The organism is Emticicia fontis, assembly GCF_054779675.1.
In genome coordinates, this window is sequence record NZ_BAAGXU010000011.1 from 115,343 (window position 1) to 173,013 (window position 57,671).

At 36.6% G+C, this 57,671-nt stretch carries 54 protein-coding genes (2 of these 54 running past the window's edge); 17 read left to right on the top strand and 37 right to left on the bottom strand.

The features are described from left to right. The 5 genes from ACYVFA_RS06890 to ACYVFA_RS06910 form a co-directional block, all read left to right on the top strand. On the top strand, nt 1-2,385 hold the 3' portion of the coding sequence (locus tag ACYVFA_RS06890) for an amidohydrolase family protein (protein WP_460471077.1). The gene continues 687 nt to the left of window position 1, outside the view; only the last 2,385 of its 3,072 coding nucleotides appear in the window; its start codon lies beyond the left edge, outside the window; it ends in the stop codon at nt 2,383-2,385. 39 nt (nt 2,386-2,424) lie between these two features. Next, a complete protein-coding gene (locus tag ACYVFA_RS06895) occupies nt 2,425-3,729 on the top strand; it encodes an amidohydrolase family protein (RefSeq protein ID WP_460471078.1) in 1,305 nt (434 codons plus the stop codon). A gap of 112 nt (nt 3,730-3,841) precedes the next feature. Then, on the top strand, nt 3,842-4,204 hold the full coding sequence (locus ACYVFA_RS06900) for a glyoxalase superfamily protein (protein WP_460471079.1): 363 nt from the start codon (nt 3,842-3,844) through the stop codon (nt 4,202-4,204). A 184-nt stretch (nt 4,205-4,388) separates the two neighbouring features. Continuing rightward, entirely contained in the window at nt 4,389-4,514 is a 126-nt protein-coding gene (locus ACYVFA_RS06905; protein WP_460471080.1) for a hypothetical protein, read from the top strand. 103 nt (nt 4,515-4,617) lie between these two features. Continuing rightward, nucleotides 4,618-5,937: a hypothetical protein gene (locus ACYVFA_RS06910; protein ID WP_460471081.1), complete on the top strand. Its 1,320-nt coding sequence runs from the start codon at nt 4,618-4,620 to the stop codon at nt 5,935-5,937. Nucleotides 5,938-6,007: 70 nt separating this feature from the next. Here the strand turns inward: ACYVFA_RS06910 and ACYVFA_RS06915 are convergent, their stop codons facing one another. Beyond that, nucleotides 6,008-6,334 (bottom strand): DMT family protein, encoded by a 327-nt coding sequence (locus tag ACYVFA_RS06915; protein WP_460471082.1) that lies wholly within the window; start codon nt 6,332-6,334, stop codon nt 6,008-6,010. 148 nt (nt 6,335-6,482) lie between these two features. Here ACYVFA_RS06915 and ACYVFA_RS06920 point away from each other — a divergent pair, with 148 nt between their 5' ends. The 3 genes from ACYVFA_RS06920 (at nt 6,483) to ACYVFA_RS06930 (ending at nt 9,665) form a co-directional block, all read left to right on the top strand. After that, nucleotides 6,483-7,739 carry an NAD(P)-binding domain-containing protein gene (locus tag ACYVFA_RS06920; protein ID WP_460471083.1) on the top strand — a complete coding sequence of 419 codons (1,257 nt, stop codon included), beginning with the start codon at nt 6,483-6,485 and terminating at the stop codon, nt 7,737-7,739. Between the two features lie 51 nt (nt 7,740-7,790). Continuing rightward, nucleotides 7,791-8,354: an LbetaH domain-containing protein gene (locus ACYVFA_RS06925; RefSeq protein ID WP_460471084.1), complete on the top strand. Its 564-nt coding sequence runs from the start codon at nt 7,791-7,793 to the stop codon at nt 8,352-8,354. Between the two features lie 105 nt (nt 8,355-8,459). Then, nucleotides 8,460-9,665 carry a glycosyltransferase family 4 protein gene (locus ACYVFA_RS06930; RefSeq protein ID WP_460471085.1) on the top strand — a complete coding sequence of 402 codons (1,206 nt, stop codon included), beginning with the start codon at nt 8,460-8,462 and terminating at the stop codon, nt 9,663-9,665. 116 nt (nt 9,666-9,781) lie between these two features. On the opposite strand, the gene guaA is transcribed toward ACYVFA_RS06930, so the two are convergent. The 16 genes from guaA to ACYVFA_RS07010 all read right to left on the bottom strand — a co-directional run bounded on the left by guaA (nt 9,782) and on the right by ACYVFA_RS07010 (nt 27,592). Continuing rightward, nucleotides 9,782-11,311: a glutamine-hydrolyzing GMP synthase gene (gene guaA, locus ACYVFA_RS06935; protein WP_460471086.1), complete on the bottom strand. Its 1,530-nt coding sequence runs from the start codon at nt 11,309-11,311 to the stop codon at nt 9,782-9,784. Between the two features lie 65 nt (nt 11,312-11,376). Beyond that, on the bottom strand, nt 11,377-12,966 hold the full coding sequence (locus ACYVFA_RS06940; RefSeq protein WP_460471087.1) for a M1 family metallopeptidase: 1,590 nt from the start codon (nt 12,964-12,966) through the stop codon (nt 11,377-11,379). 112 nt (nt 12,967-13,078) lie between these two features. Beyond that, a complete protein-coding gene (locus tag ACYVFA_RS06945; protein ID WP_460471088.1) occupies nt 13,079-13,540 on the bottom strand; it encodes a hypothetical protein in 462 nt (153 codons plus the stop codon). Nucleotide 13,541: 1 nt separating this feature from the next. Then, nucleotides 13,542-14,444: an aldo/keto reductase gene (locus tag ACYVFA_RS06950; RefSeq protein WP_460471089.1), complete on the bottom strand. Its 903-nt coding sequence runs from the start codon at nt 14,442-14,444 to the stop codon at nt 13,542-13,544. Between the two features lie 154 nt (nt 14,445-14,598). Continuing rightward, nucleotides 14,599-15,180 carry an RBBP9/YdeN family alpha/beta hydrolase gene (locus ACYVFA_RS06955; RefSeq protein WP_460471090.1) on the bottom strand — a complete coding sequence of 194 codons (582 nt, stop codon included), beginning with the start codon at nt 15,178-15,180 and terminating at the stop codon, nt 14,599-14,601. Nucleotides 15,181-15,320: 140 nt separating this feature from the next. Then, entirely contained in the window at nt 15,321-15,962 is a 642-nt protein-coding gene (locus ACYVFA_RS06960) for a redoxin domain-containing protein (protein WP_460471091.1), read from the bottom strand. 193 nt (nt 15,963-16,155) lie between these two features. Beyond that, a complete protein-coding gene (locus tag ACYVFA_RS06965; protein WP_460471092.1) occupies nt 16,156-16,500 on the bottom strand; it encodes a thioredoxin domain-containing protein in 345 nt (114 codons plus the stop codon). Then, nucleotides 16,478-17,737, bottom strand: coding sequence for a YeiH family protein (locus ACYVFA_RS06970; protein WP_460471093.1), 1,260 nt, complete (start codon nt 17,735-17,737; stop codon nt 16,478-16,480). The genes ACYVFA_RS06965 and ACYVFA_RS06970 overlap by 23 nt, the downstream gene beginning before the upstream one ends. 75 nt (nt 17,738-17,812) lie before the next feature. Further along, nucleotides 17,813-19,234, bottom strand: a complete 1,422-nt coding sequence (locus ACYVFA_RS06975; protein ID WP_460471094.1) for a phytoene desaturase family protein — start codon at nt 19,232-19,234, stop codon at nt 17,813-17,815. Between the two features lie 112 nt (nt 19,235-19,346). After that, entirely contained in the window at nt 19,347-19,781 is a 435-nt protein-coding gene (locus ACYVFA_RS06980) for an RrF2 family transcriptional regulator (protein ID WP_460471095.1), read from the bottom strand. Between the two features lie 305 nt (nt 19,782-20,086). Beyond that, nucleotides 20,087-20,986 (bottom strand): DUF1684 domain-containing protein, encoded by a 900-nt coding sequence (locus ACYVFA_RS06985; protein ID WP_460471096.1) that lies wholly within the window; start codon nt 20,984-20,986, stop codon nt 20,087-20,089. 98 nt (nt 20,987-21,084) lie between these two features. Then, complete coding sequence (locus tag ACYVFA_RS06990) at nt 21,085-22,371, bottom strand: O-acetylhomoserine aminocarboxypropyltransferase/cysteine synthase family protein (RefSeq protein ID WP_460471097.1); 1,287 nt, start codon at nt 22,369-22,371, stop codon at nt 21,085-21,087. 174 nt (nt 22,372-22,545) lie between these two features. Beyond that, nucleotides 22,546-23,766, bottom strand: coding sequence for a sterol desaturase family protein (locus tag ACYVFA_RS06995; RefSeq protein ID WP_460471098.1), 1,221 nt, complete (start codon nt 23,764-23,766; stop codon nt 22,546-22,548). 376 nt (nt 23,767-24,142) lie between these two features. Next, nucleotides 24,143-25,606 (bottom strand): MBOAT family O-acyltransferase, encoded by a 1,464-nt coding sequence (locus tag ACYVFA_RS07000; protein ID WP_460471099.1) that lies wholly within the window; start codon nt 25,604-25,606, stop codon nt 24,143-24,145. Nucleotides 25,607-25,657: 51 nt separating this feature from the next. Continuing rightward, complete coding sequence (locus ACYVFA_RS07005; protein WP_460471100.1) at nt 25,658-26,629, bottom strand: hypothetical protein; 972 nt, start codon at nt 26,627-26,629, stop codon at nt 25,658-25,660. A 6-nt stretch (nt 26,630-26,635) separates the two neighbouring features. Beyond that, on the bottom strand, nt 26,636-27,592 hold the full coding sequence (locus tag ACYVFA_RS07010) for a hypothetical protein (RefSeq protein ID WP_460471101.1): 957 nt from the start codon (nt 27,590-27,592) through the stop codon (nt 26,636-26,638). A gap of 165 nt (nt 27,593-27,757) precedes the next feature. On the opposite strand from ACYVFA_RS07010, the gene ACYVFA_RS07015 reads away from it, so the two are divergent. After that, a complete protein-coding gene (locus ACYVFA_RS07015; RefSeq protein WP_460471102.1) occupies nt 27,758-28,978 on the top strand; it encodes an ABC transporter permease in 1,221 nt (406 codons plus the stop codon). A gap of 1 nt (nt 28,979) precedes the next feature. Here the strand turns inward: ACYVFA_RS07015 and ACYVFA_RS07020 are convergent, their stop codons facing one another. The 7 genes from ACYVFA_RS07020 to rbfA all read right to left on the bottom strand — a co-directional run bounded on the left by ACYVFA_RS07020 (nt 28,980) and on the right by rbfA (nt 37,064). Continuing rightward, nucleotides 28,980-29,327, bottom strand: a complete 348-nt coding sequence (locus ACYVFA_RS07020; protein WP_460471103.1) for a hypothetical protein — start codon at nt 29,325-29,327, stop codon at nt 28,980-28,982. 134 nt (nt 29,328-29,461) lie between these two features. Next, nucleotides 29,462-30,676 (bottom strand): nucleoside permease, encoded by a 1,215-nt coding sequence (locus tag ACYVFA_RS07025; protein ID WP_460471104.1) that lies wholly within the window; start codon nt 30,674-30,676, stop codon nt 29,462-29,464. Nucleotides 30,677-30,737: 61 nt separating this feature from the next. Continuing rightward, the gene (locus ACYVFA_RS07030; RefSeq protein ID WP_460471105.1) at nt 30,738-31,760 is read right to left on the bottom strand and encodes an SPASM domain-containing protein; all 1,023 of its coding nucleotides are present in this window, start codon (nt 31,758-31,760) and stop codon (nt 30,738-30,740) included. Between the two features lie 44 nt (nt 31,761-31,804). After that, nucleotides 31,805-34,318, bottom strand: coding sequence for a M1 family aminopeptidase (locus ACYVFA_RS07035; protein WP_460471106.1), 2,514 nt, complete (start codon nt 34,316-34,318; stop codon nt 31,805-31,807). Between the two features lie 54 nt (nt 34,319-34,372). Beyond that, nucleotides 34,373-35,416, bottom strand: a complete 1,044-nt coding sequence (locus ACYVFA_RS07040; RefSeq protein WP_460471107.1) for a hypothetical protein — start codon at nt 35,414-35,416, stop codon at nt 34,373-34,375. 29 nt (nt 35,417-35,445) lie between these two features. Continuing rightward, nucleotides 35,446-36,651 (bottom strand): FtsX-like permease family protein, encoded by a 1,206-nt coding sequence (locus ACYVFA_RS07045; RefSeq protein WP_460471108.1) that lies wholly within the window; start codon nt 36,649-36,651, stop codon nt 35,446-35,448. A 35-nt stretch (nt 36,652-36,686) separates the two neighbouring features. Next, nucleotides 36,687-37,064, bottom strand: coding sequence for a ribosome-binding factor A (gene rbfA, locus ACYVFA_RS07050; protein ID WP_460471109.1), 378 nt, complete (start codon nt 37,062-37,064; stop codon nt 36,687-36,689). A 162-nt stretch (nt 37,065-37,226) separates the two neighbouring features. Between rbfA and ACYVFA_RS07055 the strand changes: the two genes are divergently transcribed. Then, nucleotides 37,227-38,636 carry a hypothetical protein gene (locus ACYVFA_RS07055; protein ID WP_460471110.1) on the top strand — a complete coding sequence of 470 codons (1,410 nt, stop codon included), beginning with the start codon at nt 37,227-37,229 and terminating at the stop codon, nt 38,634-38,636. A 64-nt stretch (nt 38,637-38,700) separates the two neighbouring features. Here ACYVFA_RS07055 and rpiB read toward each other — a convergent pair whose 3' ends face one another. Beyond that, the gene (gene rpiB / locus ACYVFA_RS07060) at nt 38,701-39,129 is read right to left on the bottom strand and encodes an RpiB/LacA/LacB family sugar-phosphate isomerase (protein WP_460471111.1); all 429 of its coding nucleotides are present in this window, start codon (nt 39,127-39,129) and stop codon (nt 38,701-38,703) included. 119 nt (nt 39,130-39,248) lie between these two features. Between rpiB and ACYVFA_RS07065 the strand changes: the two genes are divergently transcribed. Then, nucleotides 39,249-39,977, top strand: a complete 729-nt coding sequence (locus ACYVFA_RS07065) for an LOG family protein (RefSeq protein WP_460471112.1) — start codon at nt 39,249-39,251, stop codon at nt 39,975-39,977. Nucleotides 39,978-40,064: 87 nt separating this feature from the next. On the opposite strand, the gene ACYVFA_RS07070 is transcribed toward ACYVFA_RS07065, so the two are convergent. The 8 genes from ACYVFA_RS07070 to ACYVFA_RS07105 form a co-directional block, all read right to left on the bottom strand. Further along, a complete protein-coding gene (locus tag ACYVFA_RS07070; RefSeq protein ID WP_460471113.1) occupies nt 40,065-40,487 on the bottom strand; it encodes a BrxA/BrxB family bacilliredoxin in 423 nt (140 codons plus the stop codon). An 83-nt stretch (nt 40,488-40,570) separates the two neighbouring features. Beyond that, nucleotides 40,571-40,882: a DUF59 domain-containing protein gene (locus ACYVFA_RS07075; protein WP_130023344.1), complete on the bottom strand. Its 312-nt coding sequence runs from the start codon at nt 40,880-40,882 to the stop codon at nt 40,571-40,573. A 9-nt stretch (nt 40,883-40,891) separates the two neighbouring features. Then, nucleotides 40,892-41,320 carry a SufE family protein gene (locus tag ACYVFA_RS07080; RefSeq protein ID WP_460471114.1) on the bottom strand — a complete coding sequence of 143 codons (429 nt, stop codon included), beginning with the start codon at nt 41,318-41,320 and terminating at the stop codon, nt 40,892-40,894. A 15-nt stretch (nt 41,321-41,335) separates the two neighbouring features. After that, nucleotides 41,336-42,553, bottom strand: a complete 1,218-nt coding sequence (locus ACYVFA_RS07085; RefSeq protein ID WP_460471115.1) for a SufS family cysteine desulfurase — start codon at nt 42,551-42,553, stop codon at nt 41,336-41,338. An 88-nt stretch (nt 42,554-42,641) separates the two neighbouring features. Then, on the bottom strand, nt 42,642-43,412 hold the full coding sequence (locus ACYVFA_RS07090; RefSeq protein ID WP_460471116.1) for an O-methyltransferase: 771 nt from the start codon (nt 43,410-43,412) through the stop codon (nt 42,642-42,644). Between the two features lie 82 nt (nt 43,413-43,494). Beyond that, nucleotides 43,495-46,032: an ATP-dependent Clp protease ATP-binding subunit gene (locus tag ACYVFA_RS07095; protein WP_460471117.1), complete on the bottom strand. Its 2,538-nt coding sequence runs from the start codon at nt 46,030-46,032 to the stop codon at nt 43,495-43,497. A 165-nt stretch (nt 46,033-46,197) separates the two neighbouring features. Continuing rightward, nucleotides 46,198-46,839: a WbqC family protein gene (locus tag ACYVFA_RS07100; protein ID WP_460471118.1), complete on the bottom strand. Its 642-nt coding sequence runs from the start codon at nt 46,837-46,839 to the stop codon at nt 46,198-46,200. 123 nt (nt 46,840-46,962) lie between these two features. Next, entirely contained in the window at nt 46,963-47,154 is a 192-nt protein-coding gene (locus ACYVFA_RS07105; RefSeq protein WP_460471119.1) for a hypothetical protein, read from the bottom strand. Nucleotides 47,155-47,607: 453 nt separating this feature from the next. On the opposite strand from ACYVFA_RS07105, the gene ACYVFA_RS07110 reads away from it, so the two are divergent. Then, nucleotides 47,608-50,031, top strand: coding sequence for an OmpA family protein (locus ACYVFA_RS07110; protein WP_460471120.1), 2,424 nt, complete (start codon nt 47,608-47,610; stop codon nt 50,029-50,031). A 14-nt stretch (nt 50,032-50,045) separates the two neighbouring features. On the opposite strand, the gene ACYVFA_RS07115 is transcribed toward ACYVFA_RS07110, so the two are convergent. Genes ACYVFA_RS07115 through truA form a run of 3 tightly spaced genes read right to left on the bottom strand, consistent with a single transcriptional unit; the run spans nt 50,046 to nt 52,223 of the window. Next, a complete protein-coding gene (locus tag ACYVFA_RS07115) occupies nt 50,046-51,002 on the bottom strand; it encodes an L-threonylcarbamoyladenylate synthase (RefSeq protein ID WP_460471121.1) in 957 nt (318 codons plus the stop codon). After that, the gene (locus ACYVFA_RS07120; protein WP_460471122.1) at nt 51,002-51,472 is read right to left on the bottom strand and encodes a GNAT family N-acetyltransferase; all 471 of its coding nucleotides are present in this window, start codon (nt 51,470-51,472) and stop codon (nt 51,002-51,004) included. The genes ACYVFA_RS07115 and ACYVFA_RS07120 overlap by 1 nt, the downstream gene beginning before the upstream one ends. Before the next feature lie 16 nt (nt 51,473-51,488). Continuing rightward, a complete protein-coding gene (gene truA, locus ACYVFA_RS07125; RefSeq protein ID WP_460471123.1) occupies nt 51,489-52,223 on the bottom strand; it encodes a tRNA pseudouridine synthase A in 735 nt (244 codons plus the stop codon). 175 nt (nt 52,224-52,398) lie between these two features. Here truA and ACYVFA_RS07130 point away from each other — a divergent pair, with 175 nt between their 5' ends. The 5 genes from ACYVFA_RS07130 to lepB all read left to right on the top strand — a co-directional run bounded on the left by ACYVFA_RS07130 (nt 52,399) and on the right by lepB (nt 56,964). Beyond that, nucleotides 52,399-53,181 (top strand): ParA family protein, encoded by a 783-nt coding sequence (locus ACYVFA_RS07130; RefSeq protein WP_116985391.1) that lies wholly within the window; start codon nt 52,399-52,401, stop codon nt 53,179-53,181. 75 nt (nt 53,182-53,256) lie between these two features. Next, entirely contained in the window at nt 53,257-54,183 is a 927-nt protein-coding gene (locus ACYVFA_RS07135; RefSeq protein ID WP_460471124.1) for a ParB/RepB/Spo0J family partition protein, read from the top strand. A 99-nt stretch (nt 54,184-54,282) separates the two neighbouring features. Next, entirely contained in the window at nt 54,283-54,987 is a 705-nt protein-coding gene (locus ACYVFA_RS07140; RefSeq protein ID WP_460471125.1) for a DUF5683 domain-containing protein, read from the top strand. A gap of 26 nt (nt 54,988-55,013) precedes the next feature. Continuing rightward, nucleotides 55,014-55,733, top strand: a complete 720-nt coding sequence (gene dapB / locus ACYVFA_RS07145) for a 4-hydroxy-tetrahydrodipicolinate reductase (protein ID WP_460471126.1) — start codon at nt 55,014-55,016, stop codon at nt 55,731-55,733. Between the two features lie 82 nt (nt 55,734-55,815). Continuing rightward, a complete protein-coding gene (lepB, locus tag ACYVFA_RS07150; protein ID WP_460471127.1) occupies nt 55,816-56,964 on the top strand; it encodes a S26 family signal peptidase in 1,149 nt (382 codons plus the stop codon). 74 nt (nt 56,965-57,038) lie between these two features. On the opposite strand, the gene ung is transcribed toward lepB, so the two are convergent. Beyond that, nucleotides 57,039-57,671 carry the 3' portion of a uracil-DNA glycosylase gene (ung, locus tag ACYVFA_RS07155; RefSeq protein WP_460471128.1) on the bottom strand. 33 nt of this gene lie beyond the right edge of the window, so the window shows 633 of its 666 coding nt (coding positions 34-666); its start codon lies off the right edge, out of view — the gene reads right to left on this strand; its stop codon occupies nt 57,039-57,041.

Consider the following 57,671-nt stretch of genomic DNA (forward strand, 5'->3'; position numbering starts at 1 on the left):
AAAGGTGGTAATAAAGAAGAAAGAAACCTTTCATTAGAGGCTTTCAATGAGATTCAGGGCTTACCACAAATCTATGAGGCTACAGATAAATTAGCTGTTTTGAGAGGTGATAAAATCGGTAAAGAATTTGGGGTTCAATACATCTTTAAAGGTATTGGTGATGAATATCAACGTCTGGATGAAATCAAAGCCTTAGGTAGCTCGTTGATTCTTCCATTAAACTTCCCGACTGCTTATGATGTTGAAGATCCATTCGATGCTTCACAGGTTTCATTGACTGAAATGAAACATTGGGAAATGGCTCCTTACAATGCTGGGTACGTTTCTAAAGCAGGTATTAACTTTGCTTTAACTACCAATGGACTTAGAAACAAAACTGATTTCTGGGCAAATCTTAGAAAAGCTATCGAAGATGGTTTACCAGAAAACAAAGCATTAGAGGCTTTAACAAGTGCTCCTGCCAAATTATTGAAAGTTGATAATATCTTAGGTAGTTTGAAAAAAGGCATGGTTGCTAACTTCATTATTACTTCTGATAATCTTTTCAGCAAAGACAATGTGATTTACGAAAACTGGATTCAAGGTAAAAGATACATCATCAGCGATATGAATGTAACTGATGTAAGAGGAGTTTATGATTTGACTGTTGGCGATAAAACAGGCTTGAAACTGAATATCTCTGGCAAAATTGATAAACCAGAGTATCAGGTATTCGCAAATGATACAGTAAAAATTGCTACTAAAGTTACCAGATTATCAGACTTATTTACTATCACCACTAAACTGGAAAGAAGAGACCCTAATGATACACGTTTGAGTGGATATTATGATGGTAAAAATATCAAAGGTGAAGGTGTATTGCCAGATGGCAGACAAGTAAAATGGTCGGCTATTTATAAAGAAGCGGCTAAAGAAACTACCAAGAAAGATACAACGAAAGCAAAAACTCCTGAGATTGGTAAAGTATTGTTTCCATTCACAGCTTACGGTAGCGAAACCAAACCTCAACAAGAAACGATGTTGATTAAGAACGCTACGGTTTGGACTAACGAAAAAGAAGGTATCGTACAAAATACTGATGTATTGCTTAAAGATGGTAAAATCGCTCAAGTTGGTAAAAACCTGACCGCTCCGGCAGGTGCTAAAACTATCGATGGAACAGGCAAACACTTGACTAACGGTATTTTTGATGAGCACTCACACATTGCCTTATTCTCAATCAACGAGGTACAAAGTGTTTCAGCTGAAGTGCGTCAGGAAGATGTGGTGAACTCGGAAGATATTAATATCTATCGTCAATTGGCTGGTGGTGTTACTTCTTCTCAATTGTTACATGGATCTGCTGACTGTATTGGTGGTCAATCGGCATTGATTAAATTGAAATGGGGTGAAAATCCTAATAACTTATTAATCAAAGGTGCTGATGGTTTCATCAAATTTGCCTTGGGTGAAAACGTAAAACAAGGTAATAGTGCTCAGCAAACTACGCGTTTCCCTGCTACTCGTATGGGTGTGGAACAAGTATATATGGATGCCTTCCAAAGAGCAACTGAATACGAAAAAGCATGGAAAGCATACAATGGCTTATCTAATAAAACAGGTGTTACGCCTCCTAAAAAAGACCTTGAATTAGATGCTTTGGTTGAAATCATGAACAAAAAGCGTTTCATCACTTGTCACTCTTATGTTCAGTCTGAAATCAACATGATGATGAAAGTAGCTGAAACTTTCAACTTCAATATCAATACCTTTACTCACATCCTGGAAGGTTATAAACTGGCTGATAAAATGAAAAATCATGGTGTATCTGCATCTACATTCTCAGACTGGTGGGCTTATAAAATGGAGGTAAAAGAGGCGATTCCTTATAATGCTGCTATCTTAAGCAAAATGGGTGTAAATACTGCTATCAACTCGGATGATGCTGAAATGGCTCGTCGTTTGAATCAGGAAGCTGCTAAAACTGTATTATACGGTGGAGTATCTGAAGAAGATGCCTGGAAAATGGTAACTCTGAACCCTGCTAAAATGCTTCACTTAGATAACCGTTTGGGAAGTATCAAAGTTGGTAAAGATGCAGACGTAGTTCTTTGGAACAACAACCCACTTTCAATTTATGCGCGTCCTGAAAAAACGATTGTTGATGGTACTGTTTATTTTGATGTAGAGAAAGATGATCAAATGCACGTAACCGTAGCAAAAGAACGTAACAGATTAATGCTAAAAATGTTGGCTGAAAAATCGGCGGGTAATCCAATGCAAAGACCAATGCCACGTCGTAACCTTCAAATTCACTGCGATACTATTATGGAAATGGGTGTAACCGAAAACCGTGGAGAATCAAGTGAGGTGATGATGGATTCAAACTCGTCAGAAAAAAAATAAGCATTAGTCAATTAAATTTCCTTCAAAACAAGATTTCAAATGAAAAAATATATAATAGTTCTTGGCTTAGCAATGCTGAGTTTTGGAATGAAAGCTCAGAATCAGGCGCCTGCGCAACCACAAACCAAACCTATTGCTTTAGTAGGTGGTACTATCCATATAGGCGATGGCAAGATTATTCAAAACGGTACCGTAGTATTTGATAAAGGTGTGATTACAGGCATCGGTGATGCGTCTCTTACTTTTGACAAAAACTCAACGGAGGTTATCAATGTGGCGGGTAAATCTGTTTATCCGGGCATCATCGCTCCATCTGCTCTAGCTGGTCTGGTAGAAATTGCTTCGGTAAGAGCTACTTTAGATAATCAGGAAACCGGACAATTCAACCCGCACGTAAGAGCATTGATTGCGCATAATACTGACTCTGAGGTTATTCCTACGTTGCGTGGCAATGGTATTCTGGTTGGGCAAAGTACACCAGAAGGTGGCATTATTTCAGGTACTTCGGCTATTATGGAATACGATGGGTGGAACTGGGAAGATGCAGCTTTGAAAAAAGATGATGGTGTTTGGTTAAATTACCCTGCTTTGGTAAGCCGTCAGTTCAGCTTCGAAGAATTGAAGTTTACTATTAAGAAAAACGAAAAATACATGGAGCAAAAGAATGAGTTAGCTCAACTTTTCTCTGAAGGTCTGGCTTACTCTGAAATCAGCAATCCAAATCCTAAAAATGCACAATTAGAAGCATTGAAAGGTTTGTATGATGGTTCGAAACAATTGTTTATCCGTGTAAATAGTGGTAAAGAAATCATAGAAGCAGTGAAATTGGCGCAACAATACAAAATCTCAAAAATTGTAGTAGTTGGTGGCGAAGAAGCTGAATTAGCGATTGATTTCCTGAAAGAAAATAAGATTCCGGTAATTGTAAATGGTACACACCGTTTGCCAAATACAACGGATGAGGAGGTGTGGAATCCATACAAATTGCCAGGTGTATTGATGAAAGCCGGATTGACAGTAGGTATGTATTATACAGAAGAATTCTGGCGTACACGTAACCTGCCTTTCGTAGCTGGAACAGCTGCTGCTTTTGGTATGGCACAAGAAGATGCCTTGAAAATGATTACGCTTAACAATGCTAAAATCCTGGGAATCGACAAGCAAGTAGGTTCATTGGAATTAGGTAAACTGGCAACAATCGTGGTATCAGCAGGTGATATTCTGGATATGCGTACAAGTAAAGTAGAGCAGGCGTTTATCAGAGGCAAGAAAATTGATCTGGATGATAAACAAAAAAGATTATACAAAAAGTATGTTGGCAAATATGGTCTGACAGAGAAATAATAGCTGACAAGATTTCAAGAAAGGATTGCGAAGAGATTTGCAATCCTTTCTTGTTTTTAGCAGATAAATTCTCATAAAATACTAATTTTGATAAACAACATTACTCAATTCAATGAACACCGTCATACCTATTTTCAGAATATTCGATATTAATAAAGCCAAAGAATTTTACATAGACTGGCTTGGTTTTAAGATTGATTGGGAGCATCGCTTCGGAGAGAATTTTCCGGTATATATGTCTATTTCAAAAGGTGATATAACCATACATGTATCAGAACATTATGGTGATGCAACACCCGGATCAAAGATTATGATTAATTTTAAAGGATTGAAAGAATATTGTGAATTGTTAAGAGCGAAAAACTACCGCTATTATAAACCAGGTATTGAAGAATCTGAATGGAATTCTTATATTATGGAATTAACAGACCCTTTTGGCAATCGGTTGATGTTTAATGAAGCTAAATCTGTATAGATTTATTTGTAACAGAACTCCCCTCCTTGTTCGCCTTATGAAAAAGTCAGACCTTATTTTTATTACTCTAAATTAATAGTACGATTATTGCAAAAACCTGCCTAAATGCTTGGAAAGCACAATTCTAATTGGGAAATTTATTTCTTGCAATTTATAACTAGCTGCTCGCTCAACAACTATTGAAATGGAGAAAAAGAAAATGAATACAGATAGCAGAGATAAAACTGAATATAGATTACCATTATGGTGGGAACCTTTTTTGCTGACGAAAGCACCAGCGATGCTTTCCAAATATCAGCTACCCAAATGAAAGCGAAAAAAGGTATACGCTACGGTGACTACCTTTTTGACTTGGGCAACAGTTTTCACAATTAATTGTGTAATCCATTTACAAACTCTCTGCTTGACAACCTATGAAAAAAACGCTGGTTCTACTTTTAGTTACATTAGTATTTATTGAAGGTTCTGTTTTTCTAAATGCTTGTTCTACCTCAAAAAAAGAAGAACAAACTTTCAATCCCAAATTTAAACTCACACCTGCTGAAAAGATTACTTTCAACTCTTTTGTAGATTGTAATATGGCAGAGGCATGGGTAGGCGATACTTTCAGGATTTTTCCGGGTAAATATGGAGAAGACCCGCTTTGGGGATATGCTAAAGACTTAAAATATGCCAGTGGTAAAAATGCTGACCAAGTTTTTAAAAGCACGAAAGAAAACTTTCATTCCCCAATTATGCCTAATAATGCACCAATAGGACAAGATGGTTTGCACGGTGCTGTTTGGTTTGAAACGGTTTACCAATCTCCCAAAGATGCCTCAGGTAAAACCTTATATGCTGTTTATCATAACGAAAATTACCCACAAACTCTTCCTTATGAGGCAACAACAGGGCAAGGTTATAAAAATTCAGAAAAATGGCCTCAAGGCTTAACTGGAGAAACTAGTCCGGCGGCAGTTTGTAGGATTGGTATAATGAAATCGATTGACGGCGGTAAAAGCTGGGAGAATAAGGGGATATTTATCGAAGACCTCAATCCAAGAATGATTCTGAAACCTAATAATACCTCTAACACTTTTGCCGGAGGAGTGGGCGACCCGTCAGCAATAGCAAGCGGAGATTATTTATATTTGTTTTATGGCGAATACGGGTATCCGGGCAGTTATCAGGAAACCACTTATAATCCTAAAACAGAATGGGAAGGACAATGTATCAGTATTGCCCGCATTGCCTTAACGGATTTAGACAATCCAATTGGAAAAGCCAAAAGGTGGGATGGTAAAGGATTCAATGCACCACATAATGGTATTGGCAAACCGATTTCATCCTTACAAATACCGATGGAGCAAGGTGGAGGGCCAGCCTCCTTTCCTACTAATGGATTCCATTGGGGGCCATCAGTTAGCTGGAATACTTACCTAAATTGCTGGGTCATGATGATGGCTAAATCAGAGGGTAAATCATGGAAAGGAGATAAGGTCTACATTTCATTCAACAAAAACGCAGACTTGACCAAAGGAGCAAATTCGCAGGAATGGACAAAGCCACAACTGGTTTTTGAGAAACCCGGTTATATTTTATGGTATCCATCTTTACAGCCTTTGAATACACCAGAAGATATCGCAGCTAAAAACACCTGCGTGAAATTAGGTAAAAAAGCGAGATTTTTTGTCAAACGGATTAAACCGGGTGATGATTCTTATGCTTCTGAGCATATTATAGAGTTTGAATAATGTATCACGACTTCCATACGATGGACCGTCAAGTCGTATAATGTAAACGACTTGAAAAGTCGTGATACATTTATTTCTTAAAAACAACCCAAACAGCTAGAAATATCAGTCCGAAGCCGACTAGGTAATTCCATTTAAGGGGTTCTTTAAGATATAAGACTGCAAAAACCACGAAGACAACCAATGTGATGGCTTCTTGTATGGTTTTAAGCTGGAAAGCATTGAATTGCCCATACCCAAATCTGTTGGCGGGTACCATGAAGAGGTATTCAAAAAAGGCAATTCCCCAACTGATAGCGATGGCTTTCCAGATTGGCAAATCAGGTCTTTTTAAATGGCCATACCAAGCAAAGGTCATGAATGTATTAGAAACAAGGAGCAACAGGATGGTTCTCATAGTCGAAATTTAGAAATTGGGTTCTTATTGACGCTTATTTATTGTTAATTTGTACATTGATTTATGCAAAAACGAAAATCACTAAGTATTGCGATAAAATCGCACAAAAATAGGGCATAAATCTAAATCGCCTAATTAAAAGCTAGAAATGAAGATAGGAATTATTGGTTTGGGAGATATGGGGAAAATGTTTGCCCGCCTATGGGCAAAAGCAGGTTTTCAGGTATTTGGTTGTGATCTCCCTCAAAACTATGAGTCGCTACAGAATGAGTTAAGCCCTCTAGGCATTGAAGTTTTAAAAGATGGGATAGCAGTTTCTCGTCTTTGTGATTTTATACTCTATTCGGTAGAAGCTGAAAATATTAATAAAGTTGTTGAACAATGCGGGGGTTCTACAAAATTCGGTGCGATTGTAGCTGGACAAACGTCAGTTAAAACACCTGAAATTGCTGCATTTGAAAAATATCTACCAAAGGATACTCAGATTGTTACTTGTCATGCACTATATGGCCCAGGCGTCAATCCGGAAACCCAGACATTGGCTGTAATCAATCATAGGGCTAGTAATCAGGCATTCGATGAGGCTATCAAGGTTTTCAAGAAAATCGGGTCAATCATTCATGAGTTAAAAGATTACCATGAACATGATCAAATGATGGCAGATATTCAGGCCATTACACACGTAGGCTTTGAAAGTATTGGTACAGCCTGTATGCATCGTAAAGTGTATCCGTGGGAGAATCCATTACACCCAAATGGATTAGATAATGTAAAGTTTCTCATGACTTTACGCATTTACAGTTATAAGTTTCATGTGTATTCGGGTTTGGCCTTACAAAATCCCTATGCAAGAAAAGATGTGAGGAAATATGCTAATTGCGAAATGGAACTATTTGAAATGATGATTGAGGAAAATGAGAAGAAATTCCGTAAACGTATGTATACTGCTCGTGACCATGTTTTTAAAGACAAGGGCGAGAATCTGATGTTAGATGATAAAATTATGAGCGAATTTAGTCTGAGTCTGGATACGGGGCATAAACCTAACTCCCATTTAAGTTTGCTGGCAATGGTAGATACCTGGTATAAATTGGGGACGAATCCTTATAAAAATCTGGTTTGTCAGACTCCTCCTTTTAAGTTAAGGGTAGGTATGGCTGAATATCTTTTTATGAATGAGGATTTATTAGAAGAAACCATCGAAACAGCCTTGTTTGATAAAAGTATCCGAGGCGAAGACCTGGCTTTTCATACGGCTGTACATGAGTGGGCAAATATTGTAGAAATGGGTGATAAGGAAAGTTATAAAAAGCATTTTGAAGCGACAAAAGAATACCTTGCTCCTCGTCTGGAAGAAGGAAGATACAAAAGCGGTTTATTGATTAATAAATTACGTAGCATATAAAAGTATTAACCTGAAAACTTAATTGTTACTTTTTTCAAAAAACACTTCTCAATGAATAAAACAGATTTATCAAAATTCAATAACGACTGGTATAAGGATTCAGCGCTTACCAAAGGTTTTTTGATAACATTGATATGGTTTATTATTAATCGTATTTTTCTTAACTCCTATTTACCGATTCCGATGTCAATTAAAGTAGCGATTTTAAAGGTCTTTGGAGCTAAGATTGGTAAAGGGATAACGATAAAACCAATGGTAAACGTAAAAGCGCCATGGAACTTAGCTGTTGGAGACAATGTTTGGATAGGTGAGTGCGTTTGGATAGATAATATCGGTAAAGTCAGCATTGGCAATAATGTTTGTATCTCGCAGGGTGCTTTGTTATTATCGGGCAACCATAATTATAAGAAAGAGGCATTTGATTTGATTATCAATGATATTGTATTAGAAGATGGTGTATGGATAGGTGCCAAAGCCATTGTTTGTACTGGTGTGACTTGTTTTTCGCATGCTGTGCTGTCTGTCAATTCTGTTGCCACACAAAATCTTGATGCTTACCAGATATATCAGGGTAACCCTGCCAAGGCTGTGCGGGAGAGAGTTATCGCCATTTGATAAAAAAATCGCCAAAAAGAATTACGCTTTTTTCTTTAAAAAGAAAAAAAAGTGTTTATTTTGTAAAATTAGATACCCCAAAAGTATTTTCTAAATCAAAATCTAATGTTTCCCACATTTGAATCACTAATACCTGATAAAAACATCCAGATTCTAATTTCAGCTATAATCGCACTTTTTATAAGCCTGCGCTCTATACCTGTCATTATTAATATAAGTGGTCTTCGTGGCTTGATGGATAATCCGGTTAAAAGAAGTTCGCATAGCACTCCTACCCCAACTTTCGGTGGTGTCGCCATTTTTGCAGGTATTTTAATCGGTTATATGATATGGAACTTTGGCGATGAAGGCATTTTATTGCATAAGGTTTTCGCTGGAATGACTATCCTTTTCTTCTTAGGAATCAAAGATGATTTATACGCTTTATCACCTACCAAAAAAATAGGTATTCAGATTATTGCCTCAGCTATTGTAGTAGTTGGTTGTGATTTAAGAATTTCTGACTTATTTGGAATATTTGGTGTTGGAGAGATTCCTTATTTACTAAGTATAGGTCTTACCATCTTTATATTTGTCGCCATGATTAATGCCTTCAATCTGATTGATGGGATTGATGGTCTGGCAGGTGGTATAGGTATGATTGCCAGTGGCGGTTTTGGCCTTTGGTTCTTATTGAATCATCATTACTCATTGGCTTGTTTAGCACTTTGTTTATCAGGATCTTTGTTAGGTTTTTTAAGATTTAATTTCTCTCAGAATAACAAAATATTCATGGGCGATACCGGCTCATTGATTATTGGATATATTATTACAGTACTGGCAGTAAAATTCATTCACTTCAATGTTTTGCATGCCTGGGATCCTACAAGTTCGTTTGTAAGTGCTCCAATTATCGCTATTGTTATACTGGTTGTACCTATTTTTGATACCATCAGAGTATTTTCAGTTCGTATTCTAAGAGGCAAATCTCCATTTAAAGCCGACCGTATGCATATGCATCATTTGCTGATTGATAATAATCTTTCACATATGCAAGCATCTTTTACGCTTTATGCAGTAACGATTATTTTAACTGTAATTACTTATTCAGCTAGGTTGTATTTTAGTAATACGGAACTTTGTTTCTTTATACTTTTCCTTTTAGTATGTTATTTCTTAGTAGCAAACTGGTTAGAAGTGAGGCGATTTCAAGCCAAGAAAGCCAAAGAAGCAACAATAGTGGCATCAGAAGCAATAGTAATTGAAACTAAGACAACAGAAAAAATAGCTAACTCTGAAAAACTTCAATTCGGAGAGATTAGTGCAAATTAATTATTGGAAGATTTTTCAAACCGTATTTAAAAAAGAGACATCAATATCAAGATATACTAAAAAAGCTCTTTCATAGAAAGAGCTTTTTTAGTATAGTATATGTAAACATTCAAATCTTATTCCCATTCAATTGTTGCAGGTGGTTTAGAGCTGATATCATAGACAACTCTATTTACTCCTTTTACTCTATTGATAATTTCATTAGAAATATCAGCTAGAAACTCGTAAGGTAGATGTGCCCAATCGGCTGTCATACCATCAATACTGGTAACTGCTCTCAGGGCTACTACTTTTTCGTAGGTTCTTTCGTCGCCCATTACACCTACACTTTGTACTGGCAATAAGATAGCTCCTGCTTGCCACACATTATCGTAGAGACCATTGTCCTTCAACCCATTGATGAAGATAGCATCCACTTCCTGCAAAATCTGTACTTTTTCAGCAGTAATATCTCCTAAGATACGAATTGCTAAACCTGGACCAGGGAATGGGTGACGACCCAAAATATTTTGTGGGATATCTAATGATTTACCTACTTCACGTACACCATCCTTAAATAAAAGCCTTAGTGGTTCAACTACCTGTAATTTCATAAAATCAGGTAGGCCGCCTACGTTGTGATGTGACTTGATAGTAACTGAAGGGCCTTTTACTGATACAGATTCAATAACATCGGGATAAATAGTTCCCTGCCCTAACCAAGCAGCTCCTTCTACTTTGTGAGCTTCGGTATCAAATACATCTATAAAGGTTTTACCAATCGCTTTACGTTTGGCTTCTGGATCTGTTAATCCTTCCAGGGCTTTGTAGAACTGTTCTTTGGCATCAACACCAATGACATTCAAGCCTAAGCCTTTGTACGATTCTAATACTTCTTCAAATTCATTTTTACGAAGAAGTCCATTATCAACAAATATGCAGTAGAGGTTCTTGCCAATAGCGTGATGGATTAAGGTTGCAGCTACTGATGAATCTACTCCACCTGATAAGCCCATGATTACCTTATCATCACCTAATTTTTCTTTCAGCTCTTTGATTGATGCTTCTGCAAATGAATCAGGTGTCCAGTTCTGAGAACATTCGCAAATATCAACTACAAAGTTTTTGATAATTGTCTTACCTTGTAATGTATGGGTAACCTCAGGATGGAACTGAATACCATAGCGAGGCTTGTCATGTAATTTAAATGCCGCTACTTTTACTGTATCCGTGGAAGCAATAATATCTGCACCTGATGGAGGGCTGGCAATGGTATCGCTGTGCGACATCCATACTTGTGTATTATCAGCTACTTCCTTGAATAAAGCATACCGATTGTCTATTTTATTCAGAATCGTGCGGCCATATTCTCTGATAGACGAGGGTAATACTTCGCCTCCACCGGTTTGTGCCATCATCTGGGCACCATAACAAATACCTAAAACCGGAATATCCGCAGGGAATTCTTGCCAGTTCACAATCGGTGCATCTTCTTCACGCACTGAGCACGGACTACCAGAAAGGATAATGCCTTTTATTTCAGAAGTGATTGCTGGGATTTTATTGAAAGGGTGTATTTCGCAATACACATTAAGTTCTCTAACTCTTCGGGCAATTAACTGAGTAAATTGCGAACCGAAATCAAGAATAAGAATTTGTTCTGTCATGATAGGTTTCTAAAATGCAAAATTAGCAGATTTAGCTAATCCTCCAATACGTTTTTAAAAAAGTATTATTCATAGAGTACTTTTTTAAGGTAATAACTCTTCGGATCTATCACTGGAGTAGTTTTACTTTTCACCTTTATTGGTTTAGAAGCGATGATTTTTCGCTCGATTTTATCTTCGATCTGAATATCAATCGGTAGAGGTGTTGCATAGTTTAGTGATGAAATCAGATATTCATCGTCACTGATTCTTTTTATATATACCTCCAGTTTTTTTGTAGTCCCGAGATAAAAATCAAATAATGGTTTCAGGTTTTGCTTCGACTCTTTACTAAAAAAGGTTTCTACATTATTCGTATTCACTAGGTTATCATAGGTAAATTCAGGGCTTGTGGCAAACTTTTTCAATGCAGGAAAGAAAATATCATCACCAATTACATAGCGCAATGTATGCATAAAGAATGCTCCCTTTCCATAAATATCAGCATGGTATACAGTATCAGCGTTCATATGTTCACCTAAAACTACAGGCAAACGATTCTGTGTAGCACGGCCTGTACGTTCCATTCTTTTCAGGTAGGCTTCTTCTCCTTCATGTTCGCGGGTATATAGCGCATCTCCGAATGAGCAAATTCCTTCCTGAATCCACATATCCGCCCAATCGATCCCTGTTATTTTATTTCCCCACCATTCATGACCAAATTCATGATGCATCAGCCAGTCAAACTCTTTCCCTCCTACCATCGTATATCTGAATTTATTTCCATATGCATTCATGGTCTGGTGTTCCATACCTAAATGAGGTGTTTCGCAGATAGCTATTTTCTCCTTTATCCAAGGATACTCTCCGAAGTATTTCTCTTGTGTTCTTACAATTCGTTCGAATATATCCAAATGCTTTTCGGCTTTATCAACGTGCTCTTCCAATACGTAAAATTGCATGGGCATAGTATGTCCGTCAATAGTTGTATAATTTCTGGAAACGATTTTGAATTTGCCGACATTGAAAAGAATGCTATAATTATTAATTGTATAATTAGTTTTCCAATGAAAAGTAGTTTTGTCTTTTTTAGTAGTCTGGCTTTGCAATAGGCCCGGACCTGCCACTACCAAGCCTTTCGGGACCGTGATAATCAAATCGGCACCTTCATTTGGCTCATCACTTGGATGGTCTTTACATGGAAAATACATTTTCGCACCCTGACTCTGACAGGTAATAGCAATCCAGGGAGTTCCGGTAGTATCTGCTGCCCAGGTAAACCCACCTTTCCATGGTGGACGAGGCGCAATGATAGGTTTACCTCCATATTGTATCTTTACTTTTGCTTTTCCGGGTACTAATGGCGTAGCCAATGAAATTCTAATTAATTCGTTATCGAATTTGAATGATTCTTCTTTGCTATTTACCCAAACTTTGTCGATAGTAAAGCTCTCCACCAAATCAAAAAGTAAAACTTCCGTAGTCTTATTTGTAATAAAATCAATCTCTGCATATCCATTGATACTTTGAGTACCTGGTTTTACTTCCAAAGCTATTTTGTAATGGCGAATATCCATTAATGCCTGTTCCGGCTTTAATAAATCACCTGATTTATTCTTTTGTGCATGAACTGCTACACATATTACCAGATTAATTAAAAAGAAGAAGTACTTCATAGTTTAGGAGATAAAGCGTTTCAGAGTGTAAAAACAAAGATAAAGAATTCAAATAAAAAAATCCATTACAGCGATTATTTCTGTAATGGATTTAATTTATATGTCAGCACTATTAACTATTCAAAAAAGCCGTCATTTCATGAGGTAGAGGATAGTTCTTGAGTTGTCTTCTGATAAGTATAATTTCACCTAAATGAAATGATAAATGTGAAGCCAGTTCTTGAAATAATTTGATTCTATTCTCAATGTTTTCAATTCCACTTATTGATTTAGTCAATTCATTTTTAATCTCCTCAATTTGGGTACTAAACAAAGTAATTATTTTATCTAATTGGCTCTGATCTCCTATTTGTTTACCACAAGACCATGTATCTAACTCACTAATATGCTTGGTTGCCTCACCTTTTAATAACTTAATCTGATAAGCCTGCCAGACAATTAAATGATTCAATATCTGCCAGACACTTTTTGGAGTATTGCCTAAAGTTTCACTTGCCTGTTTAACGTTTAGCTGATTAAATACTTTAAAAGTATCAAATGCCCCATTAAAGATTTTACTTAGGTCAATATTCATCTTACTCGTGAGTAATATCAGTATTTCTTGCAGGACAAACTACATTATAAATCTCGTACCATTCCTGGTGAGTCAATTTAAAATTAGTAGCACTTGCAGCGTTTCTGATGCGGCTTTCAGAAATAGAACCGATAATAGGTAAGGTACCCAATTTCATTAACCATGCTACTGCTGTCTGCTCAATATTGGCTTCATATTTAGCTCCAATTTTTTCTAACTTGGTTCTCACACTAACAGCTTTTTCATCCTCTCCATTCAAAATTCTTCCACCGGCTAAAGGCGCCCAAGCTAAAGGCTTACTGAAACGTTGCTTAATAAAATCGATACGCCCGTCTTCAATAGCAGCAGTATTCATAAGGTTTAACTCAATATGATTGGTTACAATCGGAATCGTAAGATAAGAAGCTAATAGTTGATGCTGGAAAACAGTGAAATTAGCTACACCAATATGATTTACTTTACCGGAATTAACTACATTTGCCAATGCCATTGCTGTTTGCTCAGGGTCAGCAAGGAAATCACTTTGATGTAAAAGGAAAATATCCAGATAATCTGTTTTTAGCCTTTTCAATGAATTATCAACACTTTTCAGAATATGCTCTCTTGAAGTATCATAATAATCAAAAGTACCGTCGTCAGAATGTCTGATACCACATTTGCTGAATAATACTATATCCTCGCGCTTGAAAGACTTATTTTTAATGATTTTACCGAAATGCTCTTCAATAGTATTATTACCATAAACATCTGCATGATCGAAAGTATTAATTCCTAGGTCAAGGCAGAGATTAATAATTTTCTCAATTTTTGTTGTGGTGGTTTGCCCTTCATCATTCCATCTCCAGAAACCATAAATTGCTTCTGATACTTTCGGGCCCGAATCGCTTAGATAAACTTTCTTCATTAGGTTAGATTAATTGTACCGCCACAAAAATAGTCAAATTTCATAAAATTCCTTGAAACCTTAAAAATTTGACAATGCAATACTTTCACCTGCTAAAAGATGCAAGAGCATTTTTTATTTAGGTTAATTGACTTTCAAGTTATCTCCTGACTTATCAGGCACATTGTAACTGAAAAGAATCAGTTAAGATATTGACAAATTGATTTAAAATGAATTTACCTTCCTCCCACTCACCAAAGCCAGAGCTCGCGTTAATATGTCCTTTGTCGCCTATATTCAAAAATGTACTCCCCCAAGTATTGGCAAAATATTCTGAACGTTCAATAGTTGCGTAAATGTCATTCGTACTGGCAACAACAACACTCTCGAAAGGAAGCGCAGTATTGGGAATTGGATTGAAACCTTCTAGAAAACTTAACCTATCAGAGTATTCAGCATCGGCAGGAGCAACTAATAAAGCTCCTTTTACCATAGGAGAATAATATTTCTTTGCCCAATTTACTACTGTAATACAGCCCATGCTATGCGCTACCAGCACTGTTGGCTTCGTTAAACCCTCAATATAAGTTTGTAATTTCTCAACCCATACCTCACGTACGGGTAAGTCCCAATTATCTTGTTCTACTCTGGTAAACAAATAAGGATATTGTTTTTCCCAAAATGTCTGCCAATGTTTTGGTCCAGAACTAGCCAAACCAGGGATTGTCAGAAAATCGATATTTGATGATATTTTCATAGAATTATTGAGTGATTAAGCGATTGAAGATTCAGTGATTAGTTTTATATCTTGACTTAAATGTTTGAAGCAAAGAGTAATTAATTATTTATTTAGTTTATCTAATCACTCATTCACCAATCACTAAATCACTCAATTTTTTAAGCTGCATAATTATAATTAACTTTATAAGGCACACGGTTAACAGCCGCAAAAACGGCACCTAACACTTTTGTGGCAGAAAAAGTATGCAAGAAATCTGCATCAATCGTATGATAGATTACATGACCGTATTGATTCAGAACATAAGTTGCCGGAATCGGTACTTCTTCTGAAATACCAGATACTTTATCCCAAACAGGCACATCTTTTGAATACAAACCAAATTTCTCTGAAATTTCATTGTTTGGGTCAGCAATGACATTGAAAGGTATTTCAAAAAACTGAACCATTTCTCTTACATCTGTATAAGAGGCATGAGCAATTACCAAAAGGTTCCCACCTAAAGCAACAATTTCAGAATATGCTTGATTTAATAATTTCAGGTGCTTTAAACCATAATTATTCCAACCTCCTGACAAAAAACTAATCACCAATGGTTTATTATCGATGATAGATTTAACGGTTGCCTGAGTATAGTTGAATCGATAAGAAACCTTTTGCCAGATACCCATATCCTTTTTAAATGTAATATCAGGTGCATTTGAGCCTGTCATCAAAGGCAGCAACTTAGCATTGTTTTTCTTCATAGGAATCTCCGTATCCCAGAAAGCAGTATCATATTTTTGGCTAGAGTTACTCATATCTTTAAAATTAATTATGGTTCTTCTTGTTGTGAACTCAATATCTGATGCAAATATAGATAATTAACCTATATAATCTATTATTTTAGTAGATTATTATCAAAATTAATACAACTCGCTTCAAAATGAGAGATAATTAGCATATTTTAATGATTTCCGAATGAATAGATAGATTGTCTACTTAAAGTAAACCTTATTTCTCTGCCTGTTTTGGTTTTACCGTAGTAGTTTCTGCATTCAAAACTTCATCAATATCTCTGTTGAATTCTTTTACAAATTCTTCATAATATTTTCCTGTTGCAGGACCTGTATAGCCTGTGTGAATTTTACTGACATTACCTTCTTTATCAATCAGAATTGTAGTTGGGAAAGAGAGCACCGAGCTTAAAGCAGGAAGTACGTTAGAAGCAAAATCCTTATCTGCCAAACCTGCAAATAAAATATCATATTCGATTCCAAAACGTCTTTTCAAAACTTTCAGACGGCTTTTGGCAAAAAGAGGGTCATTTTTCCATTCATCTAAATAAAAAATAGGCAATGATTAACGTAACAAAAATGTTAAATGTTTGGGCAATTAAAAATGCATATAATGGTTTTCTGCTGTCTTTATTAAATAAGTCTGAGAAATTGGTTTCTAAGCCAATACTTGTGAAAGCCAATGCAAACCATAAACCCTGAAAGTTTTTCAGACTGCCTTTTACTTCGTTTACAGTTTGTGGTGAAACGAAAAATGAGAATAAAATCGAAGCTGCCAAAAAACCCAAAACGAATTTAGGGAATCGCTCCCAGATAATACCTAATGATGGCTTGGTATCTTTATCTTTCGCCAGAGGATTATTGGTATAAGTCCAATAAATTGAAATGGCGAATGCCGCAACTCCTAATAATACATTCTGCGAAAACTTAACGATGGTACTGGTTTTAAGAGCAATATCTCCTACCATTGTCCCTGATGCAACAACTGCTCCGGTAGTATCAATTGTGCCACCTAACCAGGCGCCGGTCACTTCTTCGGATAAGCCTAGCGCTTTAGCGATATACGGCATAAAAATCATCATTGGTATTGCTGTTATCAACACTAATGATATGACATAAGATAGTTTTTTTGAATCTCCCTTAATAGCGCCAGATGTTGCAATAGCTGCTGAAACACCACAAATAGAAACAGCACTTGAAAGCATAATGCCCATTTCTTCATCAATACCCATTTTCTTCGAAATCCAGAAAGCAAAATACCAAACTGAAATAACAACTACCAAGGCCTGAATCAAGCCAAGAGAGCCTGCTTTCAGAATATCTGAAAAAATAACAGTGGTTCCTAATAATACCAGACCTATCTTAACAAACACTTCTGTAGAAAGTGACGCTTTGAGCCAATCAGGGAGTTTCATTGTATTACCAATCAATAGGCCAATCAAAAGGCTAAAGATTACGGCTTCAAGATTCAGGTCTTTTACAGCACTATTACCCGCAATAACTAACGCCAATATTGTTAATATATAAACGATTGGCAAGCCAGTTAAACAAGGTTTTATAGAATTACCTAATAAAATTGCGCCTACAGCAGCCACTACTATTATAGCTATCAATTGAATAAGAATTTTTCGTAAGTTAGCTGGTAATAATACTTTTTCGAATAGTTCGGCAGAATTACTCCAGCTAAAAGACGGGGCAGGTAATAAAATGCCTGAAATAGCTAATAAAATGATAGTAAATCCTAAAATAACGACAGTCCAGTCTTCGGTTAAAGTGAATTTTTTAGTGGGGGTAGACATAGTATAATTTAATTTAGAGTGGTTTGGGGTATCAATATATATATTTCTTTTCTAAAGTCAGTCCTCGATTGGCTTTTAAAATAAATCTTTCAATACTCTTTGTGCAGCATGATATCCGCACATACCGTGTACACCACCACCTGGTGGCGTTGATGAAGAACATATATAAAGCCCTTTTGCAGAGGTTCTATAAGGTGACCAGCGTAGCGCAGGACGGGTAAAAAGTTGTGTTAAATTTATGGCTCCGCCATTAATATCTCCACCGATATAATTGGGATTATGAGCTTGCATCTGGGCTGTATTCATTGCGTGTCTTGCCAGAATTCTTTCCCTAAATCCCGGAGCAAATCTTTCAATTTGTTGTTCAATGGCATTGGTCATATCTTTAGTTGAGTTGGCAGGTACATGACAATACCCCCATAAGGTTTGTTTACCTTCTGGTGCACGGCTTGGGTCAAACAGGCTTTGTTGAGCCAATAAAACAAAAGGCTTTTCTGGATGTTGCCCATGCCAGACTTGTTGCTCACCATACTCAATTTCTTTGAAAGTGCCTCCTAAATGCAATGTACCTGCCAGAAGGTTATCTCTATTTATAAAAGGAACAGGTTCTGCCAAAGCCCAGTCTATTTTAAATACTCCCATACCATATCTGTATCTTTCTAACTGCCATTTATAGATAGAAGAAAAAGTATGACCTGCTATTTCTAATAATTGTTTGGGCGTTATATCAAATACAATTGCTTTTGATGAGGGTAATTGATGTAATGATTTTACATAAAAATTGGTTTCTATTTTTCCTCCAATTGATTGAAAGTAAGAAGCCAGAGCATAAGCTATTTTTTGAGAACCACCCTTAGGTATAGGCCAGCCGTAAGTATGGCCTGCTGCCATCAATACCAAGCCGATAGCTGAAGTAGTAAGTTTACTTAAAGGTAAAATGGAATGGGCGCTAACGCCTGCCCACAAACCTTTAACTGCTTTAGTAGAAAAACTTTTTGCTAAAATTGTAGCAGGTAAAAGGGCTTTTAGTCCAAAGTAAGTATAATCTGACAAATTTCGTGGAATGTGTAGTGGTGCCAGAATATCACTAATGAGTTCGGGTAGATTTTCACTAAGTTTAGCCAACAACTTTATATAACTTTTTTTATCATCACCCATTTGGGATGCCGTGTCTTCCAGTGAACGTGTCAATAAGGCGGTAGTTCCGTCATCAAAAGGATGCGCTACTGCAGCTGGTGGCTGAACAAATTCTAGTCCATGCTTGCTTAACGGCAAATTTCTAAAGAATGGAGATGCCAAAGCTAATGGATGGATGGCAGAACAAATATCATGTACAAAGCCAGGAAGCGTTAATTCAGCAGAGCGTAATCCACCACCAACGGTTGCTTTTGCTTCTAGCAATAATACTGAAAGTCCTGCTTGTTGTAAAGCAATAGCTGCAGAAAGTCCATTTGGTCCAGAGCCTATTATTACGGCATCATAATCTGTTTTTGTCATTTGCAGATATAAGTCGTCAAAATCTATTCAATAAATTTACACTTATTTCATCATTTGAAACACATTTACTAGCAAATGGTTTAAATAACCTCCTATTTTACCATCCAATTACTTATGCTAAAATCAATTCTTTTTTAATCACAAAATCCATCAATGTGGTATTTTCATACACCTTCAGATTGGCATCTCGTACTTTTAGCATTATAGGTCTTATTGGGCAGGTCTCTTCATCACCACAGTCATCACATTTATCATAATAATAAATAGAGACACACAAAGTAGGTGAAATAGGGCCGTCTGTTATACGTAGAATACGCGCTAAAGTAATTTGAGTGGGTTCTACACTTAGAGAGTAGCCTCCATTTTTACCTTTATGACTGGTAAGCAGGCCATTATTTCTTAATTCGAGAAGAATGGTTTCCAGAAATTTTCTTGGAATATTCTCTTCACAGGCAATGTCATTTACAGTCAGTGATTCTTTTTCACCATACTTTTCTGCCAGAACTTTTAAGGCCTTTAATGCATATTTAGCTTTTTTTGAAATCATGGTGTTTGTTAATGAAGTGTAATAATTTGTAAGTATAGTTTAGTTATTGTTGGTTGTTGATGATAAGAGTGCAAATATAACTAAAATACCTATATAATCTATCAATTTAGTAGATTAATTTATTTAGCATCTATCTTTAAAATGTGAAGCTTACAGTTTGGCTAAAAAAACTGACTTGGCTAATGATAAGCCAAGCCAGATTGCCTCATTAGTTTATTAAAACAACGAAGCCTATCAGAGTACAAAAAACTACGTTGTGCGTTTTATATTCTTTGATGTTTACCAAACGCACAACGAGTATGTATTTAATGATGTCCATAGTTCTTTTCACCTGCATTGACTGCTGTTGGCAAAGTATTTTGTTTAGGGGGTAAAGGACAAGTGGCATATGGAGTAAAAACACAAGGTGGATTAATCGATCTATTAAAATCTAAATACACTTCCCCATTTTCGTCAGGCTTTGATGTATACACAAATCTTCCTGCACCGTAGGTTTCTTTTTTATTGGTTTTATCGGCAAAGATGATGAAGAGATTATCCCCTTCATCCAATGCATCCAAGGTATATTCTTTTCCATCAATTGTAAAAACAAGTTTGCCGGGTGAGTCTTGCAGATTTGTTTGACCCAATACGTCAAGAATAGGTATTTTCTTGTTTGCTTCTTTGACCAATTTTGCTTTTACCTTCCATTTTTCGTCAATAGGAAAGGTTTCTATACCTCTAAATTCTTTTATGAAGGGACTTTCTAAATCACGGAGCCTGACCCCAAGCTTCTCGCCTCTTTTAACAATGAACCAACGCAATGATTTATGCTTCAGAATAATTGACTTTTCCGTAGGGAAGATTTTTAATTTAGTTACAGCTTGTTCATTTGTATAAATTGCTTTCTCTGGTGTAGTTTCTATGAACACTTCTCCTTTTTCCAGAATGAGTGTTCCAAGAAAATCATCACTTTTACCTTTTGGGAAAATAATTTTATTTTTAGAACCTGAACCAAATGTATTCTTACCTTCCTCTAACCAGAATAGTCCTGCAAGATTGAGCCAACCTGTTTCTTTTTTCAAATTCTCAATTCTTTGATTATGCCAGGCTTTTATCTCATCCTGATAAGGCGTACTGTCTGAAATCTGTTTGAATCCTGACGATGACAATCCCAGTATCATATACATACTCAATAGTAGATATATAGATTTACTTCCTTTCATAAGCTCAACCCTATTCTAAGTTTGTGATGATTGTTCGTTTAATTGAATTTGTTTGAATTCCACCCATAATCAGAGACAATGGGTGGAATCTGAATTATTTATAGACTCGCTAAAGCTTGCTCAATATCAGCCTTAATATCGTCAATATGCTCAATACCTACTGAAATACGCAATTGTGTTGGTTCAACGCCTGCAGAGATTTGCTCTTCATCAGATAATTGTGAGTGTGTAGTTGAAGCCGGGTGAATAATTAATGTTTTTGCATCACCGACGTTAGCCAAATGGCTTATCAATTGCAGGCTATCTACAAATTTTGACGCCTTTGCTTTATCTCCTTTTAGTTTGAAAGATAATACACCACCAAAACCACGCGTAAGATATTTCTTTGCCAATTCATGATATTGGTTATCTGGCAAACCTAAATAGTTTACACTTTCTACTTGTTCGTGAGACTCTAGCCATTGAGCTAATTTCAATGCATTTTCAGCAATTCTCTCCACTCTTAGTGTTAATGTCTCTACACCTTGTAGCAATAAGAATGAGTTGAATGGTGCTTGTGATGCGCCCCAGTCTCTCAAACCCTCTACTCTGGCTCTTATAATAAACTGAATATTTCCGAATGGCCCGCCAATTCCAAAAACATCATTTAGAACTAATCCATGATAGCTTGGCGATGGTTCAGTAAATTGAGGGAATTTACCATTTCCCCAGTTATAATTTCCGGCGTCGATAATCACCCCACCCATAGTAGTGCCATGTCCGCCAATCCATTTTGTAGCTGATTGAACGATTACATTAGCACCATATTTAATAGGTTGTACAATAGCTCCGGCCGCGCCAAAAGTATTGTCAACAATTAAAGGTAAATCATGTTTTTGTGCCAATTTTGCAAAAGCTTCGAAATCAGGTACACTAAAACCTGGATTGCCAATTGATTCAAGATAGATAAATTTCGTTTTTTCATCTATCAACTTTTCAAAGCTTTCAACATCGTCACCGTTCGCAAAACGCGCTTCTACACCGATATTTTTGAAAGAATTTTTGAACTGATTGTATGAACCTCCATACAGGAAAGAAGTAGTGACAAAGTTATCTCCTACAGTTGTAATGTTATTGATAGCCACAAACTGCGCAGCATGGCCAGAACCAACTGCTAAAGCCGCTACCCCACCCTCTAGTGCTGCAATGCGTTTTTCGAACACATCGTTGGTTGGATTCATAATTCTCGTGTAAATATTTCCGAACTCTTTCAACGCGAACAAATTAGCTCCGTGTTCTGCATTATTAAAAACGTAAGACGTTGTCTGATAAATAGGTACTGCTCTGGCATTGGTAGCTGGGTCTACTATCTGACCTGCATGTAGTTGGAGGGTTTCGAATTGCATAATTTTAAAATGGTTTTGTGAATATTTATTGAAAACCTAAATTTAGTGATAAAAAAACGCATCATAAGACATTTTACGTATATAATTCATCCGTCAGGAAATTGTGCTTGGTTAGAGACTAACCAAGCTAATTGACAACCATAACCTATTACGATGAATAAAACATCTGCATCTTTAAATTACCTTTCTTTTCCCATAGATTAATCTTAAATACTGCTTCTGCAAACTAGAAAAATATGCTAGGCTCACAATTAATAACAGTATAGACATTCCGATCAAAGTTGGACTTGGGAAATAATAGAATGTGGCGATAGTCACTAGACTCGCTCTGGCAAATTCCAGATAAAAAACCCAGCGCCTTTGCTCGAGAATTGCGCCACAATTAATCAGAGTTATCAGAATAAACATGGCAATTATGGTTTGCAAAAAGAGGGGTATGTAGTGTTCAAAAAGTAATAATAGAAATAAGGTCACTAAAGTAAAAGTAATCTGAGCAATGACATAAAACCGGAACTTCGTCGTGCGTGCCTGCACTTTCCTAATGGATAAAAACTTTTTCTCTGCCTTTATCCTCATTTCTGAATTAAAATCTGAAGGGCGACCAAAAACCACTTTTAACTTATTTCGAAGTCCCTTTTCGGCTTTTGCAGCAAAGGCTATTTCTACCAAAAAATGAAAATGTTGCCATAAGAAGCTATAACTACCTAATTGCCTGGTGAGTCCATAAGTGGGTTCTTCTTTCTCTTCTGCAAAAGTACCATACAGTTTATCCCAGATAATGAACATATCACCGAAGTTTTTATCCAGATACTGTTCGTTACTCGCGTGGTGTACCCTATGATGCGAGGGCGTAACAAGAATGTATTCCAGAATTCCTAATTTACCAATTAAACGGGTATGAGTAAAGAACGGGTAAATGCCGTGTACTAATAAAATAGTAGTAATCATCTCAGCAGGAAATCCTATAACAGGCAAGATAGACCAGAAAGAAGTACGAACCAATGCCTGAAAAATAGTGATACGAGTAGCTGCCGTATAATTAAAATCTTCGCTTTGGTGGTGAACTACATGAAAACCCCAGAAAAGATTGATTTCGTGGCCATACCGATGGTACCAATACCATAGAAAGTCAGTAGCTAGCAAAAGCGCAATCCACAACAATATTCCTGGTTGAATATCAAATAAAGCAAAGTGTGTATGCAGATAATTGTAAAAGAAATAGAAACCTCCCGCAGTAAATAAATCAATCAGGCGTTCAGCAATACCCACGTTAATATTTGCTATCGAACTACTGAAATTAAAGTAATGCTTTCCCTTCCTTTTGGCTACATAATATTCAAGCCATATGAAAAACAAAAAGAAAGGAACAGCGAACGCTAAATAATTGATAACCATTGTATGGTAGGGTTACTTCGTAAAATGTTGAATCTGTTGTCAAAATATTGTTGTCGTGAGTGGTATCGAACCACTTAAAGGAGTTTATGGGACTCTTTGTCTTCCAGCCAAGACACACGACCTTATTCGAATACAAAGCATAAGAGCTATCTCCTTTTCTACCTTTGTTTCTGCCACAAATTAAAGTATATATAATCTACCAAACAAGTAGATTTATTAAAAAATTTTCAACTATACTTATCTTGAACTTTGATTTAACTGAATAGCTCATCTCGCTAACTGTTTTAAAGAAGAAAAACTGATTTCATTTATGATGATTTTTCACACATAAAATCAGTTAAATCAGACTAATCAGTTAAATCACAGTTCTAGACAATTAAAACTGGAAATAAATAAACTGTGCCGGAGAATCGAAAATGCCGAAAATGAAAAACAGTATAATAAATAGGTAATAAAGCCCCCAGCGAACCCAAACAGGTTTTGAAGCGACAATATCACGGATATTTTTATCACGTTGGATATAATGAATAACCTCCATAAAGATTATCAGAACAATGGCAGTAAAGAATTCCTTGGCACCTTTGTCCAGGAAAACATTTTGAGAAATATAGTCTAGATGCAAAAATTCAGACAAAGAAGGTAAACCAGTGAAAAGATGAGTAACCAGATGCCATGTCCAACCCATTTCTAAATAACTTCCTCTGAAGAATATCCAGGCAAAAGCTACTAAAACAAAGGTAATAGAAATCTGAACGATTTTAAAAATAAAAGGCACTTTTGCAATGCCGGTAATTTTATTGATAAAATTACGAGGCTTTACCAGTATAATAGCTGCCACCAGATAAATACCGTGCAATGCGCCCCATATAATATAATTCCAGTTTGCTCCATGCCATAAGCCACTCATGGTAAAGACAAAAAACAGGTTAAAATAGCGTCTATAAGTACTTACCCTATTTCCCCCTAACGGAATATATAAATAATCACGGAACCATGAAGAGAGAGAAATATGCCAACGACGCCAAAACTCTGAAATACTTTTAGAAAAATAAGGTCTGTCAAAGTTTTTCATCAATTTAAAGCCCATTACCTGCGCCGTGCCAATGGCAATATCAGAATAGCCTGAGAAATCGCAATAAATCTGGAATGAGAAAAAGATAGTGGCCACGATAATGGGTATCCCTTGATAATCTAACGGATGGTCATAGACCTTATCTACAAATAATGCCAGACGGTCAGCTATTACTACTTTTTTAAATAAACCCCATGCCATTAGTTTTAAGCCACTGGTTACCCGATTATAATCAAATGCATGTTTTTCATAGAACTGATGTAGCACATTTTGTGGGCGTTCGATTGGGCCAGCCACTAATTGCGGATAAAACATTACATATAATGAATAGATACCAAAATGCCTCTCTGCTTTCTGATTACCTCTATACACCTCAATCGTATAACTCATCGCCTGAAATGTATGAAACGAAAGGCCAATAGGCAGCAGAATTTTAAGCATGGGCAGACTTGCCAGCCCCGCCTCTCCTACTACTAAGGTAAAGAAATTATAATATTTAAAAACTGCTAATACCCCTAAATTGGCAATCAGGCTCATCACCAGATACAACTTTCGTTTAGCTCCTTCTGATTTTTCAATAAGTATCCCTGCAAAATAGTCTATCACAATCGTAAAGCCTAAAATCAGGATATACTCCGGCTTAAAGAACATATAGAAATAGCAACTTGTAGCCAACAACCACCACCACCGATGCTTATGCTGAAGCAGGAAGTAAATCAGGGTTACTATTGGAAAAAAAATGGCAAACTCTATTGAATTAAATATCATATCGAATATCGTGAATAATCAAATTTGGGTATTGATTTGGGCTCAGGGTTCTTACTTATCTATAGTATTTTGTTTCTCTTTATAAAGTTCTATAATTTTTAGGGTATTCAGGTCACGAGTTGCGGGTTTTAAATGATAAAATGAATCAAAAAAACTAGAATCTTTTCTTATAAAATCTTTAGCATTACCAATTATTTCACATTTTAAACCAGCTTTTAGCTGCTTTTCTACAGATTCAACCGCTACTTTACCATAATTGTATGTCGATTCAGCTAAAGGTGGAAAAACATAATAAACAACCGCACCTTTATTTTTTGACTCTGCTACAAAATGATTTAAATCACCAATTTGCTCACTATAATCAATCGACGCTTTTGGAAACAAGAAAAAATCTACGGACTTTGGTGTATTGTTTACATGGCTCATTATATCTCCTTTCTGAGAAAAGGCACTTCTGAAATACACAGACTTCTTGTCCTCAACTGACGCACTTGCAGCTTCATTCTTACTAAATACATTCCAGAATAACTTTTTGACATTTGATAATTTGTGCTTTACCCGATGCCCTATAAAGTCAACTAATGTTGTATCTTTTTCGACGTAAATAACTCCTTCAGGATAATAATCGACTGCCTCATAAATTACTTGGGGGGTACTGAATTTTTCAATATCATACTCGGTGCTTACAAATACTTTATCTCCTTTTTTAATTTCTTTCAAAGCATCATTTAGTAAAAAGTAGGTTCCTAAAGGTGCAATAAAAGACATATTTACAACAGGCATTCCTAGATATTTTTGTAAAGTATCACTATTAATACCAAAAGAACCGCTTGAGCCTCCAACCCATATAATTTTTGGAGAATCAAGGTTTTGAGCAATTTTATGTTTATCATTCAACATACCTCCAAGATATGCGTACGGGTAAGTCTGAGAAATATAAACCTTATTGAATACCCAAACTGAAACAATGATGATTGTTCCTAATAAAAACACCTTATAAAAAAAATTCTGTGTACCTGTCATTGATGCTTAATGGGCAGTTTTTAGTAAATCAATCAGTTTTTCGGTACGTATATCACGACCTTTAGCATTCAGGTGATACACCATATCCTGACATAAACTATCAGCAAAGACAAAGTCGTTTAATTTCCCTAATATCGGAAATTTCGCTTCCTTCTTAAATTCATTATTTAGTTTATTAATAATAGCTTGATCGCGTTCGTAGCTTGATTCTGCATAAGATGGATAAGAGTAATAGACTTTCACTCCTTTTTTCTTCATTTTTTGATAGAAAGCATTCATATCTTCAATAGCCAGATGCATACTTACTTTGTCATTGATAACTGCAGGAGGGATATTCTTTAAAGGAGGATTATTCAAATGGCTTACCAGATCACCATACTTATTAATGGCTTTTCTAAAGAAAATACTCGTAGTGTCTTCTACTATAGGTTGTGCTTCTTCACCAGTAATTAATCTTTCTAAGGTTAATCTCAGATTTGAGATTCGCACGATAGCATTTTCTCTGATGTATTGGGTAATATCCTTATAATCAAACCATTCGTTGGCCTTTGAAAATATTTTGGCCATTTGTATTTTCTCTCCAACATCTCCCTCAGTTTCTATGATATATTCAAAGCCCATAATCACTGTATCTCCTGCTCGTAATTCATCCTGAATCTGTCGTAACATAAAATTGGTACCATAATCATAATGCATAGACATATTCACAACAGGTTTATGAAAACTCTTTTCAATCATTTCACTATTAATACCATATGCAAAGTTTGAGCCTGCAATCAGCACAATTTTAGGCGAGGATAATGATTGTAATCTTTTGTATTTTTCGATGATACTGGCAGTATAGGATATTTCTAAATTTCTTTCGGCGTAGGGGTTAAATTGATATAATAGTTCAACGGTTCCTAAAGTGAATAACCCTAAAAGAAAGATTTTAAATATAAATACTTTTGTTTTATGCTGCATGAACGATCTCTTTTAGGACATACATATGACCTTTCTTTATTGAAAATCTTTAAATCTAAAGAATTATGAATGTTATTTTATTTAATATCACTAATAGCCATACTTTTGTAAAAACATATCCCATCCGAGATATTTATTGTTGTATTGGCTTATATCAGAAAACCCATGAATTTATCCCGCTTTATCTCTCAACGTATTCAGAAAACAAAATCAGAATCCTTTACTTCTACTGTTGTGAAGGTTGGGGTAGCGAGCATTGCCATTGGTTTAGCAGTTATGATTATCTCATTTGCTATACTGGTTGGTTATAAACAAGCCATCAAAGATAAACTTTTCAGCCTTAGCTCTCATATACAAGTCAGCAAAATTACACTGAATCAGTCGTATGAAGAAACACCAATGCCAATAAAAACAAATTTTTATAATAATTATCGCCAGATTCCTCAAATACGCCATGTTCAGGCCGTTGGAAACAAAGCTGGTATGCTAAAATCTAGTGAAGAATTGGCTGGAATTATTATCAAAGGTGTTGGCCGCGATTATGACTGGCAAACCTTCTCACAGAATCTAATAGAAGGTAAAAGAATTATTTTTTCCGACACGACCTTTTCAAATGAAGTAATTATCAGCAAAAGAATTGCTACCCGATTAAAGATAAAACTTTCTGATGAAGTGCTGATTTATTTCATCCAGACTCCACCACGCGTGAGAAAAGTAAAAGTAGTGGGAATCTATGAAACCGGATTGGAGGAGTTTGATAAAAATGTGATTATCGGTGATTTGGCTTTAGTGCAGAAAATGAATGGGTGGACAACCAATATCTGCGGACATTACGAGATTTTCCTGAAGAATTTTGATGATTTAGAACAAACCTCAAAAATCGTAACCAATGAGATTGATCAGGACATGAGAGCTACCAGAATTACTGAAATGTTTCCGGCAATTTTTGATTGGTTAAGTTTATTAGATAAAAATATTCTGATAGTGTTGGGGCTAATTCTGATAGTTGCTTGCTTTAATATGATTTCGGTCTTATTAGTGATGATGATGGAGCGAACGCCGATGATTGGGATGTTGAAAGCGCTTGGCTCGGATAATACCCAGATTCGTAAAATATTCGTATTTAATGGATTGAATATTATTCTGAAAGGAATCGCATACGGCAACCTGATTGGTATAGGATTAGGATTAATTCAGTATTACCTCAAAGTAATTCCCCTTGATCCTGAGAATTATTATATCAGCTATGTACCTATTGAATGGGATTGGCTAATTATAGTATTGCTTAACATCGCTACCATACTATTAATATTAGCAGTTATTACTATTCCTACCTTGGTGGTATCCAGACTGCGAGTAGTTGAGGCGCTTAAATTTAAGGAGTAATTTACTGATAGAAGTATTGCTGCCTCTTTAAGGTAAGAGTATCACTTGTTTTGGTATTTACCATTACGATGATTCTGCATTGATTCGATAAAATCTGGTACTCAATTGGACCATAGGCAACTTTGCTCGGTTTGCCATTATCAAAGAATATCTTCAGCGTATCTATCTTTTCATTTTCCCACTTATTAATAAAGACCGGTTCATTAAAAATCTGTGTCAGATAGGTATTCTCTATAGTTGCAGTGGTATTGTCACTATAAAATCGCCAGATGAATTTCTTATTATTGCTTGTCACTTTCCATTTGCCGATAATATTCTTTCTCTTGTCTTTCGACAATTTGCAGTTCATGTCATCTAGTGAATTAATTGTGGCGCAGGAAGAACAGACAAGTAGTAAAACCAAAGAGAAGAAAAAATGCTTCATACAGATAAAAGAATGATTTCCTTATGAATTTAATGCCATAAGGAAATCATCAGATACTATTATAATTTAACTTTCTCTTGTCTGGTATTATCTTTAAAAACCAGGACAAAAAGTACCAATACCACAGCAGCAATACCTGCTGGAATCATCCATACACCTTGCCAGTTGTGAACAATTTTACCCGCCTCATCAGTAGTAGTATATAAATCTAATACTCTTCCTGATAACACTGAACCAATACCCATACCCACACCATAAGTTGCCAATGTAATAAGTCCTTGTGCCGAGCTTTTGATTTTGTCGCCAGCCTTGTTATCAGTATAAATTTGTCCTGTTACGAAGAAGAAGTCATAACAAACACCATGTAAGACAATTGCTAAATAAAGTACCCATTCAGATGAAATGCCATCACCATAACCAAAGCAAACAAAACGGATAATCCAGGCGATTAAGCCAACAATCAACATTTTCTTGATGCCAAAACGAGTAAGAGCAATAGGAATTAACAGCATGAATAATACTTCTGATACTTGACCTAAAGACATTTTATTCTCCACATTAGTCATATTAGACTCTGTCAAAGATAAATTCGCATGTGCATAATAGAATGAAAGCGGAATACAAACCAATATTGAACTAATGAAGAAAATCAGGAATGAACGATCTTTGAAAAGTACAAATGCATCTGTTCCTAAAATCTGTGCAAATGAAGTTGATGTAGTCGCTTTTGGCGGTGTATCAGGCAAGGTAAATGCAAAAACACCCCAAACAATCGATGTGAACATGGCAATCTGGAAGATAGTTACTTTATCACCTGCTCCATAGATACCGATAACATTCGTAACCACAATCCAAGCAATAGTACCCAAAACTCTGATAGGGGGAAATTCCTTTTCAGGATTTTTCATCTGTTTCATGGCAATTGAGCTTGATAGCGCAAGGTTTGGTGCAAACGTTAACGTATAAGCCAGAATGTACCAGAAAAATCTATCCGGATTTGTTTCCTGAATTAGAAAATAAAGAATTCCTGCTCCTAATAAATTCAACACACCCATTACTTTTTGTGCAGAGAAAAAACGGTCTGCAATCATACCCATAAAAAACGGAGCAACAATAGAAGCAATTGAGAAAGTAGCATATGCCAGACCAATCTGGTCGCCAGAGGCATTAAGGGTTGTAAAAAGATATTTACCCATCTGGCCATACCATGAACCCCATGTAACAAACATCAGGAACATCATGACCATTAATTTAATTCTTACTACTATATTCATAGAGGTTCGGTTGGTTAAAAAATAAACAGAATGGCAAATCTATAAAATGAATGTTGAAATATCAACCCCAGACCTTAGTTCCCTCTGTGCAATTTTTACACATTTCAATTTCAGAACGTGAACGAACTAATGATTGACGGAAATCACGGTAAGGTTGGCTATGCCAAAGGGTTTCAAAGGAGTCTCTTTTCAAGTCGCCCAAGCGGTATTCACCGTCTTTATCAAAACAGCAAGGCACAACTAAGCCATCCCAGGTTATGACGCAAGAGTGCCACATTTTCCAACAATGGTCAAGCAATTTGTTTTTGATTTTATACGTACCATCGGGCTGTTGTGTATAACGGGCATATTTATCTATAGTAGGTATAAGGTCTGAGCCATTTTCATAATGATAAATCTGAGCAGTCTTAAAAGCTATTTCATCAACGCCAATTTCTGTTGTCAGTTTTTTAGCCTCTTCCATTTGGTGTTCATTAGGTTTTACCACCAGAAACTGGAAAATCACATGGGGTGTAGAAGATTTTAGTTCTTGCTTCCATTTAATGATATTCTTAGCACCTTCTATTACTTTCGATAGGCTTCCTCCTACTCTGTATTGTTGATACACATCCTGCGTAGTGCCATCAATCGAAATAATCATTCTATCTAAGCCAGACTCTACTGTTCGTTTAGCATTGGCATCACTTAGATAATGCGCATTGGTTGAAGTAGCAGTATAAATACCTTTTTGTGAAGCGTATTTAACTAATTCTAAAAACTTTGGATGCAAGTATGGTTCCCCTTGAAAATAGAATGTAAGGTACAATAAGGTTTTGGAAAGCTCATCTATGGTTTCTTTAAAAAGTTGCTCTTCTAACATTCCAATCGGGCGTGTAAAACTTCTCAATCCACTTGGGCACTCAGGGCAACGAAGATTACAGGAGGTTGTAGGCTCGATAGAAATGGCAATAGGCAAGCCGCGGTGAACAGGTTTTCCAGTCATTTTCGACTCCAAGTAACTTGATACATTCTTTAAAGCATTCCATGCACGGGCAGGAGTTACTTTAGAGAAAAAATTCAAGCCATCTTTCAGGTTTCTATTCATATCAGGAGCTGTGCAATGCTGGTATTAATTTTATATTTTAAGATTTACTGGTCTTTATATTGCTGATAGATTTTCTGCAAGCGCGGGTCTTTTTCTGTGGCAAATGCTTCCTTTATAAGAGCTTTTGCTTCTTTTAAATCATTTAATAAGGCAAGTGTTTGTAAGCCTGCAAACCTTACATACCATTGGGTATCTTTGGTAGTAATCTTCTTTAATAAAGGCAAACTTTTGAGTTGAGTTTCTGGTGTTGATTTTACCAGATAAGTACCAAAAATTCCCAAGACCTGATATAAATCACCTCCACTCATTTGGCTAAGATGTTGCAAAAACCAGTCAAATCTTTCTGGAGCGGCTTCTTCTGCAAAGTAGTTGGCTACTGCAGAGAAAATGGTTGTATTGAAAGATGATTCGTATTTCTTAGCTAATTCGGCCGCATCAGAAGGACGACTTGCCAGAATAGCTTCAAGGGCAGCGGCCTGAACTGTATAAGAAGTATCGTTTAATGCTTGACGGAATAATTTATCATTCTGTGAATTCTGAAAGCCTTTCATGGCAATGATTGCATCTGCTCTTACATACGAACGTTCATCACTTTGTACACGACTTTGCAAGGCCTTTTCCACTTCCAGAAAATCGTCTCCATCATAGTCATACAATTTCTGAACAGCCAATTGTCTGACACGCCAGAATTTATCTTTTGTGGCATCTATCAGAACCTTTCGAATGGCCTTATCTAAAGCCGGGCTAACCACTGTACTATCTCCATCAGGCACATAAGTTAGAATTTCAAGTGCATTCAAACGAGCAGGCACTCGTTCAGCATGATAATACTGATAGATATAGTCCTCTTTGGTTTTCTGGAATAAAACTCGACCTACCAAAGTATTTTCAGGATCAAGATAAACCATTTGAGGAGCAGATGCCAGATTCCATTCAAAAGTATTTATGGCCTTGTCAACGAGAATATTGTGCTTAGTTTTTTCATTATTTGACCAAATTTCTATTTGAATTGGCAAACGATAAATAGGAGAATAAGTAGTATCCTGAATCTGATTAACTGTTAGTTTCAACTTACCTCCTGCATACTCTTGCGTAACCTGTAAATCAGGGTGACCAGGTTTTATAAACCATTGGTCAAAAAACCAATGTAAGTCTTCTCCAGTTACTGACTCAAACGCTAATCTTAATTGTTCAATTTCTCCGGTTTTAAAGGCGTTCTGTGTCAGATATAATTTTAAAGCAGCAAAGAATGCTTCGTCTCCCACTTGTTTTCTTAATAAATGTAAGATTCTTCCGCCCTTTGCATAAGAATGAGAATCAAACATATCTTCTTTATCATTATATCTATAGCGGATTAATGGCTCTTGTTTTTCTTGCGCTTCGCTGAAATATTGGTTGAAAGCGATATAGGCTACTAAATCGGCTTCATCTTGCCCATATTTATGAGCAGTCCAAAGATATTCTGAATAATTGGCAAAAGATTCATTCAAGGGTAAATTAGACCAGGATTCTGCCGTTACTAAATCACCAAACCAATGATGAAATAGTTCATGAGCTATTACCCCATCATCATTATCGTCTATCAGCTGGTGATTGTCTTTCTGCACAAAATCGCCATGAACAGTAGCCGTAGTATTTTCCATGGCACCTGATACATATTCTCTTACAGCAATTTGTGAATACTTATCCCATTGATATTTTACACCTAATATGTTTTCAAAATAGCTAATCATTTCGGGTGTACGCCCGAATATATTCATCGCATATTTTTCAAATTTCGGCTCTACATAATAGCTTACTTCAAAATTCTTATAATTAGGATCGACTACTTTTTTGAAATCTCCAACAGCTATCATGGTAAGATAGGGCGCAGCCGGTTTATCTTGCTTCCAATAATCGGTTCTGGTTCCATCACTGTTAACCTTAGAAGAGATTAATTTCCCATTAGATAAAGTCAGATATTTAGCATCAGTTGATGCTTTATCTAAAGTAATGTAGATTTCAAGGGTTGTTTTTTGATTCGGAGTATCAATAGTTGGGAACCAACAAGAGTTGGCCTCGGTTTCACCTTGTGTCCAGATTTGTCTAGGCTTATCCGAGTCTTTGCCATCAGCATTGATAAAATAGAGTCCCTTATCGGCGGTAATGGCTTCGCTTCCACCTAAAGGCAATTCATTAGGTTTTGCTATATAACTTATCTGAACCTGAGCAGAATCATTTCGGGTAAGTGTTTTACCTAAATTTATTTTTAGCAGACGGTTATCATACTCAAACTTCAACTCCTGGCCTTTCATTCTAACCATTTGCACATCAAAGCCTTTCGCATCTAGTTCAAGTGTACTTTGTGGATAAAAATGCGGTTTAAAAGTAATAGTAGCCGTACCAACCATGTGCTGCCTTGCCCAATTTGGTCGCAATTCCAATTTGGTATGAATGAGGTCATTCTTTTTGGTACGTTCTGGATTATATTTCCCTTGTGTTGGAGCAATATGAGTTACTTCTTGTGCCCAAGAACTAAAAGCAAAGCATATCAATATCAGTGGACTTAATAAACGCATTAGTAATGGAATTTGGTAGAGAAGTAACAGTTCAGCATTTTTATTGTGAACCTCCTACTCCGCTTTCTTTTTCTGGTTCTGTTTTTTCAGATCGATAAAATAATGTTCCTTTATTTTATGCAAAACATATTCATCGTCTGTTTGTTCAACTTTATAATCTCTTTTAAACTTAAAATCATCCAGACTAGCATACCCACCCTTGATAGTTAAGGTCAAAATATTGCTTGACTCATCAAATGACCAGGCAGATTCGTCTGTATCAATATCAAGGAAATCAATACCGGCACAAAATTCCAAGGTTGGGTCCATCTGATAATCATATTCTATTTTTCCATTATTGGCGAAAGTCAATATCAATGTATTGATTCTGAACTTAGATTTATCGTATGAAGTAAATTTAATAGTATTCTTCATAATTTTATTAGTCAGCAAAATCCAACGTTTGGAATCTGATAATAGAACTTTAGTCTTTGCAATGGTCTCAGCAAATTTTGCTGCTTCAATTTCCTCTTTGGTTATTTCTTTAACCTCTGCTACTGCGGTCTTAACCTCTTCTTTTACTTCGGTTACTAACACTGGTCTGATAATCTCAACAGGTCTAGTAGAAGTTTCTTTTACTAAACCTTTAGCAGTTTCAGTCTGAGTCGCTTGAGCTTTCAGATTTTGAGCTACTTGCTCTGAGATTCTCTTCAATACGTAACCACCAGTTGTTGACTCAATAGTATACTCTCTTTTGAAATTAAAATCATCCAGGCTTTTATAACCACCTTTCAAAGTCAGTGTCATTACATTGGCTTTAGGATTGTACTCCCATGAAGATGCTTTGGTATCTATGTCAAGAAATTCTGTTCTACCACCTGGCTGTGCATTAGGGCTAGTTTCGTAGTCGTATTCAATTTTTCCTCCCGGACCAAAACGTATGACAAAAGTGTCAGCTTTCAGCTTAGAAGGGCTATAGGAGGCCAGATGAATATCATTCTTTTCAACTCGGTTTGTCAGCAGTATCCATTTTTTTGACTGCATATTCAGACTGGCAGTTTGACCAAAACTCTGGGTAAAAACAAAAGCTAAAGAGATAATTTTTAAGAGCAGATTCATTTGTATTTTTGTCAAATTGAGAAACTAAGTCAATATTCATTAGTGGCCCGTTTAGCAGGGAAATATGACACCAGAAGTGTAATAACCACAACAGCGACAGCAGTTATCAGAAAATCCATCGGGTTTATCTTTACCGGATAGGCATCTACAACAGCGCTATCCATACCCATGCCAAGCCAACCAAATTGTTCTTGTGTCAGACAGAACAATAAGCCCAGTATTAGACCTACACCTGTACCAATAAAAGAGATAATGGCACCCTCACTAAAGAATATTCTTTTTATTAACGAATCATCAGCACCCATCGCATATAAAGTTCTCACTTCTTCTTTCTTGTCAATCACTAACATGGTCAATGAGAAGAAAATATTGAACGAGGCCACTCCGATAATAAATATTAATGCTATAAAGATAAACAATTTTTCGATTTTTATTGCTCTGAATAAGTTAGCATTTTGCTCGTCCTGATTCTGTACCAGAAATTGCTTACCAAATATGTTTTTTACCTCATTCTGAATTTTATCGGCATCAGCTTTAGGCTTCAGTTGTACTTCCAGAGCAGTTCGTTTGGTACCATACTCTGTTAGCTCCTGAGCCACCGAAAGCGGCACATATACAAAATCATCATGAAACTGTTCTAAAGCATATACTCCTGAAATATTTATAACCCTTTTATTGATATTGTTTTCAGGAATCAAGGAGAGTTTTTTCTGATTTTTAGGATACCAGATTTCGAGCGGCTCTAATATATTATCTATTGAGATATTTAAGGCTCCATACACATTCCCACCAATAAAGGCATAATCAACATCTTCTTTATGCAGAACAAAACTCCCTTCTACCAAGGAACCTTTCAAACGGCTGTTTTTCTGAAAAGTACTATCAACTCCTTTCAGAGTGACTACCATTTTGCCCTCTTCATACATCACCAAAGCATTATCCTGAATTACCTCCGTTACATAGTCAATTCCTTTTATCTGCTTAAGCTTGGATAATTTATCCTTTTCAATGGTAAAGGTTTTTCCCTCAACAGCTGATATTTTAATATCAGGGTCAAATGATTTGAAAATACTCCGGTTTAAATCCTCTAATCCATTAAAAACGGATAGAACTCCTATGGTTGCCATTGTGCCGATACCAATGCCTAGCATTGACATAAAAGAAATAAAGTTGATAAAACTCTTTTTCTTTCGGGATAAGAAATAACGTCTGGCTATTAAAAAGGATAAATTCAAGATGCTGAAATTTGAGAGTTATCTAGATGATTTATTTATTCTTCGTCTTCTTCAGCAGGAGCCGGAGGGATAACAATACCAGCAAAAAGGTCTTCTATTTTTTGCGCATATTCTGCCGTATCATCTATATAAAACTGTAAGTCAGGCACGATTCTTAACTGATGGCGAACTCGGGCCGCCAAATGATTTCTGATAGTTTTGGTATGTTCGCGTATAGCTTCCAGCAAACCCTCTTTATCTTTTGTCATTAAAAAGCTCAGATAAACTCTGGCAATAGCCAGGTCAGGTGTGGTTTTTACATCAGTAATTGTAACGAAAGCTTTATCGAATACCTGTTTCATTTCTCTCTGAAAAATCTCTCCCAAATCTTTCTGAATTTGTTTCGCTACTTGTCTTTGTCTTTTCGATTCCATTGTGTTCAAATTCACTAAATAATACACAAATATCCGTACTATTTCCGGTTTATTGATTAATAATCGGTTTAAAAATTATGTTTTGTCTTGTAAATCTATCTTTTTAAGCTGCACTGCCTGATTTTTTCATAACTTTGCAGAAAATACATAAACAGTACAGCCTTGCTAACGTTTTTCAGATTCAATACACTTTTCCATATCTTGTCATTGTTGTTGCTGGTAATCATTTTAAAATTACCTTTCCTGGGTGACAAACTCCCTATTTTATTGCCGGAACTAGAATGGATGTTAGTTGGAGAAAAAATCCGCGACGGAAGTTTTCTTTATAAAGAACTCTGGACTAACGTCGGACCTCTATCTGCTTTTATTTATTGGTTAATCGACTTATCGTTTGGCCGTGTTCAGTTCGCATACGAGTTCATCGCCATTCTGATTGTCTATTTTCAGGCACTCTATTTTACTTTTACCTGTAACACCCGCCAGACTTATCTTGAAAAAAACTATGCTCCGGGTTTAGTTTATGTCTTATTGATGAGTTTGTCGTTTGATATGAGCAAACTTTCTCCGGTTTTACTGGCTACTACTTTCCTTCTTTTTGCTTTCAACAAGATTGTAAAGCAAATGGAAAGACGCGAAGGGGTATCTGATGAAGTTTTTGAAATCGGGCTCTATATAGGTATCGCAGTTTTGTTTCATCAACCTTCTATGGTTTTCATTCTTTGGAGCACAGCTTGTCTTTTATTCTTTACCAATGCTAATTTAAGACAACACTTCTTGGCTATGCTTGGTTTCGCTATACCTCTGTTTTTAGTGACATTGTATTTTTATTTTAACGATAGTATCGAAGAATTTAAGTATAACTGGTTTAACGGTATATTCAAAATTAAACAATATAGTCTTGAGGATTTTAAGAGTGCTTTATTGGCAATTACAATTCCAACTATTCTGGCATTTCTTGGTTTTCTTCGCCAAACTCAAGCATCCCGTTATAATAGCTATCAGCAACGTACACAACAAATCATGTTGATATGGGCTGTTGTGGCTCTATTGGCTTTATTCTTATCCCCAAATGTGGCACCGATGCAATTCATTATTTTTGTGCCATGTTTTGCTTTTTTTGTTACAGGTTTCTTTTTGCATTTCAGAGGTGCCTTCTTCCCAGAGTTAACATTCATGATTGTTTTTATAGGGATTGTGCTCATGCAATACCAGGGAGTAACACCTGTTTTAGGCAAAGGCTTTGAGCAATTGTCAGATATGAGAATTAAGCCAAAGTCGTTACCTGAACTAATGAAAGGACAAAAAATGCTGGTAATTGGAGAAAGGATTGATGAGTATAAATTAGGAAAATCGGCGACCTGTTATCTGAATTGGGATTTATCAAAAATCGATTTAGAGAACCCGGATAACTACGAGAGTATCATTAATATATTTGATAATTTCAAGAAAGATCCTCCTACCATTATTATTGATAAGCAGAACGTAGTTCCTAAAATTTTCCAACGTATTCCAGCCTTAGCAGTAGATTATAGAACTACTAATATCAAGGGAATTTATCAGCGGAAATACTAAAAGATGTTATAATTTAAGAACCTGTTTGATTCATCGTTTGAACACAAACAGGTTCCTTTTTATTTTAACAAGCTATTTTATCTGCTCTGCGTGCGTGTCTCCCACCTTCAAAAGGTGTATTCAAAAATGTTTTTACACATTCTAGCGCTAGCTCCACATCAATAAATCGGGCTGGTAAACAAATGATATTAGCATTGTTATGCTCACGAATCAAGGCAGCCACATCCAGATTCCATACTAATCCGGCTCTGATACCTTGGTGATGGTTAGCTGTCATACATACACCATTACCTGTTCCACATATCAGAATACCATACTCATACTCTCCTTTTTCAACTGCACTAGCTAATGGGTGTGTAGTATCAGGATAATCCATTGATTCAGAAGTATAGGGACCAAAATCTGCGGTTTCAAAATTCTGACTTTGGAGCCACTGCAAAATTACCTTTTTGTATTCAAATCCTGCGTGATCTCCTGCTATTGCAACTTTCATTGATATATATTTGTTGGTTCAAACTTTTTTTTGCAAATATACGTTTTCTTAATCCGATTCTCCTGAAATTTTCAGAGAAGAATCGTTATTTTGTACAACAACATTCTATTATTATTACTATGAGCGAAAAGGAAACTGAATCAAATGACGACCTACTAATCCGCGAAGCATTTGTTGAAAAAGGATGGAACGAGATACACAGCCAGGATTCATGGCAAATACTAAAAACGGTTGCCGAATTTGTAGATGGCTTTGATAGATTAGCAAAAATTGGCCCCTCTGTAACAATCTACGGCTCTGCCAGAACCAAGCCAGACCATAAATACTACGAAATGTCTGTTGATATTGCAGCCCGATTAGTGAAAAACGGTTATGGTGTAATAACCGGCGGTGGCCCAGGAATTATGGAAGCCGGAAATAAAGGCGCCAGTAAAAACGGTGGTAAATCGATTGGCTTAAATATCAAATTACCATTTGAACAAGTCCCAAACCAATATGTTGACCCAGATAAAAGTATCAACTTCGATTATTTCTTTGCACGCAAAGTGTGCTTTATGAAATACTCACAGGGGTTTATTATTATGCCCGGTGGCTTTGGTACATTGGACGAATTATTTGAAGCCTTGACATTGATACAAACCAAGAAAATTGCGCGTTTCCCGATTGTAATGGTCGGAACAGAATATTGGAAAGGATTATTAGACTGGGTTCAGAATACGATGTGTGAAAGTGCGAATAATATTAATCCGGAAGATTTGAAGTTAATCAAACTGGTAGATACTGCAGAAGATGCAGTAAAGGTGATTGATGATTTCTATGCGAAGTATTTATTGAAACCAAACTTCTAAGTTTATTGGCTTTTCAGAAATACAAAAGTCTCCCACTAATCCACTACTGGTAATGGGAGACTTTTATTTTATAAGAATTATTTGTACTTATGCTTCTGCACAGATTTCTTCAAATGCTGCTACTAGGTGTGTAGCAATCATTTCTGCCGAACGACCTTCAATGTGGTGTCTTTCAATGAAATGTGCGATCTCTCCATCTTTAAAAATAGCGATAGCCGGAGATGATGGAGGGAAAGGAATGTAAGAGCGTAATTGTTGAGTTGCGTCAGTATCAACACCTGCAAAAACTGTTACCAGATGCTCAGGTTTTGCTTCCGAACGTTGTAAGGCTAATCTTACACCCGGACGGCAAGTACCTGCAGCACAACCACATACTGAATTGATAACTACTAATGAAGTACCTTTTTGATTTTCGATGAAATTATCAACATCTGCAGGAGTCAATAGTTCTTGAAAGCCAACATTTACCAATTCGGCCTTCATTGGTGCTACTAAATGAGGAGGATACATAATATTATTTTGTTAAGAAATACATGAAAAGCTGAGTCACCAAAAATAATAAATATAAATCTGTTACTCAGGTATATTGTTTGTTACATAAAACCCAATTCTAATTTAGCAACTTCTGACATCATTTCAGTTGAATATGGTGGATCAAAAGTCAGCTCTACACTTACATCACTTACACCTTCAATTTCTTTTACTTTCTGCTCAATTTCAACCGGAATAGATTCGGCTGATGGGCAGGAAGGCGAGGTAAGTGTCATTAATAGATAAACATTGTTTACCGGAAAAATCTTAATATCGTATATCAGACCCAATTCATATACATCAACCGGAATCTCAGGGTCATATACGGTTTTAAGCGCTTCTACTACTTTATCTTTTAATTCTTGTTCGTTCATCTGAAAAGATTATTTATTTTCTTCAATTGCCTGAAAAGCTACCGCATAGGCTTTCATTTGTTTCACCATTGACGCCAATCCATTTGATCGGGTTTGAGCCAGATGGCTAGTTAAACCTGCCCTTTCAATGAAATATAAATCTGCATGTAATATTTCTTCAGGTGTATGTCCTGATAATACTTTCAATAACATACTTACCAGACCTTTTACTATAATAGCTTCGCTGTCTGCCTCAAAAAACAACTTGTCATCTTTCATATAGGCATTCAACCAAACAATTGATTGGCAACCTTTAATGATGTTGTCTTCGGTTTTATATTCATCGGCAAGTTTTGGCAGTTTCTTACCTAAATCAATGATGTACTCATATTTCCCTTCCCAATCATCAAAAAGTTCAAACTCCTCTATGAGTTCATCCTGTAATTCGTTTATTGTCATGCTTTTTTGAATGAATTAAAGTACCATTTTCTTCACTTTCTCAATACCCTTCACAAGTTTATCAATCTCTTCTTTGGTATTATAAACAGCAAATGAGGCTCTTGAAGTTCCGGGAATTCCGAATCGTTTCATCAATGGTTGTGTACAATGATGCCCCGTACGAACAGCTATCCCTTGTTGGTCAAGTATCACCCCAATATCCTGTGGATGAATACCGTCAATTATAAACGAAATTACAGAAACTTTTTCTTTTGCCTGACCTATAATTTTTAAACCTTCAATCTTTGATAATTGTTCGGTAGCATAAGCCAACAACTCATTTTCATACGCCGCTACGTTTTCCTTACCCAATTCTTCAATATATTCAATCGCTGTTTTTACAGCAATTACGTCGGCAATGTTTGGTGTGCCTGCTTCAAATTTATAAGGAAGTTCGTTATAAGTAGTTTTCTCAAACGTCACTTCTTTAATCATTTCTCCACCACCACGATAAGGTGGCATAGCTTCCAATATTTCCTTTTTACCATATAAAGCCCCCATCCCTGTCGGACCATATAACTTGTGCGCTGAAAATACATAGAAGTCTGTATCTAAATCCTGCACATCGATATCTAGGTGAGAAGTAGCCTGTGCGCCATCAATCAATACCTTCGCCCCTACTTCATGCGCTTTCTCGATGATATATTTTACCGGATTGATAGTACCAAGTGCATTTGATACGTGAACAACCGATACAAATTTAGTTTTTTCCGACAACATTTTCTCATACTCTTCCAAAATCAATTCGCCATTGTCGTTAATCGGAATCACTCTTAAAATACAACCATTCTGCTCACAAAGCATCTGCCAGGGCACAATATTAGAGTGGTGCTCCATTGTGCTGATGATAATTTCATCACCGATATTCAGAAATGCACGGCCATAGGTTTGTGCAACCAGATTGATACCATCAGTTGTTCCATACGTAAAAATGATTTCCTCTGCATGTTTGGCATTTAGAAATTTCTGTATGGTTTTACGGGAAGCCTCGAAAGCAGAAGTAGCTTTTTCAGCTAAATGGTGTATTCCCCGGTGGATATTGGCATTGTAATGACCATAGTAATTAGCTAAAGCATTCAACACAGGCAAAGGTTTTTGTGTAGTAGCGGCATTATCAAAATACACCAAATCTTTACCATTTATCTTTTCATCAAGAATCGGGAAGTCTGCTCTTATTTTTTGAATATCTAACATCGTGGCTTTATCTTTTCTATTTTAATCTAACATCGAAAAAAACGTTTTAGTTTGCTTTGTCTACTAAATACGTATAGTAACACATAAATTAAAACCTGAGAACAAAATGCTGCTTAGGCTGCTTTTTTCTAAAGAATACAATACCTACCCAGAAAATATCAATCGAAACACTAACTTGCGGATGATTCTGAATATACGCCCAGGCCTTTTTCATTCCATCAGACCAATAGATATCATCAAAAATAAAACAAGTATCTTCATGGACTCTATTCAAGCATTTCTCAAAATAATCAACCGTTGGCTCATAACGGTGGTTAGCATCAAAGAATGCCAAATCAATTTTATCTATATTTCTTAATTGAGTTTGTAAAGTATTATTCAAATCTCCAACTATAATATCTGTATTTCTTATTCCTAATTCTTTAAAGTTTTCTTCTGCCATCTGAGCTGTATTGGGGCAACCTTCAAAAGTATACACTTTACTTTGTGGATTAGCCTTAGCTAAATAGGCAGTTGTAACACCCAAGGAAGTACCTAAATCAAGAATAGTCTGGTAATTGTAATATTTAATAATACGATAAAACAATTGAGCTAGTTTGGCAGGTTTCTGCGAGTTTCTGGCAATGTCCTTTATCTTTCTTTTGTTGGATTGGTTCAATTTTGAACCTGCGCCTAAATCTGTAATTTCAATCTCTCGTTCATCAGATAGCATTTTTCTTCTTAATTCTTCAATCTCCTGAAAATCACTTTCAACCGTTGAATTCTTCAGAACTTTGAGATAAAACTCAAACAAAAAGGGGGAATGCAGGCTATGCTCGTTTTTCGCGAGAAAAAGATATTTGAGGTAGTCGAGAATCATAGGTGCAAAAATAACAAAAGCACAGCTAAAAGCCGTGCCTTTGTTGTTTATTTACCAAGAAACTCAAATTTTCAAGAAATTTTTATTGTTCTTCAATCTCCGCTTGTTTCTTCACTGTTGTGAAACCAAGCGATTCACCTTCTCCACTATAATCAACCAATATAGTATCTCCTTCTTTCATTTCACCTTTCAGAATCTCCTCTGCTAATGGGTCTTCCACATATTTCTGAATAGCACGATTCAAAGGTCTTGCACCATATTGTTGGTCATATCCTTTTTCAGCTAGGAAATCTTTGGCTTTTTCGGTCAATTGAATTTCATAACCAATATTGGTAATGCGGGATGTTAAACGCTTCAAGGCAATTTCGATAATCTTATGGATATCTTCACGGCTCAAAGAATTAAACACAATCACATCATCCAGACGATTCAGGAATTCAGGTGAGAAAGTCTTTTTCAACGCATTCTGAATAGTACTTTTCACCATTTCGTCCTGATTATCAGTACGTGCCTTAGTAGCAAAACCAATTCCCGAACCAAAATCTTTCAAGTCACGAACTCCGATGTTTGAAGTCATGATGATGATTGTATTACGGAAATCCACTTTACGACCTAAGCTATCAGTCAAAACACCGTCGTCCAATACTTGTAAAAGGATATTGTATACATCCGGGTGAGCTTTTTCAATCTCATCCAATAATACAACAGAATATGGTTTTCTACGGATTTTCTCTGTCAACTGACCACCTTCTTCATAACCAACGTATCCTGGAGGCGCTCCGACCAAGCGAGAGATACTGAATTTCTCCATATACTCACTCATGTCGATTCTTACCAGTGCATCTTCTTTATCGAAAAGATATTCAGCCAATGTTTTAGCAAGCTCGGTTTTACCAACACCGGTAGGGCCTAAGAAAATAAACGAACCAATTGGTTTTTTAGGATCTTTCAAACCTACACGTGTACGCTGAATCGATTTTACTAATTTCTCAACGGCTGGGTCCTGACCAATAATTCTTCCACGCAAAGCGTCTCCCATTTTAAGGATTTTCTCGCCCTCATTCATATTCACACGCTTCACAGGGATGCCGGTCATCATCGCTACTACATCAGCTACATTGTCTTCAGTTACATTATAGCGTTTAGTTTTAGCTTCTTCTTCCCATGCAATTTTCGCACGGTCTAGTTGTTCCAAAAGTTTTTTCTCACGATCGCGTAGTTGTGCTGCTTCTTCGTAGCGTTGGCTCTTCACAACCTGATTTTTCTCTTTTTTAATCAACTCAACCTGTTCTTCAAGGAAGAGAATATCTTGTGGTACTGAAATATTATTGATATGCACACGAGCACCCACTTCGTCTAACACGTCAATCGCTTTATCTGGTAAATAGCGGTCAGTAATATATCTTTCTGATAATTTTACTGCGGCTTCCAGCGCTTCCGGTGTATAATTAACGTGGTGATGATCCTCGTATTTATCTTTAATATTGTTCAGAATTTCGATGGTTTCTTCGATAGAAGTGGCTTCAACCATTACCATCTGGAAACGACGGGCCAAAGCTCCATCTTTTTCTATATACTGGCGATACTCATCAAGCGTTGTGGCACCAATACATTGGATGTCACCACGGGCAAGCGCTGGTTTGAACATATTAGAAGCGTCTAAAGAGCCGCTCGCTCCACCTGCCCCTACAATGGTATGTATCTCGTCAATGAATAAAATTACGTCTGGTGATTTCTCCAACTCATTCATCACGGCCTTCATTCTTTCTTCAAATTGTCCACGATATTTGGTACCTGCTACCAACGACGCGAGATCAAGGGTAACAACTCTTTTACCAAATAAGATACGAGACACTTTTTTCTGAACGATGCGAAGAGCTAAACCTTCTGCGATAGCAGTTTTACCTACACCGGGCTCACCAATCAATATCGGGTTATTCTTCTTACGTCTTGATAGAATCTGCGCAACACGCTCAATTTCTTTCTCACGTCCAACAATCGGGTCTAATTTGCCTACTTCGGCCAGTTTTGTCAAGTCACGTCCAAAATTATCTAATACTGGTGTTTTAGATTTTTCAGGGTTTTTCGGGTCATTTCTTTGTTGATAACCACCCGAACCACTGCCGAAAATTCTTTCGTCATCATCATCAGTTTCAGGACGCTCCATTACCGGTTTCTGCCCGGTCAATTGATAATCAAGCATCTCTTTCGTCTGTTCGTAGTTTAAGTGGAATTTTTGTAAAATCTGGCCACCAAGGTTATCTCCGTCGCGTAAAATAGCCAACAGCAGATGCTCAGTGCCTATGAGTTGCGATTTGAAGATTTTAGCCTCCAAATGCGTAATCTTTAAAACTTTTTCAGATTGGCGTGTCAACGGAATGTTTGCCAAATTTTTGATATTATTGGTAGCAGTTCCTTTGGTGGCTTGTTCAATTGTTATTCTCAACTCCTCAAGCGATACACCAGCCCCTTTCAAAAGATTTAAAGCAATACCTTCTCCGTCTCTAATCATCCCCAGAATCAAGTGTTCGGTTCCGATGTAATCATGACCAAGCCTAAGTGCTTCTTCACGGGCAAGGGTGATGATGTCTTTAACTTTTTGTGAAAATTTAGGCTCCATTTAATTTAAGTAGATTGTAAGGGGAAAAATGATTAATCATTTCGCTTATCCAATTTCCCATTATTTCAATAATTTTACAATGGTTCTATTGCTTTGGTTGCTTCAATGATTAGTTTAAGCAAAACACTTGCATTTGCAATATAACGATTTATTAACAAACTCTGTTCATTTTATAAAAGATTTCTTCAGAATTCCTAAAGATTGATTCCCCCTACAAAAAAGCAAGTCTATTATACTGAGGTTAGGTACAAATTCGCTGCCAAAGTTTTGTTGATACGATACTGGCAGATAGTACTTATCAGTTTGAACCTCTTTTTTGGGGTTAATGAGCCCTCTGGCATCAAAAACACCATTTCCCGGCTCTTTTTCGTAAATGTCTGTCAGACGAATTGTCTTATTTAATCGCAATAATTTCAGACAAATTGTCAGTAAAGCATAGTTAAAGTCCCAAAGAAACTGAGGTTTCTTTTCCAGAATCTGTTGAAATTCGTCGCCGAAATATTCAAAAAAAGGCGATTTTCCATAGGCAGCTTTGATTGTTCGCCAGTGAATTTCGGGCCATCTTTGCTGATAATCTATCTGAATATCCTTTGCAAGTATCTTTTTATTGCCATCCAATACGGGCACTATCAACATTTCTACCTTATTTGCCCCCAGAATATAGCAACGATTCCGATAGCTTTGCTTCATATAATGCTCATTGCTTTCCAGTAAAATTTCGTCGAAATGAAGCAATGTTGAGAAAAACTGAATACAAGGTAAGTACTGTAAATCGATTAAAAGGGTGCTTTTTGCTTGTTCTTCCATTATTCAAGAGAACTTTTCTAACTTTTAAAATTCAAATACTGTGGAATCATATCTATATTCCGTGTTCTTAATGGTTACAGATGTGTTCACTGAAAAAGGTAGTCACCGTATTGACTACCTTTTTCAGCTTTCAATTTTATTAGCTGATACATGATAATCATCGCTATTCTCAGGCAAAAAGGTTCCCACCATAAGGGCTAATTTTTCTAGTCCTACCTTAGTGGCTTGTACTCTGACAAACTCCGAAACTACTTTTGGGTAAGTATAGCCTATAGCTGCTCTATCCATTCTGATTTTCATTTTCACTTCTTGCATGGCGAATTTGTTATGTGGATGGCTAGTCGTGGATTGATTAGGATTCAAGAAGTAAGCGTTCTTAAATCTCTTACAAACCCCTCGTTAATGGTGCGTAACGTAGAAACAGGGCATTGCGGCCCAGTCCCTGTCTCTACCAATTCAGGCATTGCATAAAACGTTTATTTTGTAAAACCTAATTAACCCAAGACTTGGACATCCCATAAATTTCGGACTTAAGCTTGTCTTTTCAAAGTATTTAGGCATTTATTTGGAATAATCAAACTGTTTGAAAGTGGTTATACAATAATGATCTTGTCCTGAATTAGATTTTAATTTTATCTTTCGCAATTCTATGACAACCTATCGCAAAACAACATAATTTTATAAAAATTGACAATTCATTTCAGATTCTTCGTTGTATTATTTTAAAAAATTAGAAATTTGCGGTGTATACCTCTTTTCCAATATCCTATGAGAAGTTTAGTAATACTGATTGCTTTTACAATATTCAACCTTTGTTCGGCTTTTGCTCTAGACAACCTGACTAAGAAATTTGACTCTACCTACACTTTCGGAGCTTTCGATAAGTCTTCAGGCAAAAGGCTGGCAGCTACATTTAAGATTTATTTTAAAAGTACTGACCCCTTGGTTATTCAAGGTACTCTGGTAAGTGATGTCCAGTTCAAGCCAGCTACAAAAGGCCAATATGAGGTAGAAATCAGTATGGCTAACTATGTCACAAAACGAATCCCTCTCAACCTTGAAAATCTCGGTGCCGGAAAAACCAGTTTTAAAGAAGTTTTAGAGCCAGCTTTAGATGAGTTTATTTTTCTGATTACAGATGCAAAAGACAAGCAGATAATTACGAATGCCAAAGTAAAAGTTTTTGATGAAGCGAGACAGGAAGTAGAAGCAAAAATAAACCCAAAGACAGGAGAATGGAAGGCAATGCTGGATGGCTCAAAGAGCTATCAAATTGAAATAGAAGCACCTGGCTACCAGAGTACCCGCATGGATATTCCTAAAAACTCTAGCAAATTTATCAGTGTCAGTCTGCAAAAAAATGCTTCGCTGGTAGCTTCATATATCGCGGTGGATGCCATTACAAAAGAGCCGATTACAGCCAATTATAAAGTTTTGCGTCCGGAAGAAACTACCCTAACCGGACAATCTATTAAAAATGAGCCCTATAAAATCGAATTCAATCCTAAGAAAAAATCCACCATTGAGGTTAGTGCAGAAGGCTATAAAACAATAACGGAACCAATTGCTTTTGATCAGACGCTCATTGACAAAGGGATTCCTAGTGCGTTAATGAAAAAATTTGAGCTGCAAAAAGATACCTATAGCTTTCTTTTCAAAATCATTGATGCGCAAACCAAAGCCAATATTATAAGCACCCGAATGCGCATCGTTAATTTAAATAATAAGCAGTCGATTGCGGGTAAAATCGAAAAAGAGGGTTTTTCTGCTAACTTATCACCTGATACCGAATATTCTATTGAAGTAGAATCAGAGGGTTACGACCAGGCAAAACAGAATATTGATTTGAAAGAATTAATTGCCAAAAATCAATTTGTGCAGGAGATTTTATTGATAAAAAAATCGATTGAACAATATAAATTAATAGTAGTCGACGAAGAAAATGACAAGAATGTAGCAGGGGCAAACCTCAGGATATTTAATGCTAAAAATGAACCCATTACAATCTCCACCACCAACGTACAATCAGAGTGGCTGGCCGATTTAAAGATAGCTGAACAATACACTGCTGAAGTAAAAACAACAGGTTATCTGGCTTATAGAGCACCTATTATAAAAAGCAATAAAACTTTATACTTGAAAATCAGAAAAGTACCTACGGCCGAAATTTACTTCATGGTTACTGATTTTTATAGCAAAAATATATTACCGTCTGATTTTAAATTGAGAACTGGCACTACACTAGTTGAAGGCACTATGAATCCTGAAAAAACAAGATTCAAAGCTAAATTGACTCCAGATAAAAATTACGAAATTGAAGTAATATCTGAAGGTTATGCGCCTTATAAAGAAACTGTTAATCAGACCAAAGCAGTTAACAATGTTATTACACTTGAATTGAAGAAAACGGGTTATAATTTTATTTTCAATCCAATAGATTCAAAAACCGGAACAGCTATTCCGGATGTAAAAATCAAACTGACTGATGCTAATAACCAATCAATAGTAGTGACCAATAATGAAGCAAAGGGCGTTTCTCCTCAAAATCTTGAGAAGAAATACTCTCTAAATGCCCAAGCCACTAATTATAAGCCATTTTCAGAAAATATCGATTTGAAGGATATGGTGGTGGCAAATAAGCATGACATAGTGATGGAGAAAATAGAGATAGTACAGGCGCCTCCAAAAGTAGAAGAAAAACCTAAAGTGGAGGAAAAGACGGTAGCCAAAAAAGAAGAAACTCCTGCCCCTCCGGTTTTAACACCCAAAGAACCTGAGAAGAAAGAGCCTGAAAGAACCTTGATGTCGTCAATTGCAGACGAATATTTTAAAGGGGTTTCTATCGGAATGCCTGTAAAATTGGAGAATGTATTTTTCGATCAAAGCCAGCCAGTTATCAAACCTCAATCTTATCCTGAACTAGACAGACTGGTTGGTCTGCTGAAAAAATACCCTAAAATGCGTATCGAAATTGTCGGACATACAGATAATGTAGGTGATCCTCGAATGAACTTGTATCTATCAGAATTAAGAGCAAAGGCCGTTTCAAATTATTTATTCAATAAAGGGATTTCGCCTAATCGTCTGACCCATAAAGGCAGAGGACAGGAACAGCCAGTTTCGGCAAATGATACTGAAGAAAACCGCCAGAAAAACAGAAGAGTTGAGTTTATTGTAACAGATTATAACTAATAATCGTTTGATACTTATTCCTTTACCGTGGCTCTTCTGATTCGATCATTAATGGCTCTGCCCAAATCTCTTTCCGGAAGCAGTTCGGTATAAATAAGCTCAACATCCATTGAGTCTAATAGTCTCATGTAGGCAAAGAGATTTTTAGCTGCCTCTCTGAAATCACCACTTGGAGAAAGCAATAGTTGATTCTCAACAGGAATATCAGCATGATAACGATTAAAGCCTAAATAACCATTTTTTGATTCCTTTCTATCAATAGCTTTGTTTTGATTGAGAAGAATCAATTGTTTCTTAGGTGCATAATGGCTTTTGAGCATTCCGGGTGCTAAAGGATTAGAAGAAGAATGTTCAATTACTTTTACCTTACCCACTACAGATTCAATATCTTCAATGGACAGGCCACCTTTGCGGTAAACCACAGCTTGATCATCGATAAACCCAACAATTGTCGACTCAATACCTATCTGACAATCACCTCCGTCAAGAATATAATTGATTTTATTTCCTAACTGATTATTGACGTGAACAGCACTAGTCGGAGAAATGTACCCAAACGGATTAGCACTAGGGGCGGCTACGGGAAAAGGCAGTTTACTTAATAGCTCCAACGTTAAGGGATGTTGAGGAATACGTATAGCCACATTTTCGAGCCCGGAAGTTACTAAATCTGGAATAATATCTTTTCTTGGTAACAAAAGCGTCAATGGTCCGGGCATAAATTTTTCTGCCAGTGCGTATACCCTTTCATCCATTTCATTGATATAATCAGTAAAACGTTCGATACTATTGGTATGAATAATGAGTGGGTCAAACGAAGGTCTGTTTTTTACTTCAAAGATTTTTGCCACTGCATCCACATTCAAAGCATTTCCTGCCAAACCATAAACGGTTTCAGTGGGAATACCAATCACCTCCCCATCGCTCAAAAGCGTTATCGCTTCTTCTATATCTTTTCCTATAATTGCCATTAAATCAGGTCTTTTTCAAAATATGCTACATCGCCCTCCGGATTATAGTTATACGGAATGGTTTCAGTAAATTGTAGGGATTTATATAAATGATTCGCAGACTCCAGGCGTCTAAGTGTGTCTAATTTCATTTTTTTATACCCTTTCTCTTTTGCTTCTTCCATAATCACCTGCGCCAGCTTTTTCCCCAATCCTAAACCCTGAAAGGCCGGCCTTACATACAATCTTTTCATTTCGCAAACACCTTCTTCCAGCTTCCATAAAGCTATACAACCCACACTTCTGCCATCTACCTTTGCTAAAAAAATAGCCCCTTCTGGCTCTGCATATTTGGCAGGCAGTTTAGCCAGTTCTTCTTCAAAATTCTGAAAGCACAAACTTACTCCAAGGAATTTTTCATATTCTCTAAACAATACCTTTACTTCTTCTAAATCTTCTGTTGAAGCAATTTTCTGAATTGCGATATTCATATTTATATTTGTTTATTTAGTCAGGATACCCGACTTCAACCAAAGTCAATCCCTCTGCCGGGACAGCTCTTCCAGCCTTTTGACGGTTTTTTGATAAAATAACATCTTCAAATCCTGATAAGCTTAATTTACCAGTACCTACCTCAAGCATGGTCCCTACAATGGCTCTTACCATTCCTCTCAAAAACCTATCAGCTTTGATATGAAACAGCAGAAACTGCTCCTGATGTTCCCAATAAGCAAATTCAATCTGACAATTAAAAGTTGCAACATCTGTATGTACTTTACTGAAACACTGAAAATCTATATGATTTTTCAGAATCTCTCCTGCCCCATTCATCGGCTCTACATCTAGAGGCGCCCTGTAAAAATAGGAAAAATCCTGCCAGAAAGGCGTTTTCTGCTTCGAAATCCGATATAGATATCGCCGATGAGTGGCATCAAATCTGGAATGAAATTCATCTGAAACAACTCTTATCTTTTGAATAGCAATATCTTTGGGCAAAATACCATTCAAAGCGTACACCAACTTTTCCAGATTATTCACAGGATCCGTCAAATCAAAGTGCGCAAACTGCTGATAGGCATGTACACCTGCATCAGTCCGGCTACTTCCTACAATCTGCATTTCCTGTCTTAGCACAGTTGACAAAGCCCTCTCGATATGCCCTTGCACACTTGGCGCATTGTCTTGCACCTGCCAGCCATGAAATACAGAACCCTTATATGAACACTCTAATAAATATCGCATGGGGCAAAGATAATACCCTTGCAGGGAAGTACACAAATCTGACAGAATTAAAAAGCGGGGTTATCCATATATTATCCACATCGTGGAACATTTTTTCCACCTCGTGGAACATTTAATTGTTTCTTAACATTAAATGTTTGATATTTGAAGCAGTAATTTTCTCTAACCACAAGCAATGGGAAAAATAATAGCAATTGCCAACCAAAAGGGAGGCGTAGGTAAAACAACCACTACCATAAATTTAGCAGCCAGTTTAGCTGCGCTCGAATTTCGTACACTTATCATTGATGCTGACCCACAAGCGAATGCTACCTCTGGTCTGGGCTTTAACCCTAAAGAAGTAGAAAACAGCATTTATGAATGTATGGTCGATGATATTCGTCCGCGTGACATTATCATTGAAACTGACTTTCCCAACCTTGATTTATTACCCTCTCACATCGACCTTGTAGGAGCTGAAATCGAAATGATTAATCTCCCGAAGCGCGAAGAAAAGATGAAAGAATCATTGATGGACGTGAAAGATATGTATGATTTTATCATCATTGATTGTTCACCGTCTCTGGGGTTAATTGTCATTAACAGTCTTACTGCTGCCGATTCGGTTATTGTGCCTGTACAATGCGAGTACTTCGCCCTCGAAGGATTGGGTAAATTGTTGAACACCATCAAAATCATTCAGCAGCGCTTAAACCCTGCTTTGACCATTGAAGGTATTCTTCTAACCATGTATGATTTGCGGGTGCGTTTGTCTAATCAGGTTGTGCATGAGGTAACAACTCACTTCAGGAATATGGTTTTCCAGACCCTGATACCGAGAAATATCCGATTGTCCGAGTCGCCGAGTTATGGAGTTCCTGCACTGGCCCAAGATGCCGATAGTAAAGGAGCTATCAGTTATCTGAATCTGGCAAGAGAGATTCTGATAAAAAATGGAAAATTAGTATCTGAAAACTGATACGCTTATTCGAAGAATTATAACAAATGTACATGGGAGGATAGGTAACAAAGGCCCATTTAACATTAAAAAAATATGGAATCCAAATTAGCTAACCAAAAAAAGGGGATGACCGGGCTCGGCAGAGGTTTAGGTGCGTTACTTTCAGACTCTGGCAGTACTCCTTCTGAGACGCCAACTATTCCACGTCGCTTAGAAGCAATCAGTTCTATGCACGAAGTACTCATAGAATCAGTTGAAACGAATCCTTATCAGCCCCGTACGCATTTTGACCAGGAGGCATTGCAGGAATTAGCAGAATCGATTAAAGTATTAGGTATCATTCAACCGATTACCGTTAAAGAATCAAGCCCTGGCAGATATACATTAATCTCTGGTGAACGTCGTTTACAAGCTTCCAAATTAGCAGGTTTAACCAAGATACCTGCCTATATCCGTACGGCTGACGATCAGCAGATGCTGGAAATGGCATTAATTGAAAATATTCAGCGTGAAAACCTGAATGCCATAGAAATTGCCCTGAGTTATCACCGTTTATTAAGCGAATTCCAGTTAAAGCAAGAAGAACTGGGCGATAGAGTTGGTAAAAACCGTACAACTGTCAATAATTACCTTCGTTTATTGAAATTACCGGATGTCATTCAGGCGGCCGTTCGAGACAACGAGATTTCGATGGGTCATGCACGTGCCCTGATTAATATTGACAATCACGAAACACAGATTAAACTTTTCAGCAAAGTAGTTGAAGAAAACTGGTCGGTTCGTAAAATAGAAGACGAGGTACGCCGTTTGGCATTATTGATTCAGGAAGATAACACAGGGAAACGCCAGACTTCAATAAAGCAGGAAATTTCGTCGTTACAATTCAGATTACAGGGCTATTTTGGTACGAAAGTATTGGTAAAAGCTGACGATAAACATAAGGGAGAAATTAAAATTCCTTTCTCATCGAAAGATGAATTAGACAGAATTCTAAACTCAATCAAAGTAAATCAGGAATAATATTCTGGTATCAAAAGAGCTTAAAAATTGTTAAAGAATTGTAAGAAGAAGTATAAGAACCTAATTTTGTCTCTTTATACGCAATTAAATTTTCGGAATATGGGTCGGACGTTGGTTTTTCTTTTACTGATTACAAATATTTCTTTTGCTCAAAAAACAGATACGCTCAGTATTACCCCTGTAAAGGCTGACTCAATCAAGAAAATAGTTATTGATTCTACCAGAAAGCTTAGCCTTTTCAACAAATTTTTAAAACCGGATACATCTAAAAGAGGAAATTTTCTTAGCAGGGCTTTCAAAGTTGATTCAGCAAAAAAAGCGAATCCTGCCCGCAAAGCATTGCTCCGCTCTTTGGTACTTCCGGGCTGGGGACAGGCAACTAACAAGGAATATTGGGTAATACCGATAGTTTATGCTGCTGCTGCTGGCGGGGTTTATACTTTCTGGTTTACGAATGATAGATACTGGTACTACAAGCATTATTTGCAGGAAATTGTACGTGGAACTGAAAAGGAAATCATGATTGAGGAGATTTCGGGTATCTGGAATAAAAAAACCGGAAGAACATTAGGGCCCTTTACCCAAGCACAGGTAGAACCGGCGGTTACGAGTTTCAGACGTTATAGAGATTTAACAGTGATTATGTTTGCAGTAGGTTGGACATTACAGGCAGTACAAGCCAATGTATCAGCACATTTAAAAACATTTGATATGAGCGATGATATTTCGCTTAAATTTGAACCAAGTATTCAATCAACTGCTTATGGCAATGCCATCGGGGCAAAAGTTGTTTTGAGATTTTAAACGAACAAAATACCTTTAATTATTATATGCGTATTGCTCTGCTAGGATATGGAAAAATGGGTAAAGTAATTGAACAGATTGCTTTACAGAGAGGTCATGAAATTTCTGCCAAAATAGATATCAGTAACCGGACAGATTTATTATCAATTAATTCTGAAAATACTGATGTGGTGATAGAATTCAGCTCTCCCGAATCAGCCTATGGTAATCTTAAATTCTGTATGGAATTTGGTCTGCCTACTGTATCAGGCACTACCGGTTGGCTACAGCACAAATCAGAAATTGAGAAATTGTGTTTAGAAAACGAAGGGGCTTTCTTCTATGCTTCAAATTATAGCATTGGCGTAAATCTGTTTTTCGAATTAAACAAATCGTTGGCGAAGTTAATGAGTCCTTATATGGACGAATATAAGTTATCGACCAACGAAATTCATCATACCGAAAAGAGAGATGCGCCAAGTGGTACCGCCATTACTTTGGCACAAGGCATCATTGAAAATTTGAGCAATAAAATCAAATGGGTGAATAATCAGAATGCTTCTGAAAACGAGGTACCCATCTGGTCGTCAAGAGAGGGCAAAGTGCCCGGCACTCACGAGATTAAATATATTTCTGATGTTGATCAGATTGAAATCAAGCATATTGCTCATAGCCGTAACGGCTTTGCTTTAGGTGCTGTAATTGCAGCCGAATGGATATATGGCAAAACCGGAATCTTTGGTATGCAGGATATGTTAGGGTTTTAACCTTAATTTTAATCGATATATAACAATATATTACTAGCGATAATCATTAAATTAAAAAATCTCCACTCAGGAGTGATTATATATGGCAGAAGTTGAAATAAAAAAAACAGAAGAAAAACCTGTAAAAAAGAAATCGGCAACAAGAGAGTGGTTTGACTCAGTGCTGTTTGCAGTAGTTGCAGCAACCCTGATTCGCTGGCTATTTTTAGAGGCCTATACAATTCCGACGGGTTCAATGGAAAAAAGTCTTTTAATTAACGATTTTCTTTTTGTAAGTAAATTACACTACGGTACCAGAACACCAAAGACGATATTACAACTTCCTTTAACACATCAGAAAATCTGGTTTACGGATATTCCATCCTACCTTGATTGGATTCAGCTACCACAATATAGATTACCGGGCTTTACTCATGTTAAAAATGGCGATGTAGTCGTGTTCAATTATCCGGGTTGCCCAGAACGACCAGATGAATTTGGTGGTTTTGATAAATATCCGGTAGATTTAAGAACAAACTATATCAAACGTTGTATTGGTATCCCCGGCGATGTAGTAGAGTTACGTGCTGGTCAGGCATATGTAAACAATAAAGTATTCGCAAACCCTCCGGGCTTACAAATGGAATACGCCATTGAAGCCAATACACAGGTAAATGAAAAAGTATTCCAGAAATACGATATTTCTGAGTTTGAGCAAGACCTAAGAATTACTGATAAAACCATTTATTACGTAAAAGCCACTGAAAAAGCAGTTAAGGACATGAAAAGCCTTGACTTTGTAAAAAACATTACACCAATGGTAATGGCTAAAGGTGATACGACTGACATTAGATACAATACCTTCCCTTATAATTCACGTTTGTTTCCATTCAACAGAGATAATTTTGGCCCGATTACCATTCCTAAAAAAGGTGTTACAATTCAGTTGGATGAAAGAAATCTTGCGCTATATAAAGGAGTAATCACTACTTTTGATGGTAATAAAGATGCAAAATATGTAAATGGCCAGATTATTCTGGATGGTAAACCAATTACCTCTTATACCTTCAAACAGGATTATTACTTCATGATGGGTGATAACCGCCATGGCTCTGATGATTCACGTTTCTGGGGTTTTGTGCCAGAAGACCACATAGTAGGTAAAGCAGTATTCATCTGGATGTCTATTGATAAAGATGGTACTTTCCTTAACAAAATTCGGTGGAATCGTTTGTTCAGTATTATCAGATAAAATATAGATAGTTCCATAAAAAAGTCCATTTCTGATTCGGAAATGGACTTTTTTATGCATAAATATTCACAAAATCACCATTCAATCGGTTCCAATCCTTTACTTGTCAAATAATTATTTGCCTGACTGAAATGCTTGCAACCAAACCAGCCACCATAATTAGCAGCCATAGGCGATGGATGTTTGGCTCTTAGAACAAAATGTTTTTTATCATCAATTATCTTGCCTTTATCTTGCGCGTATTTTCCCCAAAGCAAAAATACAATGCCATCTTTTTCATCATTAAGGCATCTAATGACAGTATCCGTAAATTGTTCCCAACCTTTATTCTGATGCGAACCAGCAGCACCTGCCCTAACCGTCAGAGTCGAGTTTAATAATAATACACCCTGTTTCGCCCATCTTTCCAGATTGCCACTTTTTGGAATTGTTATCCCTAAATCATCCTTAATCTCTTTAAAGATATTGATTAATGAAGGCGGGCAAGGAATCCCATCATTCACAGAAAAACAGAGTCCGTTTGCCTGACCAGGTCCGTGGTAAGGGTCTTGCCCTAAAATAACCACTCTGGTATCTTCAAAACTGCACTTATCAAAAGCATTGAAGATTAATTTACCTGGCGGATAGCATACACCGTTTTTATACTCGTTACGTACAAACTCAATCAGATTATGAAAATACTCTTTCTGAAACTCTTCATTTAGCCG

Excerpts from the sequence above, each read along its gene's own strand:
- ACYVFA_RS06940 (WP_460471087.1), bottom strand. The coding sequence starts at position 12,966 with ATGAAGTACTTCTTCTTTTTAATTAATCTGGTAATATGTGTAGCAGTT.
- ACYVFA_RS07130 (WP_116985391.1), top strand. The coding sequence starts at position 52,399 with ATGGGAAAAATAATAGCAATTGCCAACCAAAAGGGAGGCGTAGGTAAA.
- ACYVFA_RS06955 (WP_460471090.1), bottom strand. The coding sequence starts at position 15,180 with ATGAAAATATCATCAAATATCGATTTTCTGACAATCCCTGGTTTGGCT.
- ACYVFA_RS07000 (WP_460471099.1), bottom strand. The coding sequence starts at position 25,606 with ATGATATTTAATTCAATAGAGTTTGCCATTTTTTTTCCAATAGTAACC.
- ACYVFA_RS07030 (WP_460471105.1), bottom strand. The coding sequence starts at position 31,760 with ATGAATAGAAACCTGAAAGATGGCTTGAATTTTTTCTCTAAAGTAACT.
- ACYVFA_RS07010 (WP_460471101.1), bottom strand. The coding sequence starts at position 27,592 with ATGCAGCATAAAACAAAAGTATTTATATTTAAAATCTTTCTTTTAGGG.
- ACYVFA_RS06905 (WP_460471080.1), top strand. The coding sequence starts at position 4,389 with ATGGAGAAAAAGAAAATGAATACAGATAGCAGAGATAAAACTGAATAT.
- ACYVFA_RS06980 (WP_460471095.1), bottom strand. The coding sequence starts at position 19,781 with ATGATTTCAAAAAAAGCTAAATATGCATTAAAGGCCTTAAAAGTTCTG.
- ACYVFA_RS06910 (WP_460471081.1), top strand. The coding sequence starts at position 4,618 with ATGAAAAAAACGCTGGTTCTACTTTTAGTTACATTAGTATTTATTGAA.
- ACYVFA_RS07035 (WP_460471106.1), bottom strand. The coding sequence starts at position 34,318 with ATGCGTTTATTAAGTCCACTGATATTGATATGCTTTGCTTTTAGTTCT.
- ACYVFA_RS07040 (WP_460471107.1), bottom strand. The coding sequence starts at position 35,416 with ATGAATCTGCTCTTAAAAATTATCTCTTTAGCTTTTGTTTTTACCCAG.
- ACYVFA_RS06900 (WP_460471079.1), top strand. The coding sequence starts at position 3,842 with ATGAACACCGTCATACCTATTTTCAGAATATTCGATATTAATAAAGCC.
- ACYVFA_RS07110 (WP_460471120.1), top strand. The coding sequence starts at position 47,608 with ATGAGAAGTTTAGTAATACTGATTGCTTTTACAATATTCAACCTTTGT.
- ACYVFA_RS06975 (WP_460471094.1), bottom strand. The coding sequence starts at position 19,234 with ATGACAAAAACAGATTATGATGCCGTAATAATAGGCTCTGGACCAAAT.
- ACYVFA_RS07005 (WP_460471100.1), bottom strand. The coding sequence starts at position 26,629 with ATGACAGGTACACAGAATTTTTTTTATAAGGTGTTTTTATTAGGAACA.
- ACYVFA_RS06985 (WP_460471096.1), bottom strand. The coding sequence starts at position 20,986 with ATGAAAGGAAGTAAATCTATATATCTACTATTGAGTATGTATATGATA.
- ACYVFA_RS06915 (WP_460471082.1), bottom strand. The coding sequence starts at position 6,334 with ATGAGAACCATCCTGTTGCTCCTTGTTTCTAATACATTCATGACCTTT.
- ACYVFA_RS07070 (WP_460471113.1), bottom strand. The coding sequence starts at position 40,487 with ATGTATCCTCCTCATTTAGTAGCACCAATGAAGGCCGAATTGGTAAAT.
- ACYVFA_RS06960 (WP_460471091.1), bottom strand. The coding sequence starts at position 15,962 with ATGAGTAACTCTAGCCAAAAATATGATACTGCTTTCTGGGATACGGAG.
- ACYVFA_RS07115 (WP_460471121.1), bottom strand. The coding sequence starts at position 51,002 with ATGGCAATTATAGGAAAAGATATAGAAGAAGCGATAACGCTTTTGAGC.
- rpiB (WP_460471111.1), bottom strand. The coding sequence starts at position 39,129 with ATGAAAGTTGCAATAGCAGGAGATCACGCAGGATTTGAATACAAAAAG.
- ACYVFA_RS07020 (WP_460471103.1), bottom strand. The coding sequence starts at position 29,327 with ATGAACTGCAAATTGTCGAAAGACAAGAGAAAGAATATTATCGGCAAA.
- ACYVFA_RS06925 (WP_460471084.1), top strand. The coding sequence starts at position 7,791 with ATGAATAAAACAGATTTATCAAAATTCAATAACGACTGGTATAAGGAT.
- ACYVFA_RS06895 (WP_460471078.1), top strand. The coding sequence starts at position 2,425 with ATGAAAAAATATATAATAGTTCTTGGCTTAGCAATGCTGAGTTTTGGA.
- ACYVFA_RS07095 (WP_460471117.1), bottom strand. The coding sequence starts at position 46,032 with ATGGAGCCTAAATTTTCACAAAAAGTTAAAGACATCATCACCCTTGCC.
- ACYVFA_RS07075 (WP_130023344.1), bottom strand. The coding sequence starts at position 40,882 with ATGAACGAACAAGAATTAAAAGATAAAGTAGTAGAAGCGCTTAAAACC.
- ACYVFA_RS07140 (WP_460471125.1), top strand. The coding sequence starts at position 54,283 with ATGGGTCGGACGTTGGTTTTTCTTTTACTGATTACAAATATTTCTTTT.
- ACYVFA_RS07085 (WP_460471115.1), bottom strand. The coding sequence starts at position 42,553 with ATGTTAGATATTCAAAAAATAAGAGCAGACTTCCCGATTCTTGATGAA.
- ACYVFA_RS06990 (WP_460471097.1), bottom strand. The coding sequence starts at position 22,371 with ATGCAATTCGAAACCCTCCAACTACATGCAGGTCAGATAGTAGACCCA.
- ACYVFA_RS07090 (WP_460471116.1), bottom strand. The coding sequence starts at position 43,412 with ATGATTCTCGACTACCTCAAATATCTTTTTCTCGCGAAAAACGAGCAT.
- guaA (WP_460471086.1), bottom strand. The coding sequence starts at position 11,311 with ATGACAGAACAAATTCTTATTCTTGATTTCGGTTCGCAATTTACTCAG.
- ACYVFA_RS06950 (WP_460471089.1), bottom strand. The coding sequence starts at position 14,444 with ATGAAGAAAGTTTATCTAAGCGATTCGGGCCCGAAAGTATCAGAAGCA.
- ACYVFA_RS06930 (WP_460471085.1), top strand. The coding sequence starts at position 8,460 with ATGTTTCCCACATTTGAATCACTAATACCTGATAAAAACATCCAGATT.
- ACYVFA_RS06970 (WP_460471093.1), bottom strand. The coding sequence starts at position 17,737 with ATGTCTACCCCCACTAAAAAATTCACTTTAACCGAAGACTGGACTGTC.
- ACYVFA_RS07100 (WP_460471118.1), bottom strand. The coding sequence starts at position 46,839 with ATGGAAGAACAAGCAAAAAGCACCCTTTTAATCGATTTACAGTACTTA.
- ACYVFA_RS07065 (WP_460471112.1), top strand. The coding sequence starts at position 39,249 with ATGAGCGAAAAGGAAACTGAATCAAATGACGACCTACTAATCCGCGAA.
- dapB (WP_460471126.1), top strand. The coding sequence starts at position 55,014 with ATGCGTATTGCTCTGCTAGGATATGGAAAAATGGGTAAAGTAATTGAA.
- rbfA (WP_460471109.1), bottom strand. The coding sequence starts at position 37,064 with ATGGAATCGAAAAGACAAAGACAAGTAGCGAAACAAATTCAGAAAGAT.
- ACYVFA_RS07135 (WP_460471124.1), top strand. The coding sequence starts at position 53,257 with ATGGAATCCAAATTAGCTAACCAAAAAAAGGGGATGACCGGGCTCGGC.
- ACYVFA_RS06945 (WP_460471088.1), bottom strand. The coding sequence starts at position 13,540 with ATGAATATTGACCTAAGTAAAATCTTTAATGGGGCATTTGATACTTTT.
- truA (WP_460471123.1), bottom strand. The coding sequence starts at position 52,223 with ATGCGATATTTATTAGAGTGTTCATATAAGGGTTCTGTATTTCATGGC.
- lepB (WP_460471127.1), top strand. The coding sequence starts at position 55,816 with ATGGCAGAAGTTGAAATAAAAAAAACAGAAGAAAAACCTGTAAAAAAG.
- ACYVFA_RS07025 (WP_460471104.1), bottom strand. The coding sequence starts at position 30,676 with ATGAATATAGTAGTAAGAATTAAATTAATGGTCATGATGTTCCTGATG.
- ACYVFA_RS06995 (WP_460471098.1), bottom strand. The coding sequence starts at position 23,766 with ATGGTTATCAATTATTTAGCGTTCGCTGTTCCTTTCTTTTTGTTTTTC.
- ACYVFA_RS06920 (WP_460471083.1), top strand. The coding sequence starts at position 6,483 with ATGAAGATAGGAATTATTGGTTTGGGAGATATGGGGAAAATGTTTGCC.
- ACYVFA_RS07080 (WP_460471114.1), bottom strand. The coding sequence starts at position 41,320 with ATGACAATAAACGAATTACAGGATGAACTCATAGAGGAGTTTGAACTT.
- ACYVFA_RS07015 (WP_460471102.1), top strand. The coding sequence starts at position 27,758 with ATGAATTTATCCCGCTTTATCTCTCAACGTATTCAGAAAACAAAATCA.
- ACYVFA_RS07105 (WP_460471119.1), bottom strand. The coding sequence starts at position 47,154 with ATGCAAGAAGTGAAAATGAAAATCAGAATGGATAGAGCAGCTATAGGC.
- ACYVFA_RS07120 (WP_460471122.1), bottom strand. The coding sequence starts at position 51,472 with ATGAATATCGCAATTCAGAAAATTGCTTCAACAGAAGATTTAGAAGAA.